The following is a 57,671-nucleotide window of genomic DNA, read 5'->3' on the forward strand; positions in this document are numbered from 1 at the left end:
GGTGGTTGACAACAGATAAATCAGATTTGCTTGAGCCTGCAACTGAATCAGGTCTAGTAAAGTCTTGACCGTCACGAGGACTAATATCTGACATTACATCTTCAAGCAAGAATTGCGGATATTCTTGTTCATTGTGTCCAACGAATGAGTTTTCACCATATTGTTTTACTTTGCTGAAGCCCATCCAAACTGACATAGAGTATCTTGGAGTGAAACCGTTAATCCAAACATCTTTCGCTGCATTATCAGGAAGGTTGTATTGTTGGTAAGTTTCTCCGCCGTAAGTACCTGTACCAGTTTTGGCAGCTAAGTTAACACCTGAAACGCCATGTCCATAAGCAGAACCCCATGCTTCGAATGTACCTTTCAATACTTCTGAAAGCATGTATGCAGTGTAATCATGCATAGCTCTGTGGTGTTTATGGTCGAACTCTGTAGTATCGCCTTCTTGGTCGACAACTTTAGAAATACCGTGTGCTTGGTTATATTCACCGCCGTTTGCTAAAGCAGCAAATGCTGAAGCTAAATCAGTAGGTGAGAATTCAGATGATGAACCACCTAGAACTTCTGATGGGCCAATTTCACCTTGGTATTCTAATCCGACTTGTTTCGCAAATTTCTTAGGTGCATCTTGGCCGGCATTTTGTTTTGTTTGCTGCCAAGCTTTCAATGCTGGAATGTTGAAACTTTGTCTTAACGCATCATAAAGCGATACATTACCATGACTCTTCGTATCATAGTTTCTGAATGTTGTACCGTCTACCATGTATGCTGCTTCATCTTGAAGTTCATGGTTCGTTGCCCATTGCATATTTTCAATTGCCGGACCGTAAGCTAGGAATGGTTTCAATGAAGAACCAGTAGGGTGGGCATCTGTTGCTTGGTTGCGGTCGACAACATCTTTGAAGTGTCTGCCGCCTGAAATCGCAACGAGTGCACCGCTCTTACTATCAACAATTGTTGAACCGACTTGCTGGTCATCATTTTTGTAATAATTACCATTGTCGATACGGTTTTGCAATGCTTTTTGAACACTAGAATCCATGTTTGTATAAATCTTGATACCGCTGTTTAATAAATCCGCAAGATTTTTATCTTTGAATTCCGGATGTGCCATTAATTCAGATTTAATAAAGTTGATATATGAGTTGTACTCTGGATCTTTAGTATCTGGTTTAATTGCACGATCATCCGCACTGCGTTTTACAAGATTCTTTTCAATCGGCGTATTCTGAGCTTCTTTCATTTGTTTATCACTGATACGCTTATGATAATTCATTAAGTATAATACAGTGTCTTTACGATCCTCTGCTCTTTTAGGGTTGTCATACACATTGTATAAGTTAGGTACTTGAGGTAATCCTGCTAAGTACGCTTCTTCAGCTAAATTCAAGTCCTTCAAGTCTTTGTTGAAGTAGTATTTAGCTGCAGCTTTAACCCCGTAAACACCATCAGAGTAGTAAATTTTGTTTAAGTAGATTTGGAAAATCTCATCTTTGCTGTATTCCTGCTCTAAACGGTAAGATAAGTAAGCTTCTTGCGCTTTACGGCCAATTGACTTTTGGTCAGTCAAGAACGAACGTTTAACAACTTGTTGTGTTAAAGTTGATGCACCTTGCGAACCGAAACCGCCGGTAATATTTTTACCAACAGCACCGAATAAACGTTTATAGTCTAAAGCGCCATGCTTGTAGAAACGGTTATCTTCGGTAGCTAAAACGGCATCTTTCATGTTTTGAGGAACATCCTTCAAATCAACATGCGCACGTCTTTGACCATTATCAAGCGTTTTAACCAGCTTCCCATCTTTATCATATATTTTAGCTGGAATCGGATCTTTCAATTTTGCATCAGAAAAAGCCGGTGCTTTCCAAGCATAATAGGCAAATAATAAAACACCAACTAATGCTAAGACAATAAATGCAATTACTGCGAAGCCGATAATCTTAATAATTGTCCTTTTAATACTTTTATTCTGTTTTTTACCGGACTTTCCATTATTAGAATGAGAAGTCCTTTTTCTTTCCGTCATACGCGGTCCTCACTTTCATCTAATATCAACTTATCAACGGCTTTGAGATAATTCAAACGTGGTTGATACTGATAAGGAATATGGTAACCATTTTTTCTTATTTCTTCAACTGTAATCGATTTTCTGATGTTGTTCACATGTCTTTTCCAAAATACTTTAAAAGCACTATAAGGCAATATATAGACTTCATCAAGCTTTTTAAAACGTATAATGAGAAAAACAATACCTTTTTGCTCATATACTGCCTTCATATGATTTACTTGATGCTCATGTATATTCTTTAATGGAAAAGATGTGGTACTTTGTGTTTCTTTCGCTTCAAAATCAATATAACGGCCATTATAAATACCGTTGTAATCAGTTGTAGATGGGGTGCGGAAATATGCTTCTTTTATCACAGCTTTGCTGCGTCTAGGGTAAGAAACATTGACGATTTGAACGGGTGTCGGTTTTTTGTGTATTACTGCTTTACCTGTAGAAAGGTAGTAATCGTTTGATAATTCAATTTCCTTTTCTAAAGTCATTCCACGTCCGCCATACTTGATTTTACTTGACTGCGGCATGTTTGTGCGTCCAACTTTAGTCGTATTTCTATTAAATGGTTTACCATTTGGATAATTCATTTATTTCACCACACCAACTGGTTTATAAAACCGTAACTATTATACACAAATTACAGGTATATGCAAACTCTGCGCGCTTATTTATATTCTTTATGACATTTAATTGTCTTAAGAATATACTTAACAGAATGATAGATATTACCCTTTGTGTATATGTCACTTATTTTAACGTTATTTGCGGCAATAAACAATCCGAAACTCCCTTGCAGTGCGGATTTTTCAGGGATTTTCAAAATGACGAACATCATAATCTGTGCTATTTTATAAATGAAAGGGTGGTTTGGAATGGATATAAATATTGAAAAATTGATAAAGCTCACCCAAGAAATGGAGCAAAGATATCAAACAGCCAAAAACGGCAAGTGCTATGCATTTAAAGAAGATGTTGTTCCATTTGTATCACATATAGATGAAATACTCTTTCAATTGGACGGCCAAGCTGAACACATTGTGGCGCTTCCTTATATGAATAAACTGAAATATGAAATGTTGAAGGAAAACATTGAAAAACTTTCAGTAGAATGTCATTATTCTAAAACAAGCAGAAAGATGTTTATGGAGAAGTTGAAAAGTGTAAATTATGACTTGAACTATATTAAGGATTGTGAAAAGTACTATGGTTAAAACTGCTTATGTGACGGGATACAAATCCTATGAACTGAACATTTTCAAAGATGATGCACCAGAGGTAAAATATCTCAAATTATTCTTAAAAAATAAATTGAAATCTCTGATTGAAGAAGGCTTGGAATGGGTATTAATACAAGGGCAATTGGGTATTGAATTTTGGACAGCCGAAGTTGTCATTGAATTAAAATCCGAATACCCAGATTTAAAATTAGGCGTCATTGCACCGTTTCAAAATCATACTGAGCGATGGAATGAACAAAACCAATTAAAGTATCAACAAATCATTGAAAATAGTGATTTTCATGAGACTGTACATCATGCACCTTATGAAGGTCCGTTTCAATTTAAACAAACTGATCGTTTTATGCTTGACCACACAGATATCACAATTCTCATCTACGATGAAGAGCAAGAAGCAAGCCCGAAGTTCTTTAAACGTATGCTAGTTGATTTTGCAGAACAAACAAACTATACTTATGATGTTGTAACGTTTGATGAAATCAATACATTCATCAGTGATATACAGTGGTCTGAAGAAGAAAGTTTCGAATGAGGTGGAGAAAAAATGGCAGATGTATCTTTAAAACTATCAGCAAAAGATATTTATGAAAAAGATTTCGAAAAAACCCTTGCACGTGGATATAGAAGGGAAGAAGTAGATGCATTTTTAGATGACATCATCGCAGACTATCAAAAAATGGCCGACATGAACAATGAAGTCATTAAACTAAATGAAGAAAACCATAAGTTGAAAAAAGAACTTGAAGAATTGCGTTTACGTGTCGCAACTTCTAGACCGCAAGAAAACAAAAACTTTTCTTCGAATGCGAATACAAGCAATGTAGATATTTTAAAACGTATTTCTAATTTAGAAAAAGCTGTATTCGGCAAGTAACTTAATGGATCAAAGCTTCTGAAATCTGAATAATTTCTATTTTACAGATTAACTTTACCATTGATAAAGAACCATGCTATAATTTTAAGAAGTGATATTTCGGGTAATCGCTATAGCAATATAGAGGAAAGTCCATGCTCGCACAATCTGAGATGATTGTAGTGTTCGTGCTTGATGAAACAATAAGTCAAGGCTATAAGACGGCAGTGAAATAGTCTAAGTCGCTAAGATATGACTAGAGTAGCTTGAAAGTGCCACAGTGACGGAGCTTTTACAGAAATGTAAAAGGTGGAACGCGGTAAACCCCTCGAGTGAGCAATCCAAATTTGGTAGGAGCACTTGTTTAGCGGAATTCAACGTATAAATGAGGAAATAAACTAACGAAAAGCTTTATTTCAGACAGATGGTTACCACCTGCGTACCAGTGCCTACTAGTGCACGTTATGAGTACCAAGGTACAGAACATGGCTTATAGAAATATCATCACTAGGCTAGCTCTCCAAGTTGGAGAGCTTTTTTAATTTGTATTGTATTTTCTCGCATATATAACCGCTTCAAAATTTGCTACAATAATGTAGTACACAAAACCAATAGAAGGAAGGTCAACACATATGTATCAATTATTAGCCGTTTGTCCAATGGGCCTCGAAGCTGTCGTTGCCAAAGAAGTCAACGAACTCGGATATGAGACACAAGTAGAAAACGGAAGAATTTTCTTTGAAGGCGATGAAACTGCCATCGCTAAAAGCAATTTGTGGCTCCGTACATCTGACAGAGTCCGTTTAGTAATGGGGCGTTTTAAAGCGACAACCTTCGAAGAACTATTCGAACAAACAAAGGCACTCCCTTGGGAAACAATCATTACAGAAGATGGGAATTTCCCTGTACAAGGCCGCAGTGTCAAATCCACATTGCACAGTGTGCCTGATGTGCAGGCCATTGTAAAAAAAGCAATCGTCGAACGCTTGAAAGACGCATATGCGCATAAAGGCTGGTTAGAAGAAACCGGCAGCAAATATCCGCTTGAAGTAGCCATCCATAAAGATGAAGTGCTTTTAACTATCGACACTTCAGGATCAGGTTTGAATAAGCGCGGATACAGAATGGCGCAAGGTGAAGCACCGATTAAAGAAACTTTAGCAGCGGCGTTAATTCGTTTAGCGAACTGGAACGGCAGCACTCCATTGATTGATCCTTTCTGCGGTTCAGGAACAATTGCGATAGAAGCATGCTTAATCGCTCAAAATATTGCGCCAGGCTTTAACCGTTCATTTGTATCAGAACAATGGGACATTATGCCGGATAACTTATATGACCAATTGCGTGATGAAGCTGATCAGCAAGCAGACTATGACAAAGCTGTTGAAGTATATGCTTATGATATCGATTCAGATATGGTTGATATCGCAAAACGCAATGCGGAAGAGGTAGGTTTAAGCGAAGTCATTCAATTTGGTGTCAAAGATGTTAATACATTAGATATCCATACTGAAGACCCTATTGCTTTAATCGGCAACCCGCCATACGGTGAACGTATCGGCGATAGAGAAGAAGTAGAGGAAATGTATCGTTATCTTGGTAAATTAATGCGTCAGCATCCGAATTTATCGGAATACATTTTAACAAGCAACAAAGAATTCGAATACTTAACACAACAAAAAGCTACGAAACGCAGAAAGCTTTTTAATGGTTATATTGAATGTACGTATTACCAATATTGGGCTAAGAAAAAGAAATAAAAATTGAATAGGGGTGAATATCATTGAACAATGAATTCAAACGCGGGATATTGTATTCCCTTATAGCGTATATACTTTGGGGAACATTACCTATTTATTGGTCGATGCTTGGTGATATCAGTCCTTTTGAGGTACTGGCTTATCGAATCGTGCTTTCCATGATATTCATGGTTGTCTTAATCGTTGCGATTGGTAAAAAAGATCAGTTTATCAGCAGCATCAAAGCATTAACAACAAAACAATTATGGGCACTCATTGCGGCAGGTTATATTATTACACTGAACTGGGGTACCTTTATCTGGGCCGTAAATAACCACCATGTGCTGCAAACTAGTCTAGGTTATTATATCAATCCGCTTGTGAGTATTGTGCTCGCAATGATTTTCTTAAAAGAGAAGTTCAACAAAATGGAATGGGTTGCAATTTTGCTGGCGCTGATTGGTGTGATTTATATGACGGTTAAGATTGGAGAATTCCCAATCGTTTCTATCATTCTTGCATTGTCATTCGGTTTTTACGGACTATTAAAGAAAATCGTACCTATCGATGCTTTAAGCAGTATTACATTTGAATGTATCGTCACAACACCGGCAGCATTCGTATACATCGGATACTTATGGTTGACACACCAAACAACAATCGGCATCAACATGCCGACATTTTGGCTGTTATTCTCAGGGGCTATTACAGCCATTCCGTTAATTTCATTCTCAGCAGGGGCACGCAGAATTCCTTTATCACTCATGGGATTCATTCAATATGTAGGTCCGACATTAATCTTTATTTTAGGTGTCTTTGTGTATAACGAACCATTTGATACTAATCAGTTCGTTACATTTATCTTTATTTGGGCAGGTATTATTGTATATAGCATTTCTCGCTACATACAAATTAAACGTGCAAATAATCCAGGACTATAATCAATTATGCATCAAACTTGTTTAAGTATGAGTTTGATGCATCTTTTTTTATATCCTCTCATCAGTTTTAATCCTTTAGAGTAACCGCTATTTAGTATACAATTAAGTCAACGTTATTTATAAAGGGGTACATAGTCTATGACGAGCAGCAACCAATTAGATATTTTATATAAATTAAAAAAAGAAGTAGAAAAATCTAATCACCAAGATTTGGTTCATGTCATTAATCAAGTGATTAAAAAAGTCTACTTAGATCAATATACATTAACTTTCGTCGGTCACTTCTCAGCAGGCAAATCGACACTGATCAATTTATTATTAGAACAAGAAATTTTGCCGAGTTCACCAGTGCCGACAACAAGTAATACCGCAATCGTAAGTGTTGCGGACAAAAATGAGATTATAGCTAATCTAGAAGGTCAAAAATATACACGATTAGATAATTATGAAGAAGTAAAAAAGTTAAACAGACAAAATGGGGATGTAGAGTCTGTTGAAATTCGTTTTGAGTCAGATAAGTTTAAAAAAGGATTTACTCTGCAAGATACACCTGGTGTGGATTCCAATGTTGCATTGCACCAAGCATCTACAGAACAATTTATGTTTACCAGCAACATTGTCTTTTATACTGTAGACTACAACCACGTTCAATCAGCAATGAATTTCCAATTCATGAAACGCTTGAACCATGCAGGTATTCCAGTTGTATTTGTGATAAACCAAATTGATAAACATAACGATGAAGAGTTATCATTTGAAACATTTAAACAAAACATTGAAAATGCCGTTTCAGAATGGGATTTAGAATTACTGAAAACTTTCTATGTATCTAAATATGAACATCCAGAAAATCAAATTGATGCACTTTCTGATTTCTTAATCGAGCAAGATAACAATCGTGAATCTATGGAGGATTATATTGAGCGGATTACGCAATATATTACGGAAGACCAAAAGTCTTATATCCAATCAGAAATGCAAGATATTCTAGCAAACCTTGATATAGATGCGGAACAATTTGATCAAGTATATTTAAACTTCCAGCAAAACCAATCTGTAAGTGAAGAGGCACAACTTTTAAATGACCCTGATAAACTTTATAATTATTTAGATTATCAGCGTAAAACTATTTTAGAAAATGCTTATTTAATGCCGCATGAAATGCGTGAAAAAATACGCCTCTACTTAGAAAGCCAAGTTAAAACATTCAAAGTGGGCGGATTATTTAATAAGAAAAAGAAAACTGAAGAGGCAAGGGAAGAGCGCCTTCAAAATGTGATGGATGCGCTGCAAGATATTGTCAATCAGCAGATACGCCAGCCGATGCGCGAAGACATGTCTTTCTTGACTCGTTTTATCAATCAAACAGACGTCAACCAAGCTATTTTGAATCAGCATTATCAAATACCTGCTGCTTTAGTGACTGATTTATACCAAGAGCAAATGAGCATCTCTAATGCTTATGTATTAAACTTCTGCGATGACGTTGTAAAAGCAATTCACCGATTCATCAAAAAAGAATCAGAACCTTTGTTAAAACGTGCAATTGAAAACGCAGAAACGCAGCACATCGATGATGAAGAAGAAACTGATCAAAATGATTATGAAAAATATATCGAACTGCGTAAATTACGAGAATCGCTTGTGACAAGAAACTATCAGCACTATTACATTCACTTAGACGACTCTTTAGATAAACTGATTGACCGCACTGAAGTGACTTACAGCAAAGCTGAATTAGAACAGCCCGAAAAACAAACGCAAAAAGTTCATCAAACTTCAGAACTGACTTCTGATATCGATATTGCAACGATTAAACAAGGTATAGACATTATTGAACCTGTACCGTTGTTCAATCAAACCAAAGAAGAATTGAAATCAGCCATTGATCGTATGGATCAGCAGATTGTTAAAATCGGTGTCTTTGGTACTTTCAGTGCTGGTAAAAGCAGCTTGATTAATGCGCTGCTCGGCGACAATTATTTAGTAAGTTCGCCTAATCCGACAACTGCCGCAACGACTGAACTCTCTTATGGAGATTCCACTGCCATTACTTTAAAACAAGCACCTCAGCTTTTAGCTGAATTAAATCAGCTTGTAGAATCGCAAAAGTTCCATTTTGACAGCTTAGATGATTTCAAAGCAACTGATACCACTGCATTGAAAAATGCATTGAAGAAAGAACAGCTTGCATTTGTGAACGCAGTAAAAGGTCAGCTTGATTTATATCAAGATATGATTAAAGACGGATATAAACATGCGATTGATCAAGATGAAGTGAAAAAATGGAGTGCACAAGATGAATATGCGGCCTTTGTAGAAACGGTACATCTGAACTTGCCTATAGATTGGCTGAAAAACAAAATCATTGTCGACTCTTTAGGATTATATTCCAACAACCAGCGCCACTCTAATGAGACTGAAAAGATTTTAACATCATCTGATTTGATTTTATATGTAAGCTACTTTAACCATTCATTTACAGATAATGATAAAGCCTTTATCGAATACATGAAGGAAATGAACCAATTAAATGAAAATCAAACATTCAAGATGATTATCAATGCGGTTGATTTAGCTGAATCAACAGAAGACTTAGAAGCTGTAGAAGACTATGTTGCGGATGCACTAAATCAAGTCAACATGCCTGCTAAGCTTTATTCTGTTTCTAGCCGCCGTGCTTTAAAAGAAGGCGATGAAGGGTTAAATCAACTTAAAGAAAGCTTAGATTATTTTGCGGAAGTCGAATCAAAAGTAGTACTTCAGCAGCAAATGAAAGCACAATTAGAACAAATCAGTGCATCCTTTACGCAAATGTCTGAAGACTATCAAAACAACAGAGCAGAAATGGAAGCCCGCCAGCAAGAAATTCGTAAAATCGAACAAAAAGGGGCGATTCCAAGTACAACGCTTAAAACAACGAAACAACATGTTTATAACGAAGTAGAAGACCAAGTCTACCACTTGAATGAACGTTTGAAAATTCAACTCTTCGATGAAGTACGTACAGTGTTTAATGCACAAATGACTAAAAACAAAGACTTCGATCAAGAAAAGCGCGATGCTGTACAAACTTATTTAGAACAAGTACATGGCAGATTATATATGGAACAAACATTGATCGCTGAACGGATTAAAAAGTTCTTCAATAAGCAGTTGGAAGATCAGTTTGCGCCAATCGTCAAACAGTTAAATCAATTGCATATTTTATTGCATCCGCATTTCAGTATCGAAATGGATAAAGATGCGATTACTACAATGCACATTGATTTCACCAAAATGTATGACAATCTGCCTAAGAAGTTAACGAAAAAACGTTTATTGCAATTAAAATCACAAAAAGAATTGCAAGAACAAATTACTTACGAGACTGTGGATTTATTACAAAGCAATATCAGCAGATTGCGCCAAGAGTTAGAACAGCAAGTGTCTGAAATGGGCAAAACTGCTGATAAGCAATTGGATGAGATTTCAAACGAAATTCATCAACAAGCACAAACATTGCTTGAAGTTAAAATCGACAGCAGCTTGATTTCTCAAATCAATCAAGCGAATGAACAGTTAAAACAAATTATTTAATGCAGAAAGAGGAAGTAGTATGACAAACAAAGTATTGCTCGTAGATGGAATGGCGTTATTATTCCGCCATTTCCATGCTACAAGCATTCATCATCAATTTATGAGAGATTCTAACGGTGTGCCTACAAATGGTGTCCAAGGATTCGTGCGCCACATCTTCTCGGCAATCGACACAATTAATCCTTCGCACATTGCAGTTTGCTGGGATATGGGACAGCATACTTTCAGAAATGAAATGTTTACAGAATATAAAAAACATCGTCCTGCACCGCCAGATGAATTGATACCGCAATTTGATCTTGTTAAAGATGTTTCAAATGCGTTGGGATTCTTAAACATTGGAGCGAAAAATTATGAAGCTGATGATGTCATCGGCACTTTAAGTCATGAATTGTCACACGACAATGAAATTTATATCGTGACAGGTGATAAAGATATCCTGCAATGTATTAATGCTAATGTTGAAGTATGGTTAACGAAAAAAGGCTTTAACATTTATAACCGATATGATTTGAAACGCTATCAAGAAGAATATCAATTAGATCCGCTTCAACTCATCGACATCAAAGCATTTATGGGCGACAGCGCAGACGGCTATCCAGGGGTCAAAGGTATCGGAGAAAAGACTGCGCATAAATTGATTTTGAAATATCAATCTGTAGAAAATGTCATTGAACATATCAATGAACTGACGCCAGCACAGCAAAAGAAAATCGTGAGTCAATTAGATGATTTAAAACTTTCTAAACAACTTGCACAAATTCATACCAGTGTACCGCTGGATGTTCCGTCACTCTTTAATCAAATGCATTATGACTTAGATTTTATCGATGTCTTTAATGTACTGGATGAACACGACTTAAGAGTATCTAAAAAATTTATCGAACGAGAGTTTATGCCATTTTAAAAAAAGACGGGAATGCACCGCGACTATTATAGTCAAAGTTCATTCCCGTCTTTCTTATTATATCTGCTATTTTAATTGTTGATATAAAGCTTGCTGCGCATGATGATTAGCTTCTTTATTTTGAGCTCTAGGAATCCAGTCTATCAGACATAAATCAAAATCTTTCATCTTTTGAGCTGCTTTTACCAAATAACCTTTAAACTTCGCATTTTTCGCAAAGCCCTTATCTAAACTATCTGTAATTAATTTAGAGTCTGTTGAAATCAATGCCGTCGAGACATTCATTTTCAAAGCACAGTCTAATGCATAATTAAACGCTTGCCATTCTGCTGAATGATTATCAGTAGGTGCGATATCATGCGTAAAGATTTGACGTTCATTCTCTTCGATAATGACAACTGCAATAGATGCTGGTCCAGGATTACCTTTCACTGCCGCATCAAAATAAATTTTAGCCATACGCATTTCCATCCTTATCTCAATAATTTAAATGTATATAAATACTTAGTAGCCTTCATCTTTTGATTGTATCTTACCTTTACGATACATGGATTTGGCCCAATAGCCAAATGGTACATTAAATAATGTCGCAAGCAGTTTCAAGAAATAAGTCGTAATAAAGATTTCAAATACTGCACCGCCAGGTAAAAGACCGATAAATGCGATACTTACAAATAATGCTGTATCGATAATGGAACTTAAAATTGTACTGCCGTACGCTCTCAGTGCAAATGTGCGATCTGAATGGAATACTTTTTTAATCGCATTGAAGATAAAGACATCAAAGTGCTGACCTATAATATATGCGATAATCGAACCTAAAGCGATTCTCGGCACAATATTAAAAATCGTACTCAAGGCTTTTTGCGCCATATCTTCAGGTGCCGGAACAAAGTGCAGCGACAACTGCATCAAGATAATCATAACCAGCGAAGATGAAAAGCCCATCCATACTGCACGCTTAGCTACTTTGCGTCCGTAGATATCATTCAAAATATCCGTAGCAAGATAAATCGATGCGAACATCACATTACCTAATGTCGCAGAAATCGTGAAGATATCTACCGTTTTGATTACTTGAATATTTGCAATAACTGTCCCGATAGCGACCCAAGCAATCAAACCTTGTTTGCCGAACAGACGGTACATCGCAACCATTAAAGTGAATTTTACTAAAAAGGCAATAACACCTAATATTTCATTGTAAAACATGATTAAACCTCCTAAATTTTGTTAAAGCGGGTGTTTAGAAACCGCAACTCAACTAATATATTCTATATAATTTATCTCTTAAATGCAATGGCGATTGAATTACAATCGAAATCGGAGAGATGAACTCATACCGCTCGCATGATATAATGATGCTAAATTAATCGTCCTTAAAACCATTTAGGGTGGTATTAATTTGAAAAGGGAGTGACGATTATTTTTTCAAAATCAGAAAAACGAGCGCTTGATTCAATTGATGATTTGCTGAACACTTACTGCAAAAATTGCGATCTCAAACAATATAATCGTAAAACTAAGGGCAAAACATATGCCCATCATTTTTGTATCGGTGAATGTTCAGTAGGGAAACAAATCAAGCAGTTTGGTAATGAATTACAATAATTGGAGGTTATTTTGATGGAAATCGTTCGTGTCGAACCCACACCAAGTCCGAATACCATGAAGGTGGTACTTAGTAAACAAAGAGAGGACAATCAATCCTCCACATATACAAAAGTAAAAGAAGGGCAACCTGATTTTATCAATCGTTTATTAGAGGTAGAAGGTGTCAAATCCATTTTTTACGTGATTGATTTCCTGGCCATCGACAAACAGCCTAAAGCAGATTGGGAAACGGTATTGCCGAATATTACCGCTGCACTAGGCGATGAGGATACTGCATCGGCAGATGAACCAAAACCAGACGAACATTTCGGTGAAGTTAAAGCTGAGGTCTTAAAATTCAAAGGTATTCCTTATCAAATCAAATTGACAACAACTGACGACGAACAGCGCAAACAATTGCCGGCAAACTTTGTAGATACCATGCTTGCTGCACAAAAAGACGATGACAACGTGGTCTTTATGCGCAAATGGGAAGACTTAGGCACACGTTACGGCGATGTGGCAGAAGTAATGGAAGCTGTCGAAGAAGAAATCATCGCAATGTACCCTCAAGACAAATTGGACGCTATGAAACAAGAAGCACTGGAAACAGATATTGTAGTGCCTGAAACTAAATATCAGCACGTTACTGTGGATGAATTTAATCAAGCGGAAGATTGGAAAGCACAACTGAGAATGCTGAAATCCTTCCCAACACCGACAAAAGAAGACTATCCATTATTAGAAACAGCATTAGCGCACTCAAAAGTACCGATACGACGAGAAGCAATCGTACTTGCAAGTATGGTAGAAGATGAATCTGTGTTACCTTATATGTATCAAGGTTTACAAGATAAAAATCCAGGTGTACGCCGAACTGCAGGCGATGGTTTAAGCGATTTAGGCTTTAAAGCTGCATTGCCGGAAATGGAAAAAGCTTTAGATGATCCTCAAAAAATTGTACGCTGGCGCGCAGCAATGTTTATGTTTGATGAAGGCGGAGAAGCACAGCTTCCTGCATTGAAAGCACACGAGGATGACGACGCTTATGAGGTAAAACTTCAAATTCAAATGGCGATTTCCAGAATTGAAAAAGGCGATGAAGCATTAGGCTCTGTTTGGAAACAAATCGCAAACCGCAATAAATAATCGATTCAGTTGAAATAGATTACATTTCGGAATTTTTCATGTAAAATAAACTATAATTGATATAGGAGTGTATATTATGAATCCATATGAAGCATATATGAAAGAACTCGCACAAGGTATGCGTAATGAGTTAACACAAAATGATTTTGAAAGTTTAGAAACTGTAGAAGCAGTAGACAATTATATGAATAATGTCGGTGCAGATGAAACTACTTTTGTAGTGATTAATTCGACTTGCGGTTGCGCAGCTGGTTTAGCGCGTCCTGCAGCTGTAGCAGTAGCAGAACAAAATGATAAGAAACCAGACCATAAAGTAACTGTTTTTGCTGGTCAAGATAAAGAAGCAACACAAGAAATGAGAGAATTTATACAACAAGTACCTTCAAGTCCGTCTTATGCTTTATTTAAAGGCACAGAATTAAAACACTTTATGCCGCGTGAATATATCGAAGGTCGCGACATCCAAGATATTTGTATGGATATTAAAGACATGTTCGATGAGAATTGTTAATTATTAATTTCTATTTGATTGATTAAATAGGAGGTACGGGACAATTTTTGATGGGTAGGATATGCATGCTCATCAATTGTCCCATTTTTTTATAAAGTGATACATATTAAAAAGGAGGTCGCGTATATGAATCCATTCGATAAAGCTTATCATGATTTATGCGAAGAAATTTTAGCCATCGGTAACGAACGCGATGATCGTACGCACACAGGAACTATTTCTAAATTCGGTCATCAATTGCGTTTTGATTTAAGTAAAGGCTTTCCGCTGCTTACGACTAAAAAAGTATCTTTTAAGTTAGTCGCAACGGAGCTGATTTGGTTTATTAAAGGCGATACAAATATCAAATACTTACTAGAATATAATAATAACATTTGGAATGAATGGGCATTTGAAAAATATGTTGCATCAGAAGACTATCAAGGTCCAGATATGACGAACTTCGGTCATCGCGCCTTGCAAGATCCAGAATTCAATGCGTTGTACCAAGAAGAAATGGAAAAATTCAAATCACGTATTTTAAATGATGATACATTTGCGGAAAAACACGGTGATTTAGGGAATGTATATGGTAAACAATGGCGAGATTGGGTAGGTGCTGACGGCAAGCATTATGACCAATTAGCGACAGTAATAGAACAGATTAAAAACAATCCTACATCAAGACGCCACATTGTATCTGCTTGGAATCCATCTGAAATCGACACAATGGCTTTACCGCCTTGTCATACAATGTTCCAATTCTATGTACAAGACGGCAAACTAAGCTGTCAATTGTATCAACGCAGCGCAGACATATTCTTAGGTGTACCTTTTAATATCGCAAGCTACAGTTTGCTGACACATTTGATAGCTAAAGAATGCGGACTTGAAGTGGGAGAGTTTGTGCATACATTCGGTGATGCACATATTTATTCAAATCACATTGATGCAATTCAAAAACAATTGAGCCGAGATAGTTATGCACCGCCTGAACTTAAGATTAATTCAGACCGTTCTCTATTCGATATTGAATATGAGGACTTGGAAATTATCGATTACCAATCTCACCCTGGTATTAAAGCGCCGATTGCAGTTTAAATATAAAAAGACGATTTGAAAGGGGATAATTACATGACATTATCTATTCTTGTTGCACATGATCAAAATAGAGTTATCGGCAAAGACAACCAATTACCTTGGCATTTGCCTAATGATTTAAAGCACGTAAAAAAATTAAGTACAGGCAATACGTTAGTAATGGGACGCAAAACTTATGAATCTATCGGCAAACCGCTTCCAAACAGACGCAACGTAGTGCTGACAAGCAACGAATCTTTTAATCCTGAAGGTGTAGATGTGATTCATCATTTTGATGATATTTTCGATTTGCCGGGACATGTCTTTGTATTCGGCGGTCAAACTTTATTTGAAGAGTTTATCGATAAAGTAGACGATATGTATATCACGGTAATCGAGGACAAATACCAAGGAGATACATTCTTCCCGCCTTATACATTCGAAGATTGGGAAGTAGAATCTGCAGTTAAAGGAGAACTAGATGAGAAAAATACGATTCCGCATACATTTCTGCATTTAGTTCGCAAAAAGCAATAGGAGGTTATCGGCATGCGTAAAAAAATTGTAACAGACTCAACATCAGATTTGCCTCAATCTTATTTAGAAGCAAACGATATACATGTAATTCCTTTAAACCTGACTATCGATGGTGTTTCATATGTAGATCAGCAAGATATTTCTTCTGAAAGAGTCATCGAACTGATTGAAGAAGACGCTGATATTAAAACAAGCCAGCCTCCGATCGGCAAGTTCATCGAGATGTACGATGAACTGGGCAAAGACGGCTCTGAAATTATTAGTATCCATATGACTTCAGGCCTCAGCGGAACATTCCAAACTGCTTATCAAGCCAGCCAAATGACAGATTCTAAAGTAACTGTTATCGACTCTAAATCTATTTCTTTCGGTTTAGGCTTTCAGCTGGAGCATATTGTCGAATGGAATAATGAAGGGTTATCAACAGAAGAAATATTGGATAAACTTCACCATTTGCAAAGCAACATTAAACTCTTTGTCGTGATTGGACAATTAAATCAATTAATCAAAGGCGGGCGTATCGGTAAAGCAAAAGGTATGATTGGGAATATGATGCGTTTGAAACCCGTCGGTATTTTAGAAGACGGACGTATTAAAATCCTGCATAATGCACGAACACAAAAGTCATGTATTCAAATGATTAAAAAGGAATTAGCATCATTTATCGATCAGCACTCCATTAAAAAGATCGGCATATCTCATGCGAATGCGTTAGATTTTGTAGAAAAAGTCAAACAACAGTTTACAATTGATGAAAATAACCCTGAATTTGAAATCAATATCACAACACCTGTGATTTCAACACATACAGGACAAGGTGCCATTGGATTTGTTGTATTAAGAGAATCGTAAACAATACAGCTTGAAACATCCTTTTGTCAAAGCAGATTAATAGAAAATCCTATGCAATCATGATAATTTTAAAATTGACAAGACGCCGAATGGAGGTAATATTTTGGCATATGCAACATTAGCCGGCGGCTGTTTCTGGTGTATGGTAAAACCTTTCACATCATATCCTGGAATCAAAAATATTGTGTCAGGATACAGCGGCGGCCACGTAGAAAACCCAACTTATGAACAAGTATGTACGAATCAAACAGGTCATGTTGAAGCTGTTCAAATCGAATATGACGAAAACGTGACTTCTTTTGAAAATATATTAGATGTTTATTTCAAAACATTTGACCCAACGGATAATGGCGGTCAATTCTTCGATCGCGGCGAAAGTTACCAACCGGTCATTTTCTACCATGATGAAGAACAGAAAAAAGCAGCATTATCTAAAATTCAAGAATTGAATGAACAAATGATTTTTGATAAGCCCGTCATTACACCGGTTAAGCCTTATAAAAACTTTTATCCGGCTGAAGAATATCACCAAGACTACTATAAGAAGAATCCAATGCATTATGAGCAATATCAAAAAGGCTCTGGACGCAAGGACTTTATAGAAAGACATTGGGGGGATTAAATTGCTAAAGAAAAACAAAAATGAATTAAACGATTTAGAGTATCTTGTTACACAAGAAAACGGAACTGAACCTCCTTTCCAAAACGAGTATTGGAATCATTTCGAAAAGGGTATATATGTAGACAAGCTGTCTGGCAAACCGCTTTTCACTTCAGAAGAGAAATTCGAATCTGATTGCGGCTGGCCAAGTTTTTCAAAAGCATTGTCTGATGATGATGTTATTGAACTTGTCGATAAATCTTTCGGTATGGTTCGAACTGAAGTACGTTCTGAAGGCAGCGACAGCCACTTAGGCCATGTCTTTAACGATGGTCCGAAAGAAACAGGCGGTTTAAGATACTGTATTAATTCAGCAGCAGTTCAATTTATTCCATATGATAAATTAGAAGAACTTGGATATGGTGATTTGATTCCACATTTCAAGGATCAAGGAGAGAAATAAATTATGTTTAAAAAACTTTTTGGTAAAGATAATCCAGTAGAAAAAGACATTGAAATTTATGCGCCGATTTCAGGCGAGTATGTAAATATCGAAGACATTCCAGACCCAGTTTTTGCTCAAAAAATGATGGGTGAAGGCTTCGGCATCAATCCAAGCGAAGGTGTTGTTGTATCACCGATTAACGGTAAAGTCGATAATGTCTTCCCAACAAGCCATGCTTTAGGTTTAAAAGCAGATAACGGTTTGGAATTATTAATTCATATCGGTTTAGATACAGTTCAATTGAACGGTGAAGGTTTCAAAGTTCTAGTTGAAAGCGGAGATACTGTAAGTGTCGGAGATCCGTTAGTTGAATTTGATTTAGATTATATTTCACAAAATGCGAAATCTGTTATCTCACCGATTATTATCACTAACACTGATCAAGCTGAAAACATTGATATTCATGCACAAGATCAATTAGTTAAAAATGAAACTAAAGTAATTGATGTGACTATGGCTTAATGAAAGATTATTCATTCTATCAATTTGCACTGACAGTGCGCGGCAGACCAGATGATAAAGGTCGGCTGGCTGAACAGATTTTTGATGATTTAGCTTTTCCAAAACATGAATCGGATTTTCATACATTGTCTGACTATATTGAAACTGAAGCTTCTATCAGTTTGCCGATGTATGTCTTTGATGATTTATTTGAAGAATACCAGGAATGGTTAAAATTTTAAATATTTGACTCAAGGTTGGTGTGAAGTGCACCAACCTTTTTTGCGATTATAAATCTATATTAGTTGATGAAACGCCTGAATTTGATAAAATAAATTATCGTTTCATTCTTCAAATCAGCAGAATGATACATTCTATACAGCTATGTATAGTAAGGAAGGAGCGTATCAGCGTGACAGACCATAATGATGAAACACCTCAATCTTCGGATGAGCATCAAACCAAGAAAACACCCAAGTTCTTTACAATTAAAAGATGGAAACTGATTACATTCAGTATCTTAGCATTTATTTTGACGATTCTATTGACGGTTTTTGCGACCATTGCAATCTCCCATAAATTTTCAGGTTTAGATAAAGAACAAAGAAAATCATTCAGCAAGGTCGAAAGTACATACCAAACTTTAGCGAATGACTATTATAAAAAACAAGATCCTGAGAAGCTTTCTGAAGCCGCAATCAACGGAATGGTGAAAGAGCTTAAAGACCCTTATTCGCAATATATGACAACAGAAGAAACAAAATCCTTTAACGAAGATGTTTCAGGCGACTTTGTCGGTATCGGCGCAGAAATGCAGCAGCGCAACAAAGAAATCAGCGTAACCAGCCCGATGAAAGGTTCACCGGCTGAACGTGCTGGTCTTCAACCAAAAGACGTGGTCACTAAAGTCGACGACAAATTGATTAAAGGCAAGTCTTTAACTGAAGTTGTGAAAATGGTCAGAGGTAAAGAAGGTACAAAAGTAACATTGACCGTTGAACGTGCACATCAAGAACGCGACATTACAATCAAACGTGAAAAAATTCATGTTAAAAGTGTCGAATATAAAAAAGAAGGCGATGTCGGCGTATTTACCATCAATAAATTCCAAGAAAATACCGCTGCAGAATTAAAAACAAATATTATGAAAGCACATAAACAAGGTGTCAAAAAGATTGTAATAGACTTGCGTAACAACCCTGGCGGTTTATTGAATGAAGCTGTGAAGATGGCAAATATCTTTATCGATAAAAACAAACCTGCCGTAAAACTTCAAAAAGGCAAAACAATCGAGTCTGTAGATACACCGACAGATGCTTTAAAAGAAGCCAAAGACATGGAAGTCTCAATCTTAGTAAATGAAGGTTCTGCAAGTGCATCAGAAGTCTTTACAGGTGCAATGAAAGATTACAACAAAGCCAAAGTTTACGGAGAAAAAACATTTGGTAAAGGTATTGTGCAAACAACCAAAGAATATTCAGACGGCTCTTTATTGAAATACACTGAAATGAAATGGTTAACGCCGCATGGCACATATATTCATGGAAAAGGTATCCAGCCTGATGTTAAAATTGCATCTCCTAAGTATCAATCACTGAGTGTCATTCCAGATGATAAAGTGTTTAAAGAAGGCGACAATGATAAAAATGTTAAATCTATCAAAATCGGCTTGAATGCTTTAGGCTATAAAGCCGGCGATGAAAACAAAGATTTTGATGCTCAGTTGAAATCAGCTGTAGAGGAATTCCAAAAAGAAAATGATTTATCAGTCAACGGTACGTTTGATATAGAAACTAACCAAAAATTCACTGAAAAACTAGTGGATAAATCAAACAAAGAAGATGAAATGTTAGATACGTTACTCAAAAAACTAAAATAAAGGGGTTCAAATTATGATTCGAACTGCAACACATAATGATTTAAATGCGATTTCTGCTTTAACAGAAGATGCAAAAGAAATTATGAAGAAAGACAACAACCCGCAATGGGATGAACACTACCCGCTCATTGAACATTTTGAAGAAGATATCCAAAACAATTCTTTGTTTGTTCTTGAAGAAAACGATAAGATTTATGGTTATATTGTTATCGACCAAAACCAGTCAAAATGGTATGATGAACTTGAATGGCCGATAGATAGAACCGGCGGTTATGTCATTCACAGACTCGCCGGTTCCAAAGACTATAAAGGTGCCGCAACAGCATTGTTCAACTTTGCTGTTGAACGAGCGCTCGATCATGATGTTCACGTATTATTAACTGACACTTACGCTATCAATCATCGTGCTCAAAACTTATTTAAAAAATTCGGATTCCACAAAGTAGGAGAAGCTACTTTAGATTATCATCCTTATGATAAAGAGGATGCATTCTATGCTTATTACAGAATTTTAGAAGAAGAATAGAGAGGTATTAACCATGACGAAAATTGCATTTACCGGCGGCGGAACAGTAGGACATGTTTCAGTTAATTTAAGTTTGATTCCTATCGCTGATGATAGAGGCTACCAAACTTTTTATGTCGGCTCTAAAAACGGAATTGAAAAAGATATGATTGCATCGCAATTACCGCACACATCCTATTTTCCAATCTCAAGCGGTAAACTGCGCAGATATCTTTCTTTTGAAAACTTGAAAGACGTGTTCAAAGTCCTTAAAGGCATACTTGATGCACGTAAAGTGTTGAAAAAAGAAAAACCGGATTTACTCTTTTCTAAAGGCGGCTTCGTATCTGTGCCTGTAGTATTAGCGGCACGTTCTTTAAATATCCCTGTCATTATTCATGAATCAGATATTACTCCTGGTTTAGCGAATAAAATTTCTCTGAAATTTGCGGATAGAATCTATACTACATTCGAAGATACATTGAAATATCTTCCGAAATCCAAAGCAGATTTTGTAGGCGCAACTGTTAGAGATGACTTAAAATCGGGTAATAAAGAACAAGGTTACCAACTTACAGGATTTAATAATGATAAAAAAGTACTCTTGGTAATGGGCGGCAGTTTAGGAAGTAAAACGATTAATGATTTAATCCGCCGCAACTTAGATGAATTATTGAAAGAATATCAAATCATTCATTTAACAGGCAAAGGCTTATTAGATTCAACAATCGATAAAGAAGGCTACCGTCAATTTGAATTCGTTACAAGCGAATTAACTGATTTGCTTGCGATAACAGACATAGTTGTCAGTCGTGCAGGTGCAAATGCCATTTATGAATTTTTAACATTGAATATCCCAATGTTGCTGATTCCTTTAGGCTTAGACCAATCACGCGGCGATCAGATTGATAACGCTAAATACTTCCAAGAAAAAGGTTATGCACAGACATTACCTGAAGATGAGGCAACACAACAAAAATTTATGGATGCCTTGCATGAAATCGAATCCAACCGTTCAGACATTGAAAAGCAAATGTCTAACTACCACCAATTATTTACTAAAGAGGATTTATTAGATAAGATTCTTAAGGATACAAACCAAAAGGAAACGAGGGAAAGCTGATTTGAGCCGAGCAAAGAGAATTTCACTGATTCTAGTATTTACATTGATATTCAGCGTGATTGCTGCTTTTCATCAAAATAGAATCGGGAATTGGATTGATACAGAAGTTTATGATTTTATCTATGCATCACACAGCGTAATTACAACAAGTATATTCATGGGTGCAACATGGATTGGCGAAGTATGGTCAATGATTTGCCTTTCATTATGTGTCGTAGCAATTTTGCTGCTGCGCAAAATGCAGATTGAAGCATTATTCTTCGCAATCGTCATGGCTGTATCAAGTATCTCTAATACGATTATGAAAAACACATTTGATAGAGAACGTCCAACTAAATTACGTCTAGTGGAAATCGGCGGTTACAGTTTCCCAAGCGGCCATGCAATGGGTTCAACTTCATTCTTCGGCAGCTTGATTGCTTTATCAAGTCACTATCTTGATGGCAAACCGCGCATTGTCATGACATCCTTCTGCATTTTCATGATTGCGATGATTTGTATGTCTAGAATTTATTTAGGTGTACATTATCCGACAGATGTCATTGCAGGTGTCACAGCAGGTGTGATTTGCATTTTAGGTGTATCATTATTTTTCAAAGGCAAATTCAAATCAGTTTAATATTAATAAAGATGAGATCAGGGCAGCCTGGTCTCTTTTTTTGCAGTGAGAAATAATGAAGAAATAAAAAATAACCGATTCTGCATCTCTAGCAGAATCGGTAAGTATGTCACGCTATCGTATCTGATAACGTAGTATTTACGGGCATATATAAAAGGGGATAATACGAAAATGACCAATACAATAAGAACGAAATGTGTGGGGGGATGTCTCATTTGGTATTGATAATCATTTTCAATTACTATTATACATGAGTGAGAATGGTTGTCAATTAGAAAATGCAGATTTTTTCATTCTCTTTAAACAGCGCACAAAATTGTCACAAAATCTGATTCTGTGAATTGTATCTTTAAACAGTTCTTTCTCTGTCTGTATGTGATAAAATCAAAACTGAGGTGCTAACTATGACAAAAATATTAATCGTAGAAGATGAGCAGAATTTAGCTCGTTTTATTGAATTAGAATTAGTACATGAGAATTATGAAGTGGATATTGAAAATGATGGGGCAACTGGATTAGAAACCGCTTTGAATAAAGATTATGATCTGTATTTGCTGGATTTGATGCTGCCGCATATGGATGGATTAGAAATCTGCAAAAGAATAAGAGCCGTCAAATCTACACCTATTATTATCATTACTGCTAAAGGCGATACATATGATAAAGTTGCCGGATTAGATTATGGTGCTGATGATTATATTGTAAAGCCTTTTGATATAGAAGAATTATTAGCACGTATTCGTGCAACACTCAGACGTCAACCTGAAAAAGATATCATTACAATTAAAGGAATTGAAATCAATAAAGAGGCTTTTCGCGTCACTATTGATGGTCAAGAACTGGAGTTAACAAAAACTGAGTATGATTTGCTGCAGCTGTTGTCTGAGAATTTGAATCATGTGATGCAGCGTGAACAAATTCTTGATCATGTCTGGGGTTATGATAGTGAGGTAGAAACAAATGTTGTTGATGTCTATATCCGCTATTTAAGAAATAAATTAAAACCTTTCGGTAAAGAAAAGGTAATCGAAACCGTTCGCGGTGTAGGATATGTGATTAGACAATGAAGCAGCGGAAATTAAAAACACAATGGATGCTGGTCACTACAAGTATTACCTTCTTAATTGTCTTCATCTTCAGCTTAGTTATCATTTATTTTCTAAGTATTACGTTAAGAGACAGCGAAATTAATGATGCTGAAAAAAGTGCAGATAATATTGCGGCTTTATTAGCAACCAAATCTCTGGATGACATTAAACCTTTAGACTTAAATGCATCATTAGGCAACTTCCAAAAAGTCATTCTTTATGATAATGATAAAGAAGTATTGACTGAAACTTCGACTATGAGCGAATATATCAAGGATACTAAGTCTGTGGAACCTTCCAGTTATCACAGCGTTTATGTCAAACGCATCAAAAATGATGATTTCTTAGTAGTTTCGCATCCTATAGACACTGAAAAGTTTCAGGGTTACTCAATAATCATTCATTCATTATCAAGTTATAACAGTGTCATGCATTCATTGATTATACTTTCTGTTTTATTCGGTATTATCGCAATAATCATTACCGCAACCATCAGTTACATTTTCTCAGCCCAAATCGCAAAACCTATCACGATTATGGCAAATAAAATGAGAAAAATACGTCGAGATGGTTTCCAAGAAAAACTGGAATTGCCGACAGAATACGATGAAACTACAGACTTAATTGATACCTTCAATGATATGATGATTCAAATTGAAGAGCTGTTTGATCAACAACGCCAATTCGTAGAAGATGCTTCTCATGAATTGAGAACACCGCTTCAAATCATTCAAGGTCACCTTAACCTTATCAAACGATGGGGGAAAAAGGATCCGGCTGTTTTAGAGGAATCATTGAACATTACCATCGAAGAAATGAATCGTATTACGAAATTAGTAGAAGAGTTATTACTTTTAACAAAAGAATCAACGTATAAAGATGCTTTAGATGTCGAACCAGTCGATGTTAATGATGAAATTGCCTCGAGATTAAAATCACTCAGACATCTGCATCCTGAATATAACTTTACTTTCAAGCCTTCCAGCAAACCGATTGTATTGGAAATGAATCGTTACCAACTGGAACAAGTGCTGTTAATTTTCTTAGATAACGCAATTAAATATGATACGCGTGAAAAAACGATTAACATTTGTACTGAATTGAAAAACAGACAAGCAACGATTGAAATTACAGACCATGGTTCTGGTATTCCAAAACAGGACTTAGATTACATTTTCGATAGATTTTATAGAGTAGACAAATCACGATCACGCCAACGCGGCGGTAATGGATTAGGTCTTTCTATTGCACGAAATATAGTTAATTTATACGGCGGAACGATTCAAGTTGAGAGTGAAGTAGATGCTTATACAACGTTCAGAATCACTTTCAACGTATAATTACATTTAAAAAGGAATTCTACTTTATTCGTTCCATCTTCTATTTATGGTTATATATGTGTACAAAGAGCCGTCATATCGGCTCTTTTTCATGTTATCAATTCGGCTTTCTCCCTTTAATTTGTGAACATTTAATGATATTATTTATTTGTAAGCGTTTCAATATATTGTGGAGGGAGTAATATGACGAAATATACACAGGTTAGTGAAGCACCTGTAAATTTCGGAGCTAATTTAGGGGTAATCATAGATTTATATGATCAATATCTACAAGATCCAACTTCTGTCTCTGAAGATTTACAAGTTCTATTCAGCACAATTAATAATGACAACAGAGAGGTGGCTGCAGCACCTTCATCAAGTTCAGATGATATGACAATTAAACAAGTTATGCGTTTAATTGACAACATCAGACAATACGGACATCTGCAGGCTGATATTTATCCCGTCAATCGTCCAGAACGCAAACACGTTCCTAGACTTACGATTGAGGATTTCAACTTGACAAAAGAAGATTTAGAAAACATTTCTCCAGGCATCGTATCAGACCATTTTTCTGATATTTATGACAATGCGTACGAAGCAATCAAACGCATGGAGAAACGTTACAAAGGACCAATTGCATTTGAATACACACACATCAACAACAATACTGAGCGCGCTTGGCTCAAACGACGTATTGAAACGCCATATAAAGCAAATATTAATAAAAGCCAAAAACTTGAACTGTTTAAAACTTTAGCACACGTAGAAGGATTCGAGAAATATCTTCATAAAAACTTTGTAGGGGCAAAGCGATTTTCTATTGAAGGTGTCGATACACTTGTTCCTATGTTGCAGCAAACATTGAAACGTGCAGCTAAAGAAGAAATTCAAAATATTCAAATCGGTATGGCACACCGCGGACGTTTAAACGTGTTGACGCATGTGCTTGAAAAACCGTATGAAATGATGATTTCTGAATTCATGCATACAGATCCGATGAAATTCTTGCCAGAAGATGGAAGTTTAGAATTAACATCTGGTTCAGCATGGACAAGTGATGTGAAATATCACTTAGGCGGAACAAAAACAACTGACTCTTACGGTACAAAACAACGCATTTCACTTGCGAACAACCCGAGTCACTTAGAAATTGTTTCACCTGTTGTATTAGGTAAAACACGTTCTGTACAAGATGACCGTCACCAAGGCGGAAAAGTACAAACTGATTTCAAAAAATCAATGCCGATTTTAATCCATGGTGACGCAGCTTACCCTGGACAAGGTATTAACTTTGAAACAATGAACCTTGGCAACCTTGATGGTTACTCAACTGGCGGTTCATTGCACTTAATCACAAACAACCGTATCGGTTTCACTACTGAACCGACAGACGGCCGTTCTACAACTTATTCTACAGATGTCGCAAAAGGGTACGATGTGCCGATTATGCACGTCAATGCGGATAATGTAGAAGCAACTATCGAAGCAATTGATATCGCTATGGACTTCAGAAAAGAATTCCATAAAGATGTTGTTATCGATTTAGTCGGCTATCGTCGTTACGGTCATAACGAAATGGATGAACCATCTATCACTAACCCGATGCCATATCATAACATCCGCAAGCATCCGACTGTCGATCATATTTATGGTGAACAGCTTGTTGATGAAGGTATCATTTCTAAAGATGAAATGAACGCTATCTTAGATGATGTACAAAAAGAATTACGTGCAGCACATGATAAAATCGATAAAAATGATAAAACAACTACAAAAGACATGTCTAAACCTGATAGTTTAGATTTACCATTGCAACCGGATGATCGTGAATTTGATGTTGATGAATTAAAATCAATTAACGATGCATTATTAAGCTATCCAACTGGTTTTGAAGTCTTGAAAAAACTTAACAAAGTTTTAGAGAAACGCAGAGAACCATTTGAAAAAGAGGATGGTTTAGTTGACTGGGCACAAGCGGAACAACTTGCATTTGCGACAATCATGCAAGACGGCACACCAATCCGCTTAACAGGTCAAGACAGCGAACGCGGTACATTCAGTCACAGACATGCTGTATTGCATAATCCTGATAATGGCGATGAATATATTCCATTACAACATGTTCCTAACCAAAGAGCATCTTTCGATGTGCATAACTCACCACTATCTGAAGCAGCAGTAGTCGGCTTTGAATACGGTTATAATGTTGAAAACAAGGGTACTATGAATATTTGGGAGGCCCAATACGGCGACTTCGCAAATATGGCCCAAATGATTTTCGATAACTTCTTATTCAGCAGTAACGCAAAATGGGGCGAGCGTTCTGGTTTAACATTGTTCTTGCCGCACTCTTATGAAGGTCAAGGACCAGAACACTCTTCAGCAAGATTAGAGCGCTTCTTGCAGCTATCTGCTGAAAACAACGCGACAGTAGTAAACTTATCAAGCTCAAGCAACTACTTCCACTTGCTTCGTTCACAAGCCGCAAGTCTGGACACTGACGCTATGCGTCCGTTAGTAGTAATGTCACCGAAAAGCTTATTAAGAAACAAAACAGTTTCTGATACAATCGATAAGTTTACAGATGGTCATTTCGAACCTATCTTGCCAGAAGAATATGAAGCAGACAAAGTTAAAAAAGTAATTTTAGCTTCAGGTAAAATGTTTATTGATTTGAAAGAGCGTTTGCAAAAAGAACCTGATGATTCAATTCTTCTTATCGCAGTTGAGAGATTATATCCTTTCCCTGTTGAAGAAGTACAAGCAATCATTGATCAATTGACAAACTTAGAAACAATTGCATGGGTTCAAGAAGAACCGCAAAACCAAGGTGCTTGGTCATTCGTATATCCTTACTTAAGCGATTTAGCAAGCGATAAATACGAATTACAATACAGCGGTCGAATCAAACGTTCTGCGCCAGCTGAAGGTGACGGAGAAAATCATAAACTTGTTCAAAAATCTATTATCGAAGAGAGTCTTAACAAAAATTAGGGGGAAAATAGTATGTCTGAGATCGTAGTTCCAGAGTTAGCAGAATCTATTACGGAAGGTACAATAGCTGAATGGTTGAAAAATCCTGGTGATTCAGTAGATAAAGGTGAAGCTGTTGTTGAATTAGAAACAGATAAAGTCAACGTTGAAGTTGTATCAGAAGAAGCAGGTGTTCTTCAAGAACATTTAGCTGAACCTGGCGACACTGTTGAAGTAGGACAAGCAATCGCAACTGTAGGGGAAGGCAGCGGAAGTCCATCATCAAGTTCATCTGACGACAAACAAGAAGAAACACCTAAATCTGAAGAAAAATCAGAAAGCAAGTCTGAAGAAAAAGAAGCACCAGCAAAATCTGACAAAGACAGCAGCTCAAGCGATCAACGTGTCAACGCAACACCATCAGCGCGCAAATATGCACGTGAAAAAGGTATCGACTTAGCTGAAGTTGCTTCTAAAGGCAATGACGTTGTTCGTAAAGGCGATGTAGATCGCAAACAACAAGGCGGTCAATCAAGCCAAAAATCTGAAACAAAATCTGAAGCACCTGCTAAACAACAAAACAGCACACCTTCAAAACCAGTGATTCGTGAAAAAATGTCACGCCGTAAGCAAACTGCTGCGAAAAAATTATTAGAAGTATCTAATAACACAGCAATGCTTACAACATTCAACGAAGTAGACATGACAAACGTAATGAACTTGCGTAAACGTAAAAAAGAACAATTCATTAAAGACCATGACGGTACTAAATTAGGCTTCATGTCATTCTTCACAAAAGCAGCTGTAGCAGCATTGAAAAAATATCCAGCAGTCAACGCTGAAATCGATGGTCAAGATATGATTACTAAACAATTCTACGATATCGGTATTGCGGTATCTACAGATAACGGTTTAATCGTGCCATTCGTTCGTGACTGCGATAAGAAAAACTTTGCGGAAATCGAAAGCTCAATCGCTGATTTAGCAGTGAAAGCACGTGATAACAAATTATCACTTGGCGACTTAATGAACGGTTCATTCACAATCACAAACGGCGGTATCTTCGGTTCAATGATGTCTACTCCAATCATTAACGGAAGCCAAGCTGCAATCTTAGGAATGCACTCAATTATCACTCGTCCAATCGCAATCGATAAAGATACGATCGAAAACCGTCCAATGATGTACATTGCATTAAGCTATGACCACAGAATCATTGATGGTAAAGAAGCAGTTGGATTCTTAAAAACAATCAAAGAGCTTATTGAAAGCCCTGAGGATTTACTTTTAGAATCATAATTGAAAGTTTAAAACACACTATAAATGTTGATACGACGGCGTTTAACGTCGTTGTATTTTTTATTCTACAAACTAAGCAAAGCCCCAAAATAGCCCCGAAACTATAGTAAAGCAACTTTTTTCACAACACTAAATTAAATAGATTTGATAATATTATATGAACATTTCTGGTATGGAACTTTTTCAGTATGTTAGGTTATCATCGGTGTAAGTATCAAAGGTAAATGTCCCAACATTGGGACATTAAAACGAGGTGTTAGGATATGAATAAAGAAGAATTAAATCAATTTATTGCAGCGTATAGAAAACAACAAACAAAAAGACAACCTAGCATGGCGCAAAGAATAAAAAAAGATGGTCGTGATTATGCTAAATTAAACAACAGATTTGCTATAAAAACACCCAATGGTCCGAGCAAAGAAGCAAGACCAATAACAAAAAAAGAAAAAGAAATGTATACAACAGGCAACTCAAAACTTTAAACATTTCAAAAAAGACTATGATTTTACAAGTGTAGTTAATACGTGTACTTATAATTATTTTCATATGCTCATATTAAAATCCGTTTTCTGAGGAAAACCCAAACTTTATTATATGCATGGGTATTCATGCAAGTTATGCAAGTATTTCATGTAAAAAATTGTGCTCAACACTTGATATAGCAGCCTTTTAAATATGTATAACAATAGTATATTTAACACCTAGGAACCGAGAAGATTTACTTTTAGAATCATAATTGAAAGTTTAAAACACACTATATACCTTAGTACAACGGCGTTTGACGTCGTTGTATTTTTTTACATATATATAATTCTAAATCGTACTCCAAATGTTCTACGGATCAGTTTCACAATATGTAATCTATTAATTTATAAAAAAGAAAAAGCATCAGCAAAACCATAACGTTGCTGATGCTTTCTTATAAACATTTAAATCATATTCATTACGATAAGTTCAATAATTGCTAAGACTACAAACACGATACATATCAATCCGAAGTGCTGCTTCTTAAGCTTCGCATTTTCTTTAAACGTGCCTGTAAAGTAGTTAATACCTGAATAAGCAGCAATTAATACTGTGAGCGCAAAAAGTATCCAGAAATTAAGCATTTTAAATCATCTCCTTTGATTCCATCTTTCCAGATTAAAAATGCAATTTCTAATCGTTTATACTATTACTATACCTTAATTTGAAGGAAGTTATTCAATAGGTACTTCATCATACAAAAATCGTTCCATTTAAGTTATAATGAATGAGAAATCTGAAAAGAAGGTGTGGGTAAAATGGCAGGATTGCGAAGTGTTACAGTAGGTACTCAAAATCTAGAACAGACAATTCATTTATTTCATAATATTTTAGGACTTAATTACGAAAGACAAGGCTCAAAAAATGCGGTGCGTTTCGGAGATGCGGATTTAAGTCCAGGTACGAGAGTACACTTTATTGAAGTACCAAATTATACTACTGATGCCAACCATGTATTAAGTATCGGTTTGAGAACACCGACTGATTTAGGTTTAGAAGAATATCAGTCTATTTTAAGTCAAAATGAAATTCAATTCGGCGAAGTTATAGAAATGAATGATCATAAGCATTTCGAGTTCAAAGACGGTAACGGGCAGTTTTTTGATATTTATTCGAATGAACGCAATAGCGGGGTACCATTAGGTATGCCTACAGATGACAGTACTGTTAATCCTTTGCATCAAATTCAAGGGTTAGGACCAGTCATCGTACAAGTCAATGAAGTATTATTGACTGCATCGATATTATCAAAAGTATTCGGTCTGGATCATTTTGCTGAATATACACCAACAACAGATGCTGACTTTAAAGTACAAGTCTTTCGAATCGGAGAAGGCGGTTTAGGCGGAGAATTACATATTTTCCAAGCGGGCGAACCGATTGATATGGCTGAATACGGTTCTGTCGAACAAATCGAATTCAGTACAGATTCTAAACAAGCTTACCGCAATGCTGTTCAGCAGCTGGAAATTATCGGTATTCGATATCAAACATTAGAACAAAAAGATTCTGAGTCTGTGCGAATTACTGAAAACAGCGGTCTACCATTCATCTTGACTTTAGAAAAAGCATAGGACATATAGAAAGGATTGAAATTTATGTTACATGAAGAATGGAAAGAAAAAGAACCAATTAAAAAAGTAGAGGTATTGCATACTGATGCGAAAAAATTCACAGTATCTGATATGCTTACAGTAGGGAAACAATATGACGTTGTTAACGAAACTGAAGAATATTATCAAATCATTGATAACTCAGGTAAAGTAGGCGGCTACTATAAAGATTACTTTAAAGAAGTATAAAAAGACATTTAATTAAATAGACATTAACAGGCTTGGGCACTTATGGTGCCCCGGTCTATTTTTTGATGTTTATGAAAAGGAGAATTTTAATGGAACAACATCAATATATTAACGCTGATAAAACAGTGTTTGGCGATGCATATGCCATGATGCGTTTAAATAAAAATATATTATTAAAAGGACCTACTGGTTCAGGGAAAACAAAACTCGCTGAATCGTTGAGCGAGGAAATCAATATTCCAATGTATCAAGTCAATTGTTCAGTCGATTTAGATGCTGAGAGTTTGCTTGGTTTCAAAACAATCCAAACGAGTGAAGACGGCACACAAGAAATCGTTTTTATTGATGGCCCTGTCATCAAAGCAATGAAAGAAGGCCATATCTTATATATTGATGAAATCAATATGGCTAAGCCAGAAACATTACCGATTTTAAACGGGGTACTCGATTACCGCCGCAGTTTAACGAATCCTTTTACTGGTGAAGTCATCAAAGCAAAACCCGGATTTAATGTCATCGCGGCTATTAACGAAGGCTATGTTGGTACATTACCGATGAACGAGGCATTGAAAAACCGCTTCGTAGTCATTCAAGTCGACTACATTGACGGTGAAACATTAAAAACAGTCATTAAAGAACAAAGCCGTTTGGATGATGACACATTAATTTCTAAAATTGCAGCTTTCAATGAAGACTTGCGCACGATGACAAAACAAGGTCAAATTTCTGAAGAAGCAGCAAGTATCCGTGCATTAATCGACATGAGCGATTTGGCAACAGTCATGCCGATTGAACGTGCCATCCAACGTGCAATCATTGATAAATTAGAAGACGAACGCGAACAGCAAGCAATTATCAATGCGATAGAATTGAACTTTTAGTGAGGGATAAATATGAGCAATCGTTTTATCAAATTTAATGATGAAATTTTAGATGCTAAAAAAGTGATGATGCTGCAAGACTTGGCACGTCTTCTTCTAAAAAATAACCAGACGCATGTCAAAATTCAAAAATTCCCTTATTACGATCCGATTGAAAATGAACTGATTGCCAGTGTCTTTTGGACACATCGTCCAAGCCAAATTGAAATCACTGGTTTAAAAACAGATGTCTTGCTTGCGACATACGGTTATCGGTTAATGGATCAATTTATTGTGAATGAAGTACTGGATAACAATGAATTCAAACACCCAAGTTTCTTCAGACAAGTATTCAAATTATTAGAGGATATGCGTGTACTTAATGCAATTACAAATATCCGTCCTAGTATGAAAAGTGCGATTGAAATGCGTAAGCGTGTCAGATTAAACTATACAGAATCGCAAATCAATGTATATCGCACCAAAACAACATATACCGATTTGATTTTCTTATATTTAGAACAATCATTGCTGACAGAAAACTTTTATGAAGTTCCAAGTATCCGTCCTGATTTAGATCCTATCATTCAAAGTATGTATATGTATCTTCCGAACTTCTTTATGAACTATACAACTGAAGATAATAAATTTTTAGCTGAAAGAATTATGTATCAGCTTGATGATCTTCTAGAAGAAGACATGCTCAATGAATATTACTATATACCGCGTAACGTCTATAAAGCGTTGCAGGAACAAACATTCGAAGATTTAAAACGTGTAGATGCAGCGAATGTAGATGGTAAAGATAACAGTGAAGAAGAGGATGACATCGAAACTGCAGAAGCTGAAACAAAAGCACAAGATTCAAAATCAGAAGGCGGCGCCTATTTAGAAATGGAACTGCATGAAGGTGAAAACAGTGAAGCTGTCAGTGATAATGACACTGCACGTGAAGGTGATGCATCAGATGATATGACAGATATGATGACGAAAAAAGGCAAAGGCTCTAACGATACGATTGATAACAAAGAGGGCGGACAAACCGGCGCAGCAGCACAGCCATTTGCCTTGAAAGGTATCAATGAAAATGTAGAAGTACAGTGGCATTCACCGGAAATCACTGATGAAGATAGAGCGAACTATCATTCAGTACATCAGGAAGTTCAATACGAAATTAAAGATTTAAAACAAATCATTCAAAAAACTATCGATCGCGAACAAATCGATGAACGCCATAATCTTACTAAAGGACGCTTGCAGCGTGACTTGATTAATTGGTTTATTGATGACCAATATAAAATGTTCTATAAAAAACAAGATTTAAGCCGTTCGTTCGATGCGACATTTACATTGCTGGTAGATGCTTCAGCAAGCATGATTGATAAAATGGATGAAACGATTAAAGGTGTCGTACTTTTCCATGAAACATTAAAATCGCTGAATGTGAAACATGAAGTTTTAGCATTCAATGAAGATGCATTTGAAGCAGATGATAAAACACAACCTAATATCATCGACGAAATTATCGATTATAATTATTCTACCGGTTCCAAAGACAGCCCTAGAATTATGGAATTAACACCGCAAGATGATAACAGGGATGGTGTCGCAATTCGGCTTGCAAGCGAACGCTTATTGAACAGACCGCACCATCAGCGCTTCTTAATTATATTTTCTGATGGCGAACCTTCTGCTTATAACTATGATCAAGACGGTATCATTGATACGTATGAAGCAGTAGAGGAAGCAAGAAAATACGGCATTGAAGTTTTCAATGTCTTTTTAAGCCAAGAAGAAATTACCGAAGACATTGAACGTACGATTCATAATATCTATGGACAATTTGCATTATTTGTAGAAGGTGTTGAAAACTTGCCAAGTCAACTTTCACCGCTGCTCAAGAAATTATTATTGAAATCTGTTTAAAAAATATACGCGTACAACTAGCAATGGTATTTTTAATTGTTAATTGTATGCGTTTTATTGTATTTCAATTAAGTCATACAGCATATTTTTCGAAAAAATGACATCATTTGCGCGATACTTTTTAAATTTTCTGAAATTTTATATAGCATTTCCTTTTACGTTATGCTAAAATAAAGCAATGTTTAAGATTTATTGTAATAGAAGGAGCACATCAATATGAATAAAAACACATGGATTATCGGGTTTACTTTGTTTGCCATCTTCTTTGGCGCAGGAAACCTCATCTTCCCACCAAATTTAGGTTTAGATAGCGGGCACTATTTCTGGCCGGCTATTCTGGCATTTGTCTTAACGGGAATCGGGTTACCGTTATTAGGGGTAGTTGTAGGCGCTTTGGATAAACAAGGTTACATCGGCGCATTCAACAAAATATCACCAGTTTTCTCAGTGGTATTCTTAGTTGCTATTTACTTAACGATCGGACCGTTATTTGCGATTCCGCGTACTGCATCTACTTCATTTGAGATGACAGTTACACCGATTATCAATACGAACAGTCCTATTGCATTATTTATTTTCTCAGTAATTTATTTTGCGGTAGTATTATACCTTTGTTTAACACCAGGTAAAATGGTGGATCGTATCGGTTCATTATTAACACCTGCATTATTAATTACAATTGTAGCTATGATTATTAAAGGATTTATGGACTTCGGCGGCAACCCGTCAAGTAATGGTACAGAGGCATATACATCAACATTATCAGGTTTCTCACAAGGGTTTACCCAAGGTTATCTTACAATGGATGCCATTGCGGCAATTGCATTCTCAATGATTGTTGTTAATGCAGTTAAAGCTACAGGTATCACACATGCTAATACGATTTTCAAACAAACAGCAATGGCAGGGGTAATTGCGGCTGCTGGTTTAATGTTCATCTATATCTCTTTAGGTTATATCGGAAACCATATGGTCGTTTCACCAGAGAAACTTAAAGATTTAGCAGATCATAACCAAAACATCGGTACTTATTTATTAACAACAATTGCTGGTACTGGTTATGGAGAGTTCGGTAAATACTTATTAGGTATTATCGTTGCACTTGCATGTTTAACAACTGCTTGCGGACTTGTAGTAGCAGTAAGCCAATACTTCAATAGTATTATTCCTAAAATTTCATACAAAGCATACGTAATTGGATTTACATTAATCAGTTTAGTACTTGCTAACTTAGGTCTTAACCAAGTTATCCAACTTTCAATCCCAGTACTAATGATTTTATATCCAATCGGTATCACAACGGTATTATTAATTTTAATGGCACGATTCGTTCCAATGAAACCAATCGTTCAGCAATTTACAATTACAGTGATTACGATTACTTCATTAATCAGTGTTGCTGTAGCGAAAAAATGGATTGCATTTGATGCATGGTCAAATTTACCATTAGCTAAAAACAGCTTAGAATGGTTCCCAATCGCGATTATTTCAGTTATTATCGGCTATTTAATCAGCTTAGGATTCAAAAAACAATCACCGATTGTTTACGAAAAAGAATAAGCATTTAAAAAAGGTCTCGAATTTTTGTTTGAGACCTTTTTCCTATATACATACTCAATTAATTCAATTTACTTAGTGAAATATCCCGCAAATCACTCTTTATGATTCTTGGTTTTCGATATCCACGTACAATAACTTCACTTTTTCTTTTAACACTTTAATTTCTGCAGGTGTTTCAAATAATATTTCTCCATCTATATCTAATTTAGTGTTCGGTTCTGTTTTCAGTGTTGCTTCATCTGCAGAAACTAATGTGATGTTTTCAGTAATATCATTCCAATTCATACTGTCTTTCACTTGGAAGAAATCTTTAATCATACTCATATTGTGGTTTTTGAATAAGAAGATATTCATTTTACCATCACAAGGGGAGAGGTCTTCCAGTGGTATACGGCTGCCTCCAACAAAATTACCGTTTGCTATGAGTATCATTGAAGTTTCGCCCGTATACGATTCACCGTTTGCTTCTACTGTATAATGGTATGTATCCGGATCAGCAATCACTTTGATTGTGGTAAATACATAACTCAATTTGCCAAGAACTTTCTTCTTGTTAGAATCAACGTTTTCAGAGTTTTGAACCATCATACCAATACCAGCAAAGTTTAATGCAATGTGCCCATTGATGTCTAACACATCAAATGATTTTACTTGTGCATCTAAAAGTTCTGCAGATGCTGGGGCTGGTTTAGGTGATAAATTTAATGTTTTAGCAAAATCATTAAATGTGCCGCCTGGAATAATGCCGATAGGAATATCTAAATCATTTAAAACTACACCGTTAACTAATTCGTTCACAGTGCCGTCTCCGCCTAAAATGAAAAAGACATCGTATGATCCATTATTTTCTTCGCGGATTTCATCGCAAAACTTTTGAATATCTCCTTCTTCTTTACTTAATTTAATTGTGAGTTCATCACACATTTTCGTAATATTTTCTACTACTTGGCCGAGCTCTTTATATAAATTGCCTTGACCAGCAGCTTTATGGTAAAAAAGAACACCTTTATGAAAGTGTTGTGTCATATAATCTACTCCTTTGACTGAATCTCATGAATGGACTTCACTCTTTGATACCCTGAATTAAAGGTTAATAAATATAAATTCTAAAAACAAGGTAAAAAAACGACTATCCTTTACTGCTTTGCAAAGCAGGGCAGATAATCGTTTTATCAAAGGTGTTATTGAACTTTATTATCTTTCATTGTTAATAATCTATCTTTCATGTCAGCTTCTAAGTGTTGCAGCTCTTGTTCAGCTTGCTGGCGTTTTTCACGACCTTCAGCTTGAATTTGCAATGTTTGTTCAACGGTTTCAATAATATTTTCATGCGTTGATTTCAATGTTTCAATATCAACAATACCGCGTTCATTTTCAACTGCAGTATCTATTGCATTTTGTTTTAATAGTTCAGAGTTCGCTGTCAGCAAATCATTGGTAGTATCTGTTACTGCTCTTTGTGCTGACATCGCTTGTCGTTGACGCATTAACGTTAACGCAATAGCCATTTGGTTCTTCCATAATGGAATACTTGTCAAAATAGAACTTTGAATTTTTTCAGCTAAAGTTTGGTTCACATTTTGAATCATACGGATTTGCGGTGCAGTCTGCAAGGAAATTTGTCGCGACAGCTGCAAGTCATAGATACGTTTATCTAAACGATCCGCAAATTGTTCTAAATCCGCAACTTCTTGAATATCCATTTGGTTGCCAGATTCATATGCTTGATTGCGTTTTGCGGGCAATTCATTATCTAGTATTTCTTTTTTCTTTTCTTGAGCAGCCGCAATATATAAATTAAGTTCATCAAAGTAGTCTTTGTTTTGATCGTATAATCCATTTAATAACTGGATATCTCGGTTCAAACTGTCTTTATGATTTTTTAATTCTACAGAAATGCGATCTACTTGCGATCCTACAGATTGCATTCTAGAGAATATTTCATTTGCGGAAGCTTTGGCTCTTTTAAAGATTTTCTTTAGGAACGAATCTTTTTCTTGTTTAAAATCATCCGGCTGTACTTCTTTTAACTTCGCCATTAATTGATTTAAAGTATCTCCGATAGTGCCGGTATCTTTAGATTTCACTTCGCTCAGCATTTTATGCGAGAACGATGACATGCTTGATTGTGCATTAGAACCGAATTTCATTAAAGAATCATAGTTCATCGGTTCAATCTGGTTGGCAAGCTCATGTATTTTCTTTTGTTGTTCCGGTGTAAAATCTTTATTTGCTTCCATTAAAGTAGTATCATTTGATACTTGTCCTTGTAATTCAGGCTGTTTAGGCATCTCATTAGCCATTAATCATGCTCCTTCCATTCGAGTTTGCGTTGCTGTTCTATCTTATTCATTTCCATTTCAACATCAAGTCGCGTGTAATCTTCTTCATTAAGACGCTTCAAATCCGCAACTAAATTACGCTTTACTTCATCTAGTGTAATACGCGTTTGTTCCAGCTTTTGTTTCTCTTCTTTAGATTTAGCAGGCATTTTAGCTAATCTTGTATAGCTTTCGATTAAATTTAAAGCATTATCTAAATGAGAATAAAAAAAGCTATCTACAATGAAGAATTTTTGAGGCTGCTGTCTTACTGTGAAATATATCGTTCTTGCTAATCTATGAATTTCATTCACTTGTTTAAAATCTTTAATTGAACGTACATTGATAAAAGATTTTAACAGCTTTCTCACTTTTGTTTGTGCATTATTCAATTGGTGGCGCACAAACCTGAAATCTCTGCGTGTTAATCCTATTTCTTGTAAATATTTTTTTGATGTTAAAAATTGAGTGGGGAAGTAGAGTGCAAAAAATGTTGCGACACCGATTCCCAAATCATATACAAAAAGTATATCGAATGCATAGATACTTGTGAGCCAAGCGACAATTGCAGCTGGAACGCCTACGAGTGTTCCATAAATTCGAGAAATATAATATCTCAATTTACATCTTCCTTTTTAAATAGTTCTAAATCCTTTCAAAGATGAATCTGTATCTAGTTGTTCTATTTTATAATCCGAAACTTTGGAAGCAGGGGAAGCACCCTCAATTACAGCTTGGGTAAATTGTTCAAGGTTTTGTTCCTCACCTTGTGCATAGACCTCTACATACTGTTCAACATTTTGTACAGTCCCTGATATTTGATATTTTTGAGCTAGGCGTTCTGTAAAATAACGGAATCCGACACCTTGAACTTGCCCAAAAACTTGAATTTTTCTACGTTGCATAAGATCACCTCTTTGTTATATTATACGAATTTTCAACGTAAAATCCTAATATTTACTACATTTACAGCATTCTATAGAACGAAACACATTCCTTGAAATTCTCATGGAAATAGTTGAAAATATAAAGGAACAATTATTCAATAAAGGGGATTTTAACGTGTGGACAGTCAATATGATCAGAGCTGACTATGAGGGATGGTGGTTGTTCGATGACTGGCGTGAAAAAATTTGCGAACAATATCATTTTGAGAACTATGAGGATATGCTCGAAAAATATAAAGATTTAGTTTGTTTGTCTAAAATGAAATTTGATAATTTCACTAAAGGTAAATATAATATTTATGCATTTTATAATAATTGCGATATGAGATTTTGCGAAGATTGCGATGAAGATATGCAAATATTTTATAGCTTTATCGTATTAAATAATAACGAAGTTTATTACGACCTTCCAATTATTGAGTAATTAATTTTTACTATTTGTATTGCAATGATAGGGCGAATGCACTATAATTGGTTTTAAGCAATAGTTTTATTCCATATTGCAAAGAATATTTAGCTCAAACATATATATATAAACATACTGATAGCATTACTTTTGCAAGATCTGTAAGGGTGGTATCGTACAATTTATAATTTGTTGAGTCAATAAAACAGTTATTTATCCACCTGCAGCTTATACATAAGACTGTTGAGAAGTGATTAGAATTATTGAGATAGCTCCGAATTGCTTTTGTGGTTTTACAGTACTCTAATTATTTGTAAGTATTTTTTGTAATATGCGAATAATGCATATTGAATTTTAGTCTTGGAGGTTTCACAAATTATGAAACAAGGTACAGTTAAATGGTTCAACGCTGAAAAAGGATTCGGTTTTATCGAAGTTGAAGGAGAAAACGACGTATTCGTACACTTCTCAGCTATTAACCAAGAAGGTTACAAATCATTAGAAGAAGGTCAATCAGTTGAATTTGAAGTAGTTGAAGGCGACCGCGGTCCTCAAGCTGCAAACGTTGTTAAACTATAATAAATAGATTAAATTTATTGACTATTTAAAACACTTTACTTCTGTAAAGTGTTTTTTCTTGTTTTATCCTCGCTAAACTACGAAACTCCTAATGTAAATTTATTTTTAAATTTTAGTAAATTAAAATTTCCACATACTTTTCTGTGCTATATTCTACTTACTATATATAGACTGCACACACATCATACAGCACAGAAGGAGCACATCTATGAAGAAGAACACACACAATCACTATTACTCAATTCGCAAATTCACTATGGGAACAGCCTCAATTTTAATCGGAACAGGTGTTTATTTAGGTATCAGTCATCACGCAGAAGCAGCTGAAGGAGATACACCTGCGCCAACTATCTCAAATTCACAAACACAAGCCGCACCAACTGCACCTCAAACTGCTGGTGCAGAAACTCCGTCAACACAAACTAATCCTGCATCAACTTCGCAAACGAATTTTAAAATCGGAGATTATGCTTGGGTAGATACAGATGGAGACGGTATCCAAGGTGATACTGAACAACCTCTAGCCAATCTCAAAATAGATTTAACACAAAATGGCCAAACTATTGCGTCAACAACTACAGATGCGAATGGTAAATATCTTTTTTCAAATGTCGCAAATGGTACTTATGAATTAAATTATGAAACACCAGACGGCTACACACCAACGCAAGTACAAGCAGGTGAAGATGCAACAAAAGATTCCAATGGCGGACCAGCAGAAGTCACAATTAATAATTCAGATGATCTTTCCATTGATTTCGGTTATTTAGAAGACGAACCTGTACCCGTAGCAAAATATAACATGGGTGATTTCGTTTGGAATGATTTAAACCAAAATGGTATTCAAGATAAAGACGAACCTGGTTTAAAAGACGTACAAGTGACACTTACAAATCCGGATAACACGAATTTAACAACCACAACTAATGAAAAGGGCAACTACACATTTACTGATTTGCCGAACGGCAACTATAAAATTGCCTTTGCGACACCAGCAGGTTTTGTACCTACTAAAACAGGACAAGGCGATATTGATGTAGATTCCAACGGTGTAAACGCCGATGTTCTGATCCAAGATGCGAATAACGCCTTTGTGGACAGTGGTTTTTATCAATTACCGACATCATTTAAAATCGGTCATTTAGCATGGGTAGATGCTGATCAAGATGGCATTCAAGGGGATACTGAACTTGGTCTCGCTCATGTTAAAGTCGATTTGACAAAAGATGGTAAAGTAGTCGCATCTACTGTGACAGATAGTAATGGACACTATCAGTTTGATAACGTTAATAACGGCACTTACCAAGTCGAATTCGATGTGCCTGAAGGCTATACACCGACACAAGTTCAAGCAGGTGAAGATGAAACAAAAGACTCTAACGGTACACCTGTAGAAGTCACAATTGATAATGCAGATAATCTAACGATTGATATGGGGTATTTAAAAGATACGCCGACACCAGTAGCTGTCTATGAATTAGGAGATTTTGTATGGAATGATTTAAACGAAAACGGTATTCAAGATAAAGATGAACCAAGCTTAAAAGACATACAAGTGACACTTACAAACCCAGACAACTCTACTTTGACTACTGTGACAGACGCAAAAGGTAATTATAAATTTTCTCAAATACCTAACGGAAAATATAAAGTTGCCTTTACGACACCTGTTGGCTTTGTGCCTACTAAAACAGGACAAGGCGAAGCAGATAATGACTCTAACGGCAGCGTCACTGAAATTAACATTTCAGATGCGAATAACGATTATGTAGATAGCGGCTTCTATAAACCAGTGGAGAAAACACCTGAAGTTCAACCAGTAACACCAGAATTACCTAACAACACAAACCAGCCTTTATCAGAAGAAGATCAAACAGATTATTCTTCACAGTTATTAGAGTTCACACCAACTGAAACAACACAAAACACTCAACCATCTACAGATACAAAAGTGCCTGTAAGTACACCTGAAGCTGAAGTTGAAGATAATACTGATTATTCTACTGAATTATTGAACCAAACTAATCAAGTAACTGAAATTGAAGACAACACAGATTACTCTTCACAACTTTTAGAATTTACACCAGTGACTGATTCAAAAGCACCCGTAAATACACCTGAAACTGAAGTTGAAGATAATACCGATTATTCTACTGAATTACTGAACCAAACTAATCAAGTAACTGAAATTGAAGATAACACGGATTACTCTTCACAACTATTAGGATTTACACCAGTGTCTGATTCAAAAGCACCTGTAAGTACACCTGAAACTGAGGCTGAAGATAATACTGATTATTCTACTGAATTACTGAACCAAACTAATCAAGTAACTGAAATTGAAGACAACACGGATTATTCTTCACAACTTTTAGAATTTACGCCAACACCTTCTACTTCAGTAACAACACCAGTTACAGTAAATAAAACTTCTTGTGATGTTGCAGATTCAAAAACGAAAGATCTTGTAGGTCATGTTTCATCAGTATTAGAACCAAGTTATGTCTCAACGCCAGTGACAAAAGCAGGACAAACAGGCAATACAACTGAACTTAAAAAACAAAAAGAACCAACAAAACAAAAACAAACTCAGACTAATATTGATAAAAAGGTTAGTATTTCTAATAAAGTTGGAAAAACAGTGCATCCAAAAGCTGGAGTTGACTCATCTCTTACAGGTAAGAAAGCTGATGTGTCTGTCAATACTAAACAAACAATTACAGCTAAAAGCGATTCTTCTAACAATAAAGTCCAAACAAATCACGTTTCTAAAAAGAAACAAGAGAAAAAAGAATTACCAAAAACAGGGGAGTCAACACTGACATCTAGTATCGTATTATTCGGTTTATCTCTAGCGGCAGTCGGCAGTGCTTTATTATTGAAACGTCGTAATTCAAAAAATTAAATAGGGAATGAGGCATCAAAAAACGAACTGACAATAATCAGTTCGTTTTTGCTTTATACATATTTATTAATAGTGAGGTTTATTTAACTTTTGTGTCATTGATGATTAATTGACGTAATGATTGACGTTTGATAACTTCTCTTGCTTTACCATCTTTAATAAAGAATACAGAAGGTTTCTGCATTTGGTTATAGTTAGATGACATTGAGTAGTGATAAGCACCTGTAGATAAAATCGCTAAGTAATCTCCGCGATGTACTGATTCAGGAAGTTTGATATCACGTGCAATAATATCGCCAGATTCACATAATTTACCTGAAATCGTTACAGTATCGTTAGCTTCTTCCTCGCGGTTCACAAGTAACGCTTCATATTTTGCGCCATATAGAGCTGTACGAATATGATCGCTCATACCGCCGTCAATTGATACATATTTATTAACACCAGGAATTTCTTTGATTGTTCCGACTTCATAAAGTGTTACACCTGCTTCTCCCACAATTGAGCGTCCCGGCTCAATACCGATAGTTGGCAGTGGGTAATCCGCTTCTTTCGCAATATCTTTCAGCGCATCTGTAATTGATTTGATGCCTGATTCAATAGGGAAGCTGACATCTCCTTCAACATAACGGATGCCGAAGCCGCCGCCGATGTTTAATAAATCTACTTCTAAATTCAAACCTTTTAACCAGTTAATTACAATTTTAGCTGTTTCAATCATTGCTTCCGTACCTTCAATTTGAGATCCGATATGGAAGTGGATACCTTTAAGGTTCAATTTTGAAGTTGCTTGAATCTTTTCAATCGCTTGATCCGCAAGACCGTATCTGATTGATAGACCAAATTTACTGTCTTCTTGACCTGTTTGAATAAATTCATGTGTATGTGCTTCAACACCTGGGTTAACACGTAAAACAACATCTACAGAATCAGATGCGTATTTTTGAATTAATTCGATTTCGTCTAAAGAATCAATCACAAAGTAACCGATTTTGCTCTCTAACGCATATTGAATTTCATGTTTTGTTTTATTGTTCCCATGGAAGTGGATGTTTGCTGGGTCATAGCCCGCTTCTAAAGCTGTATATAGTTCTCCTTCAGATACGACGTCTAAACTTAAACCTTCTTCTTGAACAAGTTTTACCATTTGAAGGCAAGTGAATGCTTTTGAAGCATAAGAGATATTATAATCAATTCCGCTTTCTTCAAATGCATTTTTATATCTGCGCATTTGATTGCGGATTTGGTCTTCATCATAAACAATGGTAGGTGTCCCAAAGCTTTGTGCAATCATTTCCAAGCTTGTTCCGCCCATCGTTAATTTACCGTTTTTATATTCTACAACCATCTTATCTGATCTCCTTTATCAAAGAATCATGGTTCAGCGCACTCAGCTGTTCAGAGTTCGCGCCTACACCTTTAAACGTATATTCATCGATACGCATATCTTCATTATATAGTATCACTTCATCTTGTGCAGTAACGTTGTCGTCAACCGCAACAAACATATGACTCATCATTAATGCTTTAATAGGGTAGCGTTTATTATTGATGATTGCTTCATGTTTGGCTCTCGTTCTAAGTACACCATCACCGTAACCCATATCCACAACTGCAAGTTGAGTATGGTCTTGTTCAACTTCATAAGCAAAACTATAACCGCAATATTCGCCTTTATTGACATCTCGAACTTGAATCACATTGCCCTTAACCGTTAAAGCTTGTGTAATATCTGATTCAGATAAACTGCTGTAAGGTCTTGAACCATAGAGTGCAATACCGACACGCGCATGAGTATGATGTTCCAATAAGGTTTGGCCTTCACGATAATAAGCAGCGCTGTTTTGTGCATGGATTAAATCAAAGTGATGACCTTCAGATAACAATGTATCTACTACATTGACCCATGCTTCTTTTTCTATGTTGTATTCCGGCACATCGAATTCGTCCGCATAACCGAAATGAGTCCATAGGCCGCTGATAATCATTTTGTCATTGCTGTTATTTGCCGTATGATCATTCAACACTTCTTTTATTTCATCTAATGTTTTAAGACCTGATCGATGCAATAGATTTTCAAATTCCAGATGCACATGAATCCCAGCTAAATCGCGCTTATGTTCGTAATAATATGCCAAAGAGGGAAGCGTCATATGGATTTTATTGTCGCGTACTGTATCAAAATCATAGACTGCATTCATTAAGAATATAGTCGCTTCAGGTGCTATTTTTCTAATTCGTACAGCTTCCACAAGTGAAGTGGTACTGAAAGTATTAATTCCGACTTCTAAAAAAGCTTCCACTGAAAATTCCAAACCATAGTTATACGCATTATTTTTCACTACGGCCATTAAATTATGGTTGTTTTTGACACGTTTTGCGTTGTCTATAAACCGTTGACGATTGACTGACCAAATCGCTGTCATGAAGTGACCTCCTTGTTATATTGGAATAATAGATTTTCATAGTAATCTGCAATTCTGATTAATTGTCCTTCATCAAAGTTAAGTTTCGGTGTATGAAGACCATGTACCCAATCTTTGGCTTCATTTCTAATTCCTACAAATGCAAAATAACTTGGCGCAATTTGGCTGTAGAAGCTGAAGTCTTCACCGAATAAATAAGGTTTATCCATTTCAACCACATTAAAGTCTGCTGCTTTAAGTGCACGTACTACACCATCATGCAAGCTAGGGTCATTATAAGTAGGGGGATAACCTTCCTCGAATTTCACTTCACAGTTAACACCGAATAATAATTGGACACTTTGTGCTATTTTAGTCATTTGATCCATAACTGCTTGCAAATCATTCGTATCATACGTACGGATTGTACCTTCTAAATAACCGTTGCTTGGTACAGTATTAATGGCTTCGCCAGCATTGAATCTTCCCATATGCACAATATTGCGTTGCAAACCGTTTAAGTGGTATTGCTGAATTTGACCGACTTGATTTAATACATGTGTTAAAGCTTCTCCGCATGATTTGCCTTGTTCTTTATTTGCAACATGACTGGATTGTCCTTTTAAGAAGAAACGATACTCTGTTGCACTTGCTGTAATTTCTTCATTCAAAATTGTCACAGTACCTTCATCATTGAAAGGCATCACATGAATACCGAATACCGCTTCAATCGGGTAGTTATCAAACGCACCGGCTTTGATTAATCGATTGGCACCGGCACCAGTTTCTTCAGCTGGTTGGAAAATAAAGACAACATTTTGCGGTAATTTGCCTTCATCATATAAAGCTTTACAGCGTCTAACGAACAACATTAGGGCAGTAGTATGTCCATCATGGCCGCACGCATGCATAACATTTGCTTTACTGCTTTTGAATGCAACTTCATTTTCCTCTTGGATCGGCAAGGCATCAATATCTGCTCTGAAAGCAACCGTATGATCACCGTTGCCTTGAAGGTAAGCAATTACACCGGTTTCTAACGGTCTTTCATAAGGAACACCGATAGACTCTAAGAAAGCAATAAGATGTGCAGTTGTTTCATGTTCTTCTAAACTTAATTCTGGGTTTTGATGCAAATGGCGACGATGTTCAGTTACAAATTCTAATTCACTTTGTGTCATAATATCATTCCTTTTTAATACTCATAATATGTATAAAAGGCGTATGTGATGCTTTGACGAACGCACACAATACGCCTTTTAAAATTCATTTTCTCTTATATTTTGCGCTTGTCCGAATTAGTCATTTAATTTACGTAAAGCTGATACGATTTCGCGTTTTGAATCTTCAACTTCAGATGTTTGTTTAATGACTTTGGCAGGTGTACCTGCTACAACTGCGCCTGCTGGTACATCTTGCGTTACAATTGCGCCAGCCGCAACAATTGCACCTTCACCGACACGTACGCCTTCTAAAATTACGGCATTGGCACCGATTAATACATTATCTTCGATAACGACAGGGGATGCACTTGGAGGTTCGATTACACCAGCAAGTACTGCACCTGCACCTACGTGTACATTTTTACCTGTTGTAGCTCTGCCGCCTAATGTTGCGTTCATATCAATCATAGTACCTTCGCCGACAACTGCACCGATATTGATTGTCGCACCCATCATAACAACAGCGCCGTCTTCGATAATTGCTTGTTCACGGATGAATGCACCTGGTTCGATACGTGCATTTGTATTGCGTAAATCTTTTAATGGAATTGCTGAATTGCGGCGATCCATTTCAATTTCTACATCTTCAATATAGTTTTTATTTTCTTCATAGAATTTATCCCAATCGTCAGCTTCACAGAAAATCACTTTTGAATTTTCGCTGCCGAATACTTTGAATGATTCAGGGTAGCTCACTTGTCCTAAAGCACCGTTAATATATACTTTTAGTGGTGTTGATTTCTTCGCATCACTAATATATTGAATAATTTCTTCTGCCGTTAAATCTTTTGCCATTACTGGTTCATCTCCTCTGTTTAATTAATTATTTAAATTGTCAAATGTATAATACCCATTTGATTTTGTAACCAATCGTTCTGCTGCTTTAATTGCGCCGTTCGCAAAGATATCTTTAGATTGCGCACGGTGAGTTAATTCGATGGTTTCGTCGACACCTGCAAATAATACTTCATGTTCCCCGACAATTGTACCGCCGCGGACTGCACTGATACCGATATCTTCCGGTTTTCTTCGTTCAGTCGTTTGTGAACGGTCATATACAGGATTGACTTCGTCTTTTACTTCTTTAATAACATCTAATAATTTAATCAATGTACCGCTTGGTGCATCTACTTTTTTATTATGATGTGCTTCAATTAATTCAATATCATAGCCTTGTAATAAAGGTACGGCTAATTCTAATAATTTCGTCATCACATGAATGCCGTAACTCATATTCGCACTGAAGAATACCGGCATATTTTCACTAAGTTCTTTTAATTTCGCAATGATTTTTTCTTTTTCGCCTGTTGTCGCAACAACAACCGGTAATTTGAAGTCTTGATCTAATAAAGGTAATAATAATTCCGGATTAGAAAAGTCGATTGCGACTTCAGCATCTTTTGCTTCGCTGATTTGATTGAAAGCAGGGTAGGGATAATTGCTGTCTGGATCAGGAACAATAATCCCTGTAATTTCATGACCTTGCTCTTCAGCTAATCTAGCTACACGTTGGTTCATCGCACCATATCCGATTAATAAAATTTTCATTAAAGTTCACCCGCTTTATATTTGGCATAAGCTGTTTCAAGTTGTTTGCGATCAGATTCTTCAAGTGTTACTAAAGGCAAACGCACTTCATATTTTCCGAAACCTTCAACCGCAGTCAATGCTTTGATTGGAATAGGGTTGACGTCTACTGACAATGCATTTAATAAACGGCTGATCGGTTCAAAGTCTTTGTCGATTGCTTCGCCGCGTTTAGCTTTTTCATATAAAGCTTGGAAATCGCCTGGAATCACATTCGCAACTACAGAAATGACACCATGACCGCCTTCTGCATAATAACGTACTACGTTATCATCGTTACCGCTGTAAAGTGTGAACTCTGATAAATCTAAACGTTCTTTTAATGCACGGTGATAGTCGAAATCATTTGTCGCATCTTTTAGTGCTACAATGTAAGGGTTTTTCGCAAGTTCAACCATTGTTTCGACTTCAATTGTCATATTCGTTCTTGATGGTACATTATATAAGACAACCGGTAGTTCTACTGCATTTGCGATAGTAGTGAAATGTGCAATTAAGCCGCGTTGGCTTGTTTTATTATAGTAAGGTGTGATTAACATGATACCGTCTGCACCTAATTCTTTTGCACGTAATGATGCATCTAAAGATTTTTGTGTAGAGTTTGTACCTGTCCCAGCAATAATTGCTGCTTTGCCATCAACTTGTTTGATTACAGCTTTCAATACTTGTTCTTTTTCATCTTGTGTTAATGTAGGGTTCTCTGCAGTGGTACCATTTACCACGATAGCTTGGATATTGTTGTCTAATAAATATTGTACATGTTGTTCTAATGCTTCATAATCCACTTCGTTATCTGTGAATGGGGTAGTTAATGCTACTCCGACTCCTTCAAATAAACGACTCATATTAAGAAACTCCTTTCATTGATAAAACTTGTTCTAGAATTTGTACTGTGTTCAATGCTGCACCTTTAAGCAAGTTATCTGATGTTACCCAAATATGGAATGTGTTATCTAATGAATCATCTTGACGGATACGTCCGACAAACACTTCATCTTTACCAGTTGAATTGATTGCTAAAGGATATTCATTGTTTTCCGGATTATCGATAAGTACGACACGATCATCATTATCGAATAATTCTTGGATTTCTTTTACTGTCGCTGGTTTATCTAAAGTAACGTCCATTTCAACACTGTGGCTGTCTAATACAGGTACACGCACACAAGTTGCTGTTACTTTTAAATCAGGCAAGTTTAAAATTTTACGTGTTTCATCAATCATTTTTTGTTCTTCTTTTGTATAACCATTTTCTAAGAACACATCGATATGCGGTAATACGTTGTTATAAATAGGGTGAGGATAAGTTTTTGGTGCTTCTCCTTTTTCACCGTTCAACAAGTCATCTTTACCTGCATAACCTGAACCTGATACTGCTTGATATGTTGTATAAGCAACACGTTTTAAACCGAATTTGTCTTGTAATGGTTTTAAAGGTACGACAGATTGGATTGTTGAGCAGTTCGGGTTAGCGATGATGCCTCTAGTGAATTTAGGTGCGTTCACTTCAGGTACAACTAAATCTACATCATCATGCATTCTCCATTGGCTTGAGTTATCGATAACGATAGCGCCTGCTTCTTCAAAAATAGGGGAGAAGTGTTCGCTTGTTGCGCCGCCGGCACTCATTAATACATAATCATAATGTTCTTTTGCCGCTTCTTCTGTTAATTCTTGAACAGTATATGTTTTACCTTGGAACTCGATTTCTTTACCAGCAGATCTTGCTGAAGAAAATAATACAAGTTCATCAAATGGAATATTTTTACGGTCAACTGTTTCTAACATTTTACTACCAACTAATCCTGTTGCTCCTGCGATTGCTAATTTTGTCATATTTAATTCACTCCATATTATTATTTAAGGAAGGCTCTGTTAATCCTTCTCGTACTTCTGATTCTAGATGCGATCGAATTGATTAAATATCAAATGTTTCATAAAGTTCTTTAACTCCACGTTCTCCATTTTCAGCATCAATAACATATGAAATACTGATTTCAGATGTTGTCGTCTGATAAAATGGAATCTTTGCATTAATCAAACTGATGAAAGCTTTAGATGCAACGCCAGATATATCTCTCATTCCTGACCCAATCAATGAAATTTTAGCGTAAGCATCATTTAATTTGAAGTCTAAAGCTTGGTAACTTTCTGACAATTTATCAAAAATACTTTGGATTTGCGTTAAATCTGTATCTTTAATTGTGAATGAAAGCTGCAAGCCTTCAACATTTACAATTTGCGAAATCATATCAACGTTGACTTGACCCACTTCTAATTCTGTAAACAAGTCCGTTAATAGTTGATTGTCTGATAGGGGATAGCTGATAGTGACATGCATCATGTTTCTATCCAACGCTACACCTGTTACTGCTTTTTTCTCTAATAATTCTGTTTGTGACATAATCCACGTTCCTTCCACATTTGATAAAGTTCTTCCTAAATACAATGGAATGTTGTAATTATTGGCTAATTCCACACTTCGTGTTTCTAAAACCCCAGCACCAAGTGCACTCATTTCCATCATTTCTTCGTAAGAAACAAAGCTTAACCGCTTAGCATCTTTATAAATTCGAGGGTCGGTAGCATACACACCGTCTACATCTGTATAAATTTCGCACGGTGTATCATTTGCTGCAGCAAGCGCAACAGCTGTTGTATCAGATCCGCCTCTGCCTAAAGTTGTCAGTTCGAATTCATCATTGATGCCTTGGAATCCTGCTACAACTAAAACATCATTCGTTTCAAATGCCTTATCAAAAGTCTCTGGATTGATTTCTGCAATCTTACTTTTCAGATGATGTCCAACTGTTTTAATTCCGGCTTGATAACCTGTCATTGCTCTGGCATTCACCCCAATATCATTGAGTACCATAGACAAATAGGAAACCGTTTGCTGTTCACCAGTGGTTAATAAGAGGGCGAGCTCTTGTTGTTTCGGTGCACTGGTAAGCGCAGCTACATTTTCCATTAATTGGTCAGTTGTTTTTCCCATTGCACTGACCACGACAATTAATTGTTCGTCATTATTTATTCTTTCTTTCAGCATTTCAGCAATATTTTTAATTTTCGTAAAATCACTGACAGACGAACCGCCGAATTTTAAAACACTTCTCTTCATTCTATACTTATCCTCCTCAATTATCAGGGGAGAATCACATATATAAAAAAAGCAAGTCCGGAATGCGAACTTGCTTGATAATTTATATACAAGTGATGCACTCCATTATTTGATAATAATGACAGACCCTTAGCTCTTAACCTGAAAGTCCAACAATCATAACTCTGCATTTATGATCATTTCGGCATCTCACCCTTTCATTGCCAACTGCGACAGACAGTCTTTAAAGCAATTACTGATGATTGATGCGCCTCATCAAAAAACTATTCAATTAATTAGTATGTATCATATTATACATAGTTCCAATAGGGATGTAAACCAGAAATTTAAGATTTTTGGAAATTTACAGAAAAAAACCTAAATTCTGAACTTGTTTACTAATTAAGTGTAATTTATACTTTGATACTTTCATTGTCTGTTATCAAATCAACTGTTATACAGTATAAATAGACAGTTCTATCTGCTTTAAACATAAAAAGGGGAGTTAAAGCCATACTTTAACTCCCAAAATTAAATTTAAACTGAAATTTAGTTTAATACACCAGTTTCTTTCAAGTATTCTTCATAACTGATTTCTTTAGAAACAGCGCCTTTTGGATTTAAGTCGATCACACGATTTGCGATTGTGTTGATAAACTCAAAGTCATGAGATGTGAAGATGATTGAACCTTTAAATGATTTAAATCCATCATTGACTGCTGTAATACTTTCTAAGTCTAAGTGGTTTGTCGGCTCATCCATTAACAATACGTTAGCACTTGAAAGCATCATTTTACTTAACATACAGCGTACTTTCTCTCCACCTGAAAGCACATTTGCTTTTTTCTTAACTTCTTCGCCGCTGAATAACATACGGCCTAAGAAACCGCGTAAGAATGTTTCAGTCTGTTCATCTTCAGGTGCATATTGACGCAGCCAATCTACTAAAGACAGATTTACACCCTCGAAGTATTCAGAGCTGTCTTTAGGGAAGTAAGTTTGAGATGTTGTCACACCCCATTTAACAGTACCTTCATCTGGTTCCATTTCGCCAGCTAAAATTTTCAGCAATGTTGTTTTCGCAATTTCGCTGTCGCCGACAAGTACTGCTTTATCATTAGGATTCATAGTGAATGAAATATTATCTAATACTTTTTCACCATCAATTGTTTTTGATACATTTTCAACGAATAATAAATCATTACCGATTTCGCGTTCTGGCGTGAACTTAACGAATGGGTAACGACGTGATGATGGTTGAATATCATCTAACTCGATTTTTTCTAATTGTTTCTTACGGCTTGTCGCTTGTTTAGATTTAGAAGCATTGGCAGAGAAACGTGCAATGAAGTCTTGCAGTTCTTTGATTTTTTCTTCTTTTTTCTTGTTTTGTTCTTGCGCCATTTTTTGAGCAAGCTGACTTGATTGATACCAGAAGTCGTAGTTTCCGACATAAACTTTGATTTTGCCGAAGTCTAAGTCAGCAATATGTGTACACACATTGTTTAGGAAGTGACGGTCGTGAGAAACAACGATAACTGTATTTTCAAAGTTGATTAAGAAGTCTTCTAACCAGCTGATTGCCGGAATGTCTAAACCGTTGGTAGGCTCATCGAGTAATAACACATCCGGGTCGCCGAATAAACTTTGTGCAAGCAAAACTTTAACTTTTTGATTGTTTTCTAACTCAGACATCTTTTTATCATGCAAGTCTGCTGGAATACCTAAACCTGAAAGCAGGGTAGCTGCATCTGCTTCAGCATTCCAACCATTCATTTCTGCGAATTCGCCTTCGAGTTCTGCTGCGCGAATACCATCTTCATCACTGAAGTCTGGTTTCATATAAATTTCGTCTTTTTCTTTCATCACTTCGAATAAACGCTCGTGACCTTTAATAACTACATCTAATACGCGTTCATCTTCATAAGCAAAGTGATCTTGTTTTAAGATCGCAAGTCTTTCATTTTTACCCATAGAAACATGGCCAGTTTGTGAATCTAATTCACCAGATAGAATTTTTAAGAAAGTAGATTTACCTGCACCGTTTGCACCAATCAAACCATAGCAATTACCTTCTGTAAATTTGATATTTACATCTTCAAACAATTTACGATCGCCAAATCGCAAACTTACATCAGTAACTTGTAACATGAATTTCCTCCATTAATAGATATTTCTAACGCATGAATTATACCACATTAACGCTTTCCTTTCGATATAAGGCGTTTATTTACTCATTTTCTTCTATTATACAAGGAATCGATAGAACTTCTGTCTATACAAAAGGCTGGCATGTTATAATGTTTCTAATACAGAAAGTGGAAGGAGTTATTATGGCTTTAAAAGATAACGATATTATTGGATCAATTGAATTTCTCAAAGTAGCAGGTTTGAACGGTTCAACTTACCAATTAGAAGGCCCGAATGGCGAAGAAGTAAAACTGAATCAATCAGAAGTAAATGAAGAAGATGAATTAGAAATAGGTGAGGAATACAGTTTCTTCATTTATCCTAACCGTTCCGGCGATTTATTTGCGACACAAAACATGCCGGATATCACAACTACAAAATATGACTATGTCAAAGTATTAAAAACAGACCGCGACGGCGCAAAGGTAGATGCAGGATTGCCTAGAGAAGTATTAATTCCTTGGGAAGACCTTCCAAAAGTAAAATCATTATGGCCTCAAAACGGCGACTATGTTTTAGCAACACTAAGAATTGACAGTGAAAAGCAAATGTTTGCTCGACTTGCATCAGAAACTATCGTCAGCCAAATGTATACACCGATTCATGATGACTCAATGCAAAACCAAATGGTAGAAGCAAGACCGTACCGTGTATTAAAAATAGGAAGTTTCTTACTTTCTAAAGACGGATACAAAATTTTCGTACACGAAAGCGAAAGAAAAGCAGAACCGAGATTAGGGGAAGCTGTTGAAGTTCGAATCATCGGACACAATGAAAAAGGCGAACTGAACGGATCATTCTTGCCGTTTGCACATGAACGCTTAGATGACGATGGCCAAGTCATCTTTGACTTATTAGTAGAATATGATGGCGAGCTGCCGTTTTGGGATAAATCCAGCCCTGAAGCTATCACAGAAGTTTTCAATATGAGCAAAGGTGCATTCAAACGTGCTATCGGTCATTTATATAAGAAGAAAATCATTGATATTGAAACAGGCAAAATCAGCTTAACGAAAAAAGGCGAAGCAATAGCCCATTCAGAAGAACAATAAAATATGTAAGATGTTAAAAACTAGGGTAATCGTATCCTAGTTTTTTCTTTTTTGTTGTAATACCCCTGTAAAAAAAGCCCTCAAAATCATATCTTCTGCGATATAAATGGATCTTATCAAGATAATTTCGAAGAAAGCTCAAATTTTTTCGAAAAAATTTTCGTGAAATTCACGTTGAGTATTTATGAAAGTAATATTAACGAAATATTAAAACGTTGTTGTGACAAGGTTTATAAGCCATTTGTTAACTTTGTAAAGATTGTAAATTTAAAGTCCGTTCGCATTAATGATTTATTTACAATTCCTCTATTTGTAATTAACAATCCATATGTAATATAGGTGTTGAAAGTAATTACATACAGCTTGAGCACACACAACTCTTAACGCTCAAATGTTTATTTTTAGGAGGATTTCTTATCATGAAAAAATGGCAAGTTTTAGGTACTACAGTAATTGGAGCTTCATTATTATTAGGCGCATGTGGCAACGGTGGTAACGGCGGAAGCAGCGACGGTGGCGGAAGCAAGGACAAAGAAGTAAAAGGCGAAGTAAAAGGCGACGGTTCTTCAACTGTAGGACCAATTATTGAAATTTTAAATGAGAAATTTGCTCAAAAATATCCGAACGTTACAGTTTCATCAAGTACTTCTGGTACTGGCGGCGGTTTTGAAAAATTCATCGCTGGCGAAACTGATTTCTCAAATGCATCTAGACCAATCAAACCTGAAGAGAAAAAGAAATTAGAAGAGAAAAGTATCAAGTACACAGAATGGAAAATTGCTAAAGACGGCGTAACAATCGCAGTTAACAAAGACAACGACTTCGTTAAAGAATTAACTGTAGATGAATTGAAAAAAATCTATTCTGGTCAAGCTAAAACTTGGAAAGATGTAAACCCTAAATTCCCTGCAAAAGAAATCAAAGCATTCTCACCAGACCAATCACATGGTACTTACGATTTCTTCAGTGAAGAAGTTATGAACAAACAAGATATCAAAGCTGAGAAAAATGCTGATACTAACGTAATCGTACAATCAGTTAAAAACAATAAAAACGGTGTTGGTTACTTCGGTTACAACTTCTACGAACAAAACAAAGACTCATTAAAAGAAGTTAAAATCAAAGGTAAAGACGGTAAATCAATCGAGCCGACTAAGAAAACTATCCAAGATGGATCTTACGCTCTAAGCCGTGACTTATACATCTACACTAGCGATAAAAAATTAAAAGACAACAAAGCATTCAGCACATTCATTAAATTCGTATTAGAAGATAAAGGTAAATCAGCAGAAAAAGCTGGTTACGTAGCATTACCTGAAAAAACTTATGATGAGCAACTTAAAAAATTAGAAGAATCAACTAAATAATTCACAGCACTACTCAAGTTGAACATCAATAAGCAGTAAGATTTTATATCTTACACTCAATATGCACTTGTCCGCCCGAGCTGTGTCTCGGGTGTACTTGTTTAAAAATACTGACACACAATTTAATTTAGAATAACTTATTATTTTCCAAGGGAAGGAAGAAAGGATTATGAAATCTCAACAAAATGTGAGAGAGATGATTGCCAATAATCAAAAAAACAAAAAAGGCTTCAGTGATAAATTCGTTCCTATTATTTTAGCGATTATCGCAGTCATATCGATTTTAACAACGATTGGTATTCTCTTCACACTATTAACAGAAACAATTACATTTTTCACACGCGTCTCAATCACAGAATTCTTATTCACTAAAGAATGGAACCCATTCTCAAGTAGTCCTAAATATGGTATTTGGGCATTAATCTTAGGTACTTTGAAAATTACAGTGATTGCAACATTGTTTGCAGTACCGATCGGATTAGGCGCAGCGATTTACCTTAGCGAGTATGCAACAGACAGAATGCGTAAAATCATTAAACCAGTTCTTGAAATTTTAGCAGGGATTCCGACAATCGTATTCGGTTTCTTCGCATTGACTTTCGTAACACCATTGTTACGTTCGATTTTCCCAGAACTCGGAAGCTTCAACTCTATTTCACCAGGAATTGTGGTAGGGGTTATGATTATCCCGTTAATCACAAGTTTAAGTGAAGATGCAATGGCTTCTGTACCGAACAAAATCCGTGAAGGTGCGTTAGGTTTAGGCGCAACAAAATTCGAAGTATCAACAAAAGTCGTATTACCGGCAGCTATCTCTGGTATTGTTGCTTCAATCGTATTAGCGATTTCAAGAGCTATCGGTGAAACAATGATCGTATCATTAGCCGCAGGTTCTACACCAGATTCAACATTCAATTTAACTGGTTCAATCCAAACAATGACAGGTTATATCGTACAAGTAGCAACAGGTGATGCTACGTTCGGTTCTGATATTTATTACAGTATTTATGCAGTAGGGTTCACACTCTTCCTCTTCACACTAGTAATGAATTTAATCTCTCAATGGATTTCAAAACGTTTCAGAGAGGAGTATTAAGATGGCGAGTACAACAACTACAAATAGCACAGGAAATAGCAGAGCGCTTGTCAATCAACAACAAGTTGAAAAGAAACTATCATCTCGTTTAACTACAAACAAAGTACTGAAATGGGCATTCTTTGCTTGTACACTTATCGGATTAGTCGTGCTAGCAGCCTTATTAGTCAACACTTTATATAAAGGTTTACCATACTTGACACCGACATTCTTTACGAACTTCTCATCTTCAATGCCATCAATGGCAGGTATTAAAGGTGCATTAATCGGTACATTATGGTTAATGATTACAATTATTCCTATCTCTATCATTTTAGGTGTAGGTACAGCGATTTATCTTGAAGAGTATGCGAAAGACAATGCTTTCACAAGCTTTGTGAAAATCAGTATTTCAAACTTAGCAGGTGTACCTTCAGTCGTATTCGGTTTATTAGGT

Annotated in this window: 56 protein-coding genes, 1 other RNA gene, 1 pseudogene and 1 riboswitch (2 of these 59 only partly in view); of the genes and pseudogenes, 40 read left to right on the top strand and 18 right to left on the bottom strand. The window is 36.1% G+C overall.

Annotated features, from left to right (window positions below; all coding sequences use genetic code 11):
• Positions 1-2,032: the 5' portion of a transglycosylase domain-containing protein gene (locus tag MUA90_RS07630; protein WP_114603344.1), read on the bottom strand. Its footprint begins 230 nt before the window's first position; 2,032 of the gene's 2,262 nt are visible here — the first part of the coding sequence; its start codon is at positions 2,030-2,032; its stop codon lies beyond the left edge, outside the window.
• Entirely contained in the window at positions 2,029-2,655 is a 627-nt protein-coding gene (gene recU, locus MUA90_RS07635) for a Holliday junction resolvase RecU (RefSeq protein ID WP_262586095.1), read from the bottom strand. Before recU ends, MUA90_RS07630 begins: the two co-directional genes overlap by 4 nt.
• Before the next feature lie 285 nt (positions 2,656-2,940).
• Here recU and MUA90_RS07640 point away from each other — a divergent pair, with 285 nt between their 5' ends.
• From MUA90_RS07640 to MUA90_RS07675, 8 genes are all read left to right on the top strand, one after another.
• Positions 2,941-3,279 carry a DUF1798 family protein gene (locus MUA90_RS07640; RefSeq protein ID WP_114603346.1) on the top strand — a complete coding sequence of 113 codons (339 nt, stop codon included), beginning with the start codon at positions 2,941-2,943 and terminating at the stop codon, positions 3,277-3,279.
• Positions 3,272-3,838 carry an SLOG family protein gene (locus MUA90_RS07645; protein ID WP_262586097.1) on the top strand — a complete coding sequence of 189 codons (567 nt, stop codon included), beginning with the start codon at positions 3,272-3,274 and terminating at the stop codon, positions 3,836-3,838. Before MUA90_RS07640 ends, MUA90_RS07645 begins: the two co-directional genes overlap by 8 nt.
• Positions 3,839-3,850: 12 nt before the next feature.
• On the top strand, positions 3,851-4,180 hold the full coding sequence (gpsB, locus tag MUA90_RS07650; RefSeq protein ID WP_105992777.1) for a cell division regulator GpsB: 330 nt from the start codon (positions 3,851-3,853) through the stop codon (positions 4,178-4,180).
• Between the two features lie 95 nt (positions 4,181-4,275).
• An RNA gene (rnpB, locus tag MUA90_RS07655) (RNase P RNA component class B) lies at positions 4,276-4,657 on the top strand.
• Between the two features lie 134 nt (positions 4,658-4,791).
• Positions 4,792-5,919 (top strand): THUMP domain-containing class I SAM-dependent RNA methyltransferase, encoded by a 1,128-nt coding sequence (locus MUA90_RS07660; RefSeq protein ID WP_114603347.1) that lies wholly within the window; start codon positions 4,792-4,794, stop codon positions 5,917-5,919.
• 23 nt (positions 5,920-5,942) lie between these two features.
• Positions 5,943-6,839 carry an EamA family transporter RarD gene (rarD, locus tag MUA90_RS07665; protein WP_262586098.1) on the top strand — a complete coding sequence of 299 codons (897 nt, stop codon included), beginning with the start codon at positions 5,943-5,945 and terminating at the stop codon, positions 6,837-6,839.
• 138 nt (positions 6,840-6,977) lie between these two features.
• Positions 6,978-10,418 (top strand): dynamin family protein, encoded by a 3,441-nt coding sequence (locus MUA90_RS07670; RefSeq protein ID WP_262586100.1) that lies wholly within the window; start codon positions 6,978-6,980, stop codon positions 10,416-10,418.
• Between the two features lie 19 nt (positions 10,419-10,437).
• Positions 10,438-11,325: a 5'-3' exonuclease gene (locus tag MUA90_RS07675; RefSeq protein ID WP_262586101.1), complete on the top strand. Its 888-nt coding sequence runs from the start codon at positions 10,438-10,440 to the stop codon at positions 11,323-11,325.
• A 66-nt stretch (positions 11,326-11,391) separates the two neighbouring features.
• Here MUA90_RS07675 and MUA90_RS07680 read toward each other — a convergent pair whose 3' ends face one another.
• Together MUA90_RS07680 and MUA90_RS07685 are read right to left on the bottom strand one after the other, a co-directional pair.
• A complete protein-coding gene (locus MUA90_RS07680; RefSeq protein ID WP_262586102.1) occupies positions 11,392-11,784 on the bottom strand; it encodes a ribonuclease HI family protein in 393 nt (130 codons plus the stop codon).
• A gap of 45 nt (positions 11,785-11,829) precedes the next feature.
• Complete coding sequence (locus MUA90_RS07685; protein ID WP_262586104.1) at positions 11,830-12,537, bottom strand: queuosine precursor transporter; 708 nt, start codon at positions 12,535-12,537, stop codon at positions 11,830-11,832.
• A 204-nt stretch (positions 12,538-12,741) separates the two neighbouring features.
• Here MUA90_RS07685 and MUA90_RS07690 point away from each other — a divergent pair, with 204 nt between their 5' ends.
• The 20 genes and pseudogenes from MUA90_RS07690 to MUA90_RS07785 all read left to right on the top strand — a co-directional run bounded on the left by MUA90_RS07690 (position 12,742) and on the right by MUA90_RS07785 (position 29,866).
• Entirely contained in the window at positions 12,742-12,936 is a 195-nt protein-coding gene (locus tag MUA90_RS07690; RefSeq protein WP_262586106.1) for a zinc-finger domain-containing protein, read from the top strand.
• 15 nt (positions 12,937-12,951) lie between these two features.
• On the top strand, positions 12,952-14,067 hold the full coding sequence (locus MUA90_RS07695; protein WP_262588820.1) for a conserved virulence factor C family protein: 1,116 nt from the start codon (positions 12,952-12,954) through the stop codon (positions 14,065-14,067).
• Between the two features lie 76 nt (positions 14,068-14,143).
• Positions 14,144-14,578, top strand: a complete 435-nt coding sequence (gene brxA / locus MUA90_RS07700; RefSeq protein ID WP_262586108.1) for a bacilliredoxin BrxA — start codon at positions 14,144-14,146, stop codon at positions 14,576-14,578.
• Positions 14,579-14,704: 126 nt separating this feature from the next.
• The gene (locus MUA90_RS07705; RefSeq protein WP_262586109.1) at positions 14,705-15,658 is read left to right on the top strand and encodes a thymidylate synthase; all 954 of its coding nucleotides are present in this window, start codon (positions 14,705-14,707) and stop codon (positions 15,656-15,658) included.
• A 33-nt stretch (positions 15,659-15,691) separates the two neighbouring features.
• Positions 15,692-16,174 (top strand): dihydrofolate reductase, encoded by a 483-nt coding sequence (locus tag MUA90_RS07710; protein ID WP_105992788.1) that lies wholly within the window; start codon positions 15,692-15,694, stop codon positions 16,172-16,174.
• A gap of 12 nt (positions 16,175-16,186) precedes the next feature.
• Positions 16,187-17,026, top strand: a complete 840-nt coding sequence (locus MUA90_RS07715; protein WP_262586111.1) for a DegV family protein — start codon at positions 16,187-16,189, stop codon at positions 17,024-17,026.
• Positions 17,027-17,129: 103 nt separating this feature from the next.
• Positions 17,130-17,648 carry a peptide-methionine (S)-S-oxide reductase MsrA gene (msrA, locus tag MUA90_RS07720; RefSeq protein ID WP_262586113.1) on the top strand — a complete coding sequence of 173 codons (519 nt, stop codon included), beginning with the start codon at positions 17,130-17,132 and terminating at the stop codon, positions 17,646-17,648.
• 1 nt (position 17,649) lies between these two features.
• Positions 17,650-18,090, top strand: coding sequence for a peptide-methionine (R)-S-oxide reductase MsrB (gene msrB, locus MUA90_RS07725; RefSeq protein ID WP_262586115.1), 441 nt, complete (start codon positions 17,650-17,652; stop codon positions 18,088-18,090).
• 3 nt (positions 18,091-18,093) lie between these two features.
• On the top strand, positions 18,094-18,594 hold the full coding sequence (locus MUA90_RS07730; RefSeq protein WP_262586117.1) for a PTS sugar transporter subunit IIA: 501 nt from the start codon (positions 18,094-18,096) through the stop codon (positions 18,592-18,594).
• Positions 18,594-18,815: a YozE family protein gene (locus tag MUA90_RS07735; protein ID WP_105992793.1), complete on the top strand. Its 222-nt coding sequence runs from the start codon at positions 18,594-18,596 to the stop codon at positions 18,813-18,815. Before MUA90_RS07730 ends, MUA90_RS07735 begins: the two co-directional genes overlap by 1 nt.
• 122 nt (positions 18,816-18,937) lie before the next feature.
• Positions 18,938-20,452, top strand: a complete 1,515-nt coding sequence (locus tag MUA90_RS07740) for a S41 family peptidase (RefSeq protein WP_262586118.1) — start codon at positions 18,938-18,940, stop codon at positions 20,450-20,452.
• Positions 20,453-20,465: 13 nt separating this feature from the next.
• Positions 20,466-20,978, top strand: coding sequence for a GNAT family N-acetyltransferase (locus MUA90_RS07745; RefSeq protein ID WP_105992795.1), 513 nt, complete (start codon positions 20,466-20,468; stop codon positions 20,976-20,978).
• A 13-nt stretch (positions 20,979-20,991) separates the two neighbouring features.
• The gene (locus MUA90_RS07750) at positions 20,992-22,080 is read left to right on the top strand and encodes an undecaprenyldiphospho-muramoylpentapeptide beta-N-acetylglucosaminyltransferase (protein WP_114603361.1); all 1,089 of its coding nucleotides are present in this window, start codon (positions 20,992-20,994) and stop codon (positions 22,078-22,080) included.
• A gap of 1 nt (position 22,081) precedes the next feature.
• Positions 22,082-22,699: a phosphatase PAP2 family protein gene (locus MUA90_RS07755; RefSeq protein ID WP_262586120.1), complete on the top strand. Its 618-nt coding sequence runs from the start codon at positions 22,082-22,084 to the stop codon at positions 22,697-22,699.
• Positions 22,700-22,870: 171 nt separating this feature from the next.
• Positions 22,871-23,000: pseudogene (locus MUA90_RS07760) on the top strand (hypothetical protein); the annotation flags it as partial.
• A 103-nt stretch (positions 23,001-23,103) separates the two neighbouring features.
• Entirely contained in the window at positions 23,104-23,766 is a 663-nt protein-coding gene (locus MUA90_RS07765; RefSeq protein ID WP_262586122.1) for a response regulator transcription factor, read from the top strand.
• Positions 23,763-25,127, top strand: a complete 1,365-nt coding sequence (locus tag MUA90_RS07770; RefSeq protein ID WP_262586125.1) for a HAMP domain-containing histidine kinase — start codon at positions 23,763-23,765, stop codon at positions 25,125-25,127. The genes MUA90_RS07765 and MUA90_RS07770 overlap by 4 nt, the downstream gene beginning before the upstream one ends.
• Positions 25,128-25,310: 183 nt before the next feature.
• Positions 25,311-28,106, top strand: coding sequence for a 2-oxoglutarate dehydrogenase E1 component (locus tag MUA90_RS07775; protein ID WP_262586126.1), 2,796 nt, complete (start codon positions 25,311-25,313; stop codon positions 28,104-28,106).
• 12 nt (positions 28,107-28,118) lie between these two features.
• Positions 28,119-29,384: a dihydrolipoyllysine-residue succinyltransferase gene (gene sucB, locus MUA90_RS07780; RefSeq protein ID WP_262586127.1), complete on the top strand. Its 1,266-nt coding sequence runs from the start codon at positions 28,119-28,121 to the stop codon at positions 29,382-29,384.
• 263 nt (positions 29,385-29,647) lie between these two features.
• Positions 29,648-29,866 carry a hypothetical protein gene (locus MUA90_RS07785; protein ID WP_262586129.1) on the top strand — a complete coding sequence of 73 codons (219 nt, stop codon included), beginning with the start codon at positions 29,648-29,650 and terminating at the stop codon, positions 29,864-29,866.
• A gap of 447 nt (positions 29,867-30,313) precedes the next feature.
• Here MUA90_RS07785 and MUA90_RS07790 read toward each other — a convergent pair whose 3' ends face one another.
• Positions 30,314-30,493: a Mid2-like cell wall stress sensor domain protein gene (locus tag MUA90_RS07790; RefSeq protein WP_105992802.1), complete on the bottom strand. Its 180-nt coding sequence runs from the start codon at positions 30,491-30,493 to the stop codon at positions 30,314-30,316.
• Between the two features lie 174 nt (positions 30,494-30,667).
• On the opposite strand from MUA90_RS07790, the gene MUA90_RS07795 reads away from it, so the two are divergent.
• The 5 genes from MUA90_RS07795 to brnQ3 all read left to right on the top strand — a co-directional run bounded on the left by MUA90_RS07795 (position 30,668) and on the right by brnQ3 (position 36,057).
• Entirely contained in the window at positions 30,668-31,483 is an 816-nt protein-coding gene (locus MUA90_RS07795; protein WP_262586131.1) for a VOC family protein, read from the top strand.
• A gap of 24 nt (positions 31,484-31,507) precedes the next feature.
• Positions 31,508-31,711 carry a DUF6501 family protein gene (locus MUA90_RS07800; protein WP_105992804.1) on the top strand — a complete coding sequence of 68 codons (204 nt, stop codon included), beginning with the start codon at positions 31,508-31,510 and terminating at the stop codon, positions 31,709-31,711.
• Positions 31,712-31,800: 89 nt separating this feature from the next.
• Positions 31,801-32,592 carry an ATP-binding protein gene (locus tag MUA90_RS07805; RefSeq protein ID WP_262586133.1) on the top strand — a complete coding sequence of 264 codons (792 nt, stop codon included), beginning with the start codon at positions 31,801-31,803 and terminating at the stop codon, positions 32,590-32,592.
• 12 nt (positions 32,593-32,604) lie between these two features.
• Entirely contained in the window at positions 32,605-34,497 is a 1,893-nt protein-coding gene (locus MUA90_RS07810; RefSeq protein ID WP_262586135.1) for a vWA domain-containing protein, read from the top strand.
• Between the two features lie 216 nt (positions 34,498-34,713).
• On the top strand, positions 34,714-36,057 hold the full coding sequence (gene brnQ3, locus MUA90_RS07815; protein ID WP_262586137.1) for a branched-chain amino acid-like transporter carrier protein BrnQ3: 1,344 nt from the start codon (positions 34,714-34,716) through the stop codon (positions 36,055-36,057).
• Positions 36,058-36,156: 99 nt separating this feature from the next.
• Here the strand turns inward: brnQ3 and MUA90_RS07820 are convergent, their stop codons facing one another.
• The 4 genes from MUA90_RS07820 to MUA90_RS07835 form a co-directional block, all read right to left on the bottom strand.
• The gene (locus tag MUA90_RS07820; protein ID WP_262586139.1) at positions 36,157-37,083 is read right to left on the bottom strand and encodes a diacylglycerol/lipid kinase family protein; all 927 of its coding nucleotides are present in this window, start codon (positions 37,081-37,083) and stop codon (positions 36,157-36,159) included.
• Positions 37,084-37,238: 155 nt separating this feature from the next.
• Positions 37,239-38,360, bottom strand: coding sequence for a toxic anion resistance protein (locus MUA90_RS07825; RefSeq protein WP_262586141.1), 1,122 nt, complete (start codon positions 38,358-38,360; stop codon positions 37,239-37,241).
• The gene (locus MUA90_RS07830; RefSeq protein WP_262586143.1) at positions 38,360-38,998 is read right to left on the bottom strand and encodes a 5-bromo-4-chloroindolyl phosphate hydrolysis family protein; all 639 of its coding nucleotides are present in this window, start codon (positions 38,996-38,998) and stop codon (positions 38,360-38,362) included. The genes MUA90_RS07825 and MUA90_RS07830 overlap by 1 nt, the downstream gene beginning before the upstream one ends.
• Before the next feature lie 15 nt (positions 38,999-39,013).
• Positions 39,014-39,283 carry an acylphosphatase gene (locus MUA90_RS07835; RefSeq protein ID WP_105992811.1) on the bottom strand — a complete coding sequence of 90 codons (270 nt, stop codon included), beginning with the start codon at positions 39,281-39,283 and terminating at the stop codon, positions 39,014-39,016.
• A gap of 157 nt (positions 39,284-39,440) precedes the next feature.
• Here MUA90_RS07835 and msaA point away from each other — a divergent pair, with 157 nt between their 5' ends.
• From msaA to MUA90_RS07850, 3 genes are all read left to right on the top strand, one after another.
• A complete protein-coding gene (gene msaA / locus MUA90_RS07840; protein ID WP_262586146.1) occupies positions 39,441-39,749 on the top strand; it encodes a regulatory protein MsaA in 309 nt (102 codons plus the stop codon).
• Between the two features lie 360 nt (positions 39,750-40,109).
• Positions 40,110-40,310: a cold shock protein CspA gene (cspA, locus tag MUA90_RS07845; protein WP_001831260.1), complete on the top strand. Its 201-nt coding sequence runs from the start codon at positions 40,110-40,112 to the stop codon at positions 40,308-40,310.
• Between the two features lie 208 nt (positions 40,311-40,518).
• Positions 40,519-43,215, top strand: coding sequence for an SdrD B-like domain-containing protein (locus MUA90_RS07850; protein WP_262586148.1), 2,697 nt, complete (start codon positions 40,519-40,521; stop codon positions 43,213-43,215).
• A gap of 79 nt (positions 43,216-43,294) precedes the next feature.
• Here MUA90_RS07850 and lysA read toward each other — a convergent pair whose 3' ends face one another.
• The 9 genes from lysA to MUA90_RS07895 all read right to left on the bottom strand — a co-directional run bounded on the left by lysA (position 43,295) and on the right by MUA90_RS07895 (position 53,681).
• Positions 43,295-44,563 carry a diaminopimelate decarboxylase gene (lysA, locus tag MUA90_RS07855; RefSeq protein ID WP_262586149.1) on the bottom strand — a complete coding sequence of 423 codons (1,269 nt, stop codon included), beginning with the start codon at positions 44,561-44,563 and terminating at the stop codon, positions 43,295-43,297.
• Position 44,564: 1 nt separating this feature from the next.
• Positions 44,565-45,641, bottom strand: coding sequence for an alanine racemase (locus tag MUA90_RS07860; protein WP_262586150.1), 1,077 nt, complete (start codon positions 45,639-45,641; stop codon positions 44,565-44,567).
• Positions 45,638-46,801 (bottom strand): M20 metallopeptidase family protein, encoded by a 1,164-nt coding sequence (locus MUA90_RS07865; protein WP_262586151.1) that lies wholly within the window; start codon positions 46,799-46,801, stop codon positions 45,638-45,640. The genes MUA90_RS07860 and MUA90_RS07865 overlap by 4 nt, the downstream gene beginning before the upstream one ends.
• Positions 46,802-46,918: 117 nt before the next feature.
• A complete protein-coding gene (gene dapD, locus MUA90_RS07870) occupies positions 46,919-47,638 on the bottom strand; it encodes a 2,3,4,5-tetrahydropyridine-2,6-dicarboxylate N-acetyltransferase (protein WP_105992817.1) in 720 nt (239 codons plus the stop codon).
• A gap of 24 nt (positions 47,639-47,662) precedes the next feature.
• Positions 47,663-48,391, bottom strand: coding sequence for a 4-hydroxy-tetrahydrodipicolinate reductase (dapB, locus tag MUA90_RS07875; RefSeq protein WP_105992818.1), 729 nt, complete (start codon positions 48,389-48,391; stop codon positions 47,663-47,665).
• The gene (gene dapA, locus MUA90_RS07880) at positions 48,391-49,275 is read right to left on the bottom strand and encodes a 4-hydroxy-tetrahydrodipicolinate synthase (protein ID WP_114603378.1); all 885 of its coding nucleotides are present in this window, start codon (positions 49,273-49,275) and stop codon (positions 48,391-48,393) included. The genes dapB and dapA overlap by 1 nt, the downstream gene beginning before the upstream one ends.
• Position 49,276: 1 nt before the next feature.
• Positions 49,277-50,266, bottom strand: coding sequence for an aspartate-semialdehyde dehydrogenase (locus tag MUA90_RS07885; protein WP_114603379.1), 990 nt, complete (start codon positions 50,264-50,266; stop codon positions 49,277-49,279).
• An 82-nt stretch (positions 50,267-50,348) separates the two neighbouring features.
• The gene (locus MUA90_RS07890; RefSeq protein ID WP_262586152.1) at positions 50,349-51,551 is read right to left on the bottom strand and encodes an aspartate kinase; all 1,203 of its coding nucleotides are present in this window, start codon (positions 51,549-51,551) and stop codon (positions 50,349-50,351) included.
• Between the two features lie 87 nt (positions 51,552-51,638).
• Positions 51,639-51,815, bottom strand: a riboswitch (Lysine riboswitch).
• A gap of 264 nt (positions 51,816-52,079) precedes the next feature.
• Positions 52,080-53,681, bottom strand: coding sequence for an ABC-F family ATP-binding cassette domain-containing protein (locus tag MUA90_RS07895; protein WP_262586153.1), 1,602 nt, complete (start codon positions 53,679-53,681; stop codon positions 52,080-52,082).
• A 182-nt stretch (positions 53,682-53,863) separates the two neighbouring features.
• On the opposite strand from MUA90_RS07895, the gene MUA90_RS07900 reads away from it, so the two are divergent.
• From MUA90_RS07900 to pstA, 4 genes are all read left to right on the top strand, one after another.
• Positions 53,864-54,772 (top strand): CvfB family protein, encoded by a 909-nt coding sequence (locus MUA90_RS07900; RefSeq protein ID WP_262586155.1) that lies wholly within the window; start codon positions 53,864-53,866, stop codon positions 54,770-54,772.
• Between the two features lie 419 nt (positions 54,773-55,191).
• Positions 55,192-56,139, top strand: coding sequence for a phosphate ABC transporter substrate-binding protein PstS family protein (locus tag MUA90_RS07905; protein ID WP_232167448.1), 948 nt, complete (start codon positions 55,192-55,194; stop codon positions 56,137-56,139).
• Between the two features lie 169 nt (positions 56,140-56,308).
• Positions 56,309-57,235 (top strand): phosphate ABC transporter permease subunit PstC, encoded by a 927-nt coding sequence (pstC, locus tag MUA90_RS07910; RefSeq protein ID WP_262586156.1) that lies wholly within the window; start codon positions 56,309-56,311, stop codon positions 57,233-57,235.
• Position 57,236: 1 nt separating this feature from the next.
• Positions 57,237-57,671, top strand: partial view of a phosphate ABC transporter permease PstA gene (pstA, locus tag MUA90_RS07915; RefSeq protein WP_262586157.1) — the start only. 498 nt of this gene lie beyond the right edge of the window; the window shows 435 of its 933 coding nt (coding positions 1-435); the start codon lies at positions 57,237-57,239; its stop codon lies beyond the right edge, outside the window.

Origin of the sequence: Staphylococcus sp. IVB6181, assembly GCF_025561445.1 — a bacterium.
GTDB lineage: Bacteria > Bacillota > Bacilli > Staphylococcales > Staphylococcaceae > Staphylococcus > Staphylococcus simulans_B.

Bases quoted from the DNA above. Each gene is read 5' to 3' on its own strand.
- MUA90_RS07835 (WP_105992811.1), bottom strand. From the start codon at position 39,283: ATGCAACGTAGAAAAATTCAAGTTTTTGGGCAAGTTCAAGGTGTCGGA.
- MUA90_RS07715 (WP_262586111.1), top strand. From the start codon at position 16,187: ATGCGTAAAAAAATTGTAACAGACTCAACATCAGATTTGCCTCAATCT.
- MUA90_RS07745 (WP_105992795.1), top strand. From the start codon at position 20,466: ATGATTCGAACTGCAACACATAATGATTTAAATGCGATTTCTGCTTTA.
- sucB (WP_262586127.1), top strand. From the start codon at position 28,119: ATGTCTGAGATCGTAGTTCCAGAGTTAGCAGAATCTATTACGGAAGGT.
- MUA90_RS07790 (WP_105992802.1), bottom strand. From the start codon at position 30,493: ATGCTTAATTTCTGGATACTTTTTGCGCTCACAGTATTAATTGCTGCT.
- MUA90_RS07740 (WP_262586118.1), top strand. From the start codon at position 18,938: ATGATACATTCTATACAGCTATGTATAGTAAGGAAGGAGCGTATCAGC.
- dapA (WP_114603378.1), bottom strand. From the start codon at position 49,275: ATGAGTCGTTTATTTGAAGGAGTCGGAGTAGCATTAACTACCCCATTC.
- MUA90_RS07710 (WP_105992788.1), top strand. From the start codon at position 15,692: ATGACATTATCTATTCTTGTTGCACATGATCAAAATAGAGTTATCGGC.
- MUA90_RS07695 (WP_262588820.1), top strand. From the start codon at position 12,952: ATGGAAATCGTTCGTGTCGAACCCACACCAAGTCCGAATACCATGAAG.
- MUA90_RS07770 (WP_262586125.1), top strand. From the start codon at position 23,763: ATGAAGCAGCGGAAATTAAAAACACAATGGATGCTGGTCACTACAAGT.
- MUA90_RS07905 (WP_232167448.1), top strand. From the start codon at position 55,192: ATGAAAAAATGGCAAGTTTTAGGTACTACAGTAATTGGAGCTTCATTA.
- MUA90_RS07820 (WP_262586139.1), bottom strand. From the start codon at position 37,083: ATGACACAACACTTTCATAAAGGTGTTCTTTTTTACCATAAAGCTGCT.
- MUA90_RS07895 (WP_262586153.1), bottom strand. From the start codon at position 53,681: ATGTTACAAGTTACTGATGTAAGTTTGCGATTTGGCGATCGTAAATTG.
- MUA90_RS07750 (WP_114603361.1), top strand. From the start codon at position 20,992: ATGACGAAAATTGCATTTACCGGCGGCGGAACAGTAGGACATGTTTCA.
- dapB (WP_105992818.1), bottom strand. From the start codon at position 48,391: ATGAAAATTTTATTAATCGGATATGGTGCGATGAACCAACGTGTAGCT.
- MUA90_RS07660 (WP_114603347.1), top strand. From the start codon at position 4,792: ATGTATCAATTATTAGCCGTTTGTCCAATGGGCCTCGAAGCTGTCGTT.
- MUA90_RS07885 (WP_114603379.1), bottom strand. From the start codon at position 50,266: ATGACAAAATTAGCAATCGCAGGAGCAACAGGATTAGTTGGTAGTAAA.
- MUA90_RS07680 (WP_262586102.1), bottom strand. From the start codon at position 11,784: ATGGCTAAAATTTATTTTGATGCGGCAGTGAAAGGTAATCCTGGACCA.
- MUA90_RS07775 (WP_262586126.1), top strand. From the start codon at position 25,311: ATGACGAAATATACACAGGTTAGTGAAGCACCTGTAAATTTCGGAGCT.
- brxA (WP_262586108.1), top strand. From the start codon at position 14,144: ATGAATCCATATGAAGCATATATGAAAGAACTCGCACAAGGTATGCGT.
- MUA90_RS07890 (WP_262586152.1), bottom strand. From the start codon at position 51,551: ATGAAGAGAAGTGTTTTAAAATTCGGCGGTTCGTCTGTCAGTGATTTT.
- MUA90_RS07705 (WP_262586109.1), top strand. From the start codon at position 14,705: ATGAATCCATTCGATAAAGCTTATCATGATTTATGCGAAGAAATTTTA.
- MUA90_RS07675 (WP_262586101.1), top strand. From the start codon at position 10,438: ATGACAAACAAAGTATTGCTCGTAGATGGAATGGCGTTATTATTCCGC.
- brnQ3 (WP_262586137.1), top strand. From the start codon at position 34,714: ATGAATAAAAACACATGGATTATCGGGTTTACTTTGTTTGCCATCTTC.
- MUA90_RS07850 (WP_262586148.1), top strand. From the start codon at position 40,519: ATGAAGAAGAACACACACAATCACTATTACTCAATTCGCAAATTCACT.
- MUA90_RS07685 (WP_262586104.1), bottom strand. From the start codon at position 12,537: ATGTTTTACAATGAAATATTAGGTGTTATTGCCTTTTTAGTAAAATTC.
- MUA90_RS07865 (WP_262586151.1), bottom strand. From the start codon at position 46,801: ATGACACAAAGTGAATTAGAATTTGTAACTGAACATCGTCGCCATTTG.
- dapD (WP_105992817.1), bottom strand. From the start codon at position 47,638: ATGGCAAAAGATTTAACGGCAGAAGAAATTATTCAATATATTAGTGAT.
- MUA90_RS07765 (WP_262586122.1), top strand. From the start codon at position 23,104: ATGACAAAAATATTAATCGTAGAAGATGAGCAGAATTTAGCTCGTTTT.
- MUA90_RS07645 (WP_262586097.1), top strand. From the start codon at position 3,272: ATGGTTAAAACTGCTTATGTGACGGGATACAAATCCTATGAACTGAAC.
- MUA90_RS07785 (WP_262586129.1), top strand. From the start codon at position 29,648: ATGAATAAAGAAGAATTAAATCAATTTATTGCAGCGTATAGAAAACAA.
- MUA90_RS07640 (WP_114603346.1), top strand. From the start codon at position 2,941: ATGGATATAAATATTGAAAAATTGATAAAGCTCACCCAAGAAATGGAG.
- MUA90_RS07800 (WP_105992804.1), top strand. From the start codon at position 31,508: ATGTTACATGAAGAATGGAAAGAAAAAGAACCAATTAAAAAAGTAGAG.
- MUA90_RS07805 (WP_262586133.1), top strand. From the start codon at position 31,801: ATGGAACAACATCAATATATTAACGCTGATAAAACAGTGTTTGGCGAT.
- MUA90_RS07735 (WP_105992793.1), top strand. From the start codon at position 18,594: ATGAAAGATTATTCATTCTATCAATTTGCACTGACAGTGCGCGGCAGA.
- MUA90_RS07795 (WP_262586131.1), top strand. From the start codon at position 30,668: ATGGCAGGATTGCGAAGTGTTACAGTAGGTACTCAAAATCTAGAACAG.
- recU (WP_262586095.1), bottom strand. From the start codon at position 2,655: ATGAATTATCCAAATGGTAAACCATTTAATAGAAATACGACTAAAGTT.
- MUA90_RS07670 (WP_262586100.1), top strand. From the start codon at position 6,978: ATGACGAGCAGCAACCAATTAGATATTTTATATAAATTAAAAAAAGAA.
- pstC (WP_262586156.1), top strand. From the start codon at position 56,309: ATGAAATCTCAACAAAATGTGAGAGAGATGATTGCCAATAATCAAAAA.
- MUA90_RS07900 (WP_262586155.1), top strand. From the start codon at position 53,864: ATGGCTTTAAAAGATAACGATATTATTGGATCAATTGAATTTCTCAAA.
- gpsB (WP_105992777.1), top strand. From the start codon at position 3,851: ATGGCAGATGTATCTTTAAAACTATCAGCAAAAGATATTTATGAAAAA.
- lysA (WP_262586149.1), bottom strand. From the start codon at position 44,563: ATGGTTGTAGAATATAAAAACGGTAAATTAACGATGGGCGGAACAAGC.
- cspA (WP_001831260.1), top strand. From the start codon at position 40,110: ATGAAACAAGGTACAGTTAAATGGTTCAACGCTGAAAAAGGATTCGGT.
- MUA90_RS07730 (WP_262586117.1), top strand. From the start codon at position 18,094: ATGTTTAAAAAACTTTTTGGTAAAGATAATCCAGTAGAAAAAGACATT.
- MUA90_RS07825 (WP_262586141.1), bottom strand. From the start codon at position 38,360: ATGGCTAATGAGATGCCTAAACAGCCTGAATTACAAGGACAAGTATCA.
- MUA90_RS07810 (WP_262586135.1), top strand. From the start codon at position 32,605: ATGAGCAATCGTTTTATCAAATTTAATGATGAAATTTTAGATGCTAAA.
- MUA90_RS07860 (WP_262586150.1), bottom strand. From the start codon at position 45,641: ATGACAGCGATTTGGTCAGTCAATCGTCAACGGTTTATAGACAACGCA.